This is a genomic window from Corynebacterium sp. HMSC063A05, assembly GCF_001809695.1.
In the GTDB taxonomy this organism is placed as follows: Bacteria; Actinomycetota; Actinomycetes; order Mycobacteriales; family Mycobacteriaceae; genus Corynebacterium; species Corynebacterium amycolatum.
In genome coordinates, this window is record NZ_KV798496.1 from 188,956 (window position 1) to 246,626 (window position 57,671).

Annotated in this window: 48 protein-coding genes and 1 tRNA gene (2 of these 49 only partly in view); 11 read left to right on the forward strand and 38 right to left on the reverse strand. The window is 58.1% G+C overall.

The window, feature by feature from the left end; all coding sequences use genetic code 11:
- From HMPREF2651_RS02575 to HMPREF2651_RS02590, 4 genes are all read right to left on the reverse strand, one after another.
- Positions 1–448 carry the 5' portion of an electron transfer flavoprotein subunit beta/FixA family protein gene (locus tag HMPREF2651_RS02575; protein WP_038628514.1) on the reverse strand. Its footprint begins 338 nt before the window's first position, so only the first 448 of its 786 coding nucleotides appear in the window; the start codon lies at positions 446–448; the stop codon falls past the left edge of the window.
- 337 nt (positions 449–785) lie between these two features.
- The gene (locus tag HMPREF2651_RS02580; protein WP_038628511.1) at positions 786–1,970 is read right to left on the reverse strand and encodes a THUMP-like domain-containing protein; all 1,185 of its coding nucleotides are present in this window, start codon (positions 1,968–1,970) and stop codon (positions 786–788) included.
- Positions 1,971–2,023: 53 nt separating this feature from the next.
- On the reverse strand, positions 2,024–2,863 hold the full coding sequence (locus HMPREF2651_RS02585; RefSeq protein ID WP_038628510.1) for an NUDIX hydrolase: 840 nt from the start codon (positions 2,861–2,863) through the stop codon (positions 2,024–2,026).
- A 6-nt stretch (positions 2,864–2,869) separates the two neighbouring features.
- On the reverse strand, positions 2,870–3,706 hold the full coding sequence (locus tag HMPREF2651_RS02590) for an ABC transporter ATP-binding protein (RefSeq protein WP_038628508.1): 837 nt from the start codon (positions 3,704–3,706) through the stop codon (positions 2,870–2,872).
- Between the two features lie 141 nt (positions 3,707–3,847).
- On the opposite strand from HMPREF2651_RS02590, the gene HMPREF2651_RS02595 reads away from it, so the two are divergent.
- Both HMPREF2651_RS02595 and glgB read left to right on the forward strand, forming a co-directional pair.
- Positions 3,848–5,878: an alpha-1,4-glucan--maltose-1-phosphate maltosyltransferase gene (locus tag HMPREF2651_RS02595; RefSeq protein ID WP_049181167.1), complete on the forward strand. Its 2,031-nt coding sequence runs from the start codon at positions 3,848–3,850 to the stop codon at positions 5,876–5,878.
- A gap of 180 nt (positions 5,879–6,058) precedes the next feature.
- Positions 6,059–8,254, forward strand: coding sequence for a 1,4-alpha-glucan branching protein GlgB (gene glgB / locus HMPREF2651_RS02600; RefSeq protein WP_049181166.1), 2,196 nt, complete (start codon positions 6,059–6,061; stop codon positions 8,252–8,254).
- 128 nt (positions 8,255–8,382) lie between these two features.
- On the opposite strand, the gene HMPREF2651_RS02605 is transcribed toward glgB, so the two are convergent.
- A complete protein-coding gene (locus HMPREF2651_RS02605) occupies positions 8,383–9,555 on the reverse strand; it encodes a serine hydrolase (protein ID WP_049181165.1) in 1,173 nt (390 codons plus the stop codon).
- A 334-nt stretch (positions 9,556–9,889) separates the two neighbouring features.
- On the opposite strand from HMPREF2651_RS02605, the gene HMPREF2651_RS02610 reads away from it, so the two are divergent.
- Positions 9,890–10,285: a TIGR02611 family protein gene (locus HMPREF2651_RS02610; protein ID WP_038628495.1), complete on the forward strand. Its 396-nt coding sequence runs from the start codon at positions 9,890–9,892 to the stop codon at positions 10,283–10,285.
- A 35-nt stretch (positions 10,286–10,320) separates the two neighbouring features.
- On the opposite strand, the gene HMPREF2651_RS02615 is transcribed toward HMPREF2651_RS02610, so the two are convergent.
- Together HMPREF2651_RS02615 and HMPREF2651_RS02620 are read right to left on the reverse strand one after the other, a co-directional pair.
- Positions 10,321–11,370 (reverse strand): co-chaperone YbbN, encoded by a 1,050-nt coding sequence (locus HMPREF2651_RS02615; protein WP_049181164.1) that lies wholly within the window; start codon positions 11,368–11,370, stop codon positions 10,321–10,323.
- Positions 11,371–11,453: 83 nt separating this feature from the next.
- Positions 11,454–11,759 carry a thiamine-binding protein gene (locus HMPREF2651_RS02620; protein WP_038628488.1) on the reverse strand — a complete coding sequence of 102 codons (306 nt, stop codon included), beginning with the start codon at positions 11,757–11,759 and terminating at the stop codon, positions 11,454–11,456.
- A gap of 31 nt (positions 11,760–11,790) precedes the next feature.
- Between HMPREF2651_RS02620 and mce the strand changes: the two genes are divergently transcribed.
- Positions 11,791–12,243, forward strand: a complete 453-nt coding sequence (mce, locus tag HMPREF2651_RS02625) for a methylmalonyl-CoA epimerase (RefSeq protein WP_005509354.1) — start codon at positions 11,791–11,793, stop codon at positions 12,241–12,243.
- Positions 12,244–12,607: 364 nt separating this feature from the next.
- Here mce and nucS read toward each other — a convergent pair whose 3' ends face one another.
- The 16 genes from nucS to rho form a co-directional block, all read right to left on the reverse strand.
- Entirely contained in the window at positions 12,608–13,300 is a 693-nt protein-coding gene (gene nucS / locus HMPREF2651_RS02635; protein WP_049181163.1) for an endonuclease NucS, read from the reverse strand.
- A gap of 77 nt (positions 13,301–13,377) precedes the next feature.
- On the reverse strand, positions 13,378–13,863 hold the full coding sequence (locus tag HMPREF2651_RS02640) for a DUF2550 domain-containing protein (protein ID WP_246817325.1): 486 nt from the start codon (positions 13,861–13,863) through the stop codon (positions 13,378–13,380).
- 235 nt (positions 13,864–14,098) lie between these two features.
- Positions 14,099–14,470: a F0F1 ATP synthase subunit epsilon gene (locus tag HMPREF2651_RS02645; protein WP_038628479.1), complete on the reverse strand. Its 372-nt coding sequence runs from the start codon at positions 14,468–14,470 to the stop codon at positions 14,099–14,101.
- 11 nt (positions 14,471–14,481) lie between these two features.
- On the reverse strand, positions 14,482–15,921 hold the full coding sequence (atpD, locus tag HMPREF2651_RS02650; RefSeq protein ID WP_038628477.1) for a F0F1 ATP synthase subunit beta: 1,440 nt from the start codon (positions 15,919–15,921) through the stop codon (positions 14,482–14,484).
- A gap of 2 nt (positions 15,922–15,923) precedes the next feature.
- Positions 15,924–16,904 carry a F0F1 ATP synthase subunit gamma gene (locus HMPREF2651_RS02655; RefSeq protein ID WP_038628474.1) on the reverse strand — a complete coding sequence of 327 codons (981 nt, stop codon included), beginning with the start codon at positions 16,902–16,904 and terminating at the stop codon, positions 15,924–15,926.
- 53 nt (positions 16,905–16,957) lie between these two features.
- Complete coding sequence (gene atpA, locus HMPREF2651_RS02660) at positions 16,958–18,601, reverse strand: F0F1 ATP synthase subunit alpha (RefSeq protein ID WP_038628471.1); 1,644 nt, start codon at positions 18,599–18,601, stop codon at positions 16,958–16,960.
- A 54-nt stretch (positions 18,602–18,655) separates the two neighbouring features.
- Complete coding sequence (locus tag HMPREF2651_RS02665) at positions 18,656–19,474, reverse strand: F0F1 ATP synthase subunit delta (RefSeq protein ID WP_049180803.1); 819 nt, start codon at positions 19,472–19,474, stop codon at positions 18,656–18,658.
- Between the two features lie 5 nt (positions 19,475–19,479).
- Positions 19,480–20,043 (reverse strand): F0F1 ATP synthase subunit B, encoded by a 564-nt coding sequence (locus HMPREF2651_RS02670; protein WP_038628467.1) that lies wholly within the window; start codon positions 20,041–20,043, stop codon positions 19,480–19,482.
- Between the two features lie 32 nt (positions 20,044–20,075).
- On the reverse strand, positions 20,076–20,327 hold the full coding sequence (locus HMPREF2651_RS02675; protein WP_016422456.1) for an ATP synthase F0 subunit C: 252 nt from the start codon (positions 20,325–20,327) through the stop codon (positions 20,076–20,078).
- Positions 20,328–20,467: 140 nt separating this feature from the next.
- The gene (atpB, locus tag HMPREF2651_RS02680) at positions 20,468–21,262 is read right to left on the reverse strand and encodes a F0F1 ATP synthase subunit A (protein ID WP_016422455.1); all 795 of its coding nucleotides are present in this window, start codon (positions 21,260–21,262) and stop codon (positions 20,468–20,470) included.
- Positions 21,263–21,652: 390 nt separating this feature from the next.
- The gene (locus HMPREF2651_RS02685) at positions 21,653–22,102 is read right to left on the reverse strand and encodes a Cg1360 family ATP-synthase-associated protein (protein WP_038628464.1); all 450 of its coding nucleotides are present in this window, start codon (positions 22,100–22,102) and stop codon (positions 21,653–21,655) included.
- Positions 22,099–23,340: an MraY family glycosyltransferase gene (locus HMPREF2651_RS02690; RefSeq protein WP_038629508.1), complete on the reverse strand. Its 1,242-nt coding sequence runs from the start codon at positions 23,338–23,340 to the stop codon at positions 22,099–22,101. The genes HMPREF2651_RS02685 and HMPREF2651_RS02690 overlap by 4 nt, the downstream gene beginning before the upstream one ends.
- A gap of 73 nt (positions 23,341–23,413) precedes the next feature.
- On the reverse strand, positions 23,414–24,070 hold the full coding sequence (locus HMPREF2651_RS02695; RefSeq protein WP_038628463.1) for an L-threonylcarbamoyladenylate synthase: 657 nt from the start codon (positions 24,068–24,070) through the stop codon (positions 23,414–23,416).
- A 37-nt stretch (positions 24,071–24,107) separates the two neighbouring features.
- A complete protein-coding gene (prmC, locus tag HMPREF2651_RS02700) occupies positions 24,108–25,052 on the reverse strand; it encodes a peptide chain release factor N(5)-glutamine methyltransferase (RefSeq protein ID WP_038628461.1) in 945 nt (314 codons plus the stop codon).
- Entirely contained in the window at positions 25,039–26,112 is a 1,074-nt protein-coding gene (gene prfA, locus HMPREF2651_RS02705; protein WP_049180804.1) for a peptide chain release factor 1, read from the reverse strand. Before prfA ends, prmC begins: the two co-directional genes overlap by 14 nt.
- A gap of 114 nt (positions 26,113–26,226) precedes the next feature.
- A complete protein-coding gene (gene rho, locus HMPREF2651_RS02710) occupies positions 26,227–28,209 on the reverse strand; it encodes a transcription termination factor Rho (protein ID WP_049180805.1) in 1,983 nt (660 codons plus the stop codon).
- 514 nt (positions 28,210–28,723) lie between these two features.
- Between rho and HMPREF2651_RS02715 the strand changes: the two genes are divergently transcribed.
- Positions 28,724–30,442, forward strand: coding sequence for a long-chain fatty-acid--CoA ligase (locus HMPREF2651_RS02715; protein ID WP_038628455.1), 1,719 nt, complete (start codon positions 28,724–28,726; stop codon positions 30,440–30,442).
- 45 nt (positions 30,443–30,487) lie between these two features.
- On the opposite strand, the gene thrB is transcribed toward HMPREF2651_RS02715, so the two are convergent.
- The 4 genes from thrB to argS form a co-directional block, all read right to left on the reverse strand.
- On the reverse strand, positions 30,488–31,414 hold the full coding sequence (gene thrB / locus HMPREF2651_RS02720; RefSeq protein ID WP_049180807.1) for a homoserine kinase: 927 nt from the start codon (positions 31,412–31,414) through the stop codon (positions 30,488–30,490).
- On the reverse strand, positions 31,415–32,749 hold the full coding sequence (locus tag HMPREF2651_RS02725) for a homoserine dehydrogenase (protein ID WP_038628451.1): 1,335 nt from the start codon (positions 32,747–32,749) through the stop codon (positions 31,415–31,417).
- Positions 32,746–34,164, reverse strand: coding sequence for a diaminopimelate decarboxylase (gene lysA, locus HMPREF2651_RS02730; RefSeq protein ID WP_049180808.1), 1,419 nt, complete (start codon positions 34,162–34,164; stop codon positions 32,746–32,748). The genes HMPREF2651_RS02725 and lysA overlap by 4 nt, the downstream gene beginning before the upstream one ends.
- Positions 34,165–34,229: 65 nt before the next feature.
- Positions 34,230–35,831, reverse strand: a complete 1,602-nt coding sequence (gene argS, locus HMPREF2651_RS02735; protein ID WP_222867213.1) for an arginine--tRNA ligase — start codon at positions 35,829–35,831, stop codon at positions 34,230–34,232.
- 263 nt (positions 35,832–36,094) lie between these two features.
- Here argS and HMPREF2651_RS02740 point away from each other — a divergent pair, with 263 nt between their 5' ends.
- Genes HMPREF2651_RS02740 through HMPREF2651_RS02750 form a run of 3 tightly spaced genes read left to right on the forward strand, consistent with a single transcriptional unit; the run spans position 36,095 to position 39,191 of the window.
- The gene (locus HMPREF2651_RS02740; protein WP_049180809.1) at positions 36,095–36,883 is read left to right on the forward strand and encodes a (Fe-S)-binding protein; all 789 of its coding nucleotides are present in this window, start codon (positions 36,095–36,097) and stop codon (positions 36,881–36,883) included.
- On the forward strand, positions 36,883–38,457 hold the full coding sequence (locus HMPREF2651_RS02745; RefSeq protein WP_070560037.1) for a LutB/LldF family L-lactate oxidation iron-sulfur protein: 1,575 nt from the start codon (positions 36,883–36,885) through the stop codon (positions 38,455–38,457). Before HMPREF2651_RS02740 ends, HMPREF2651_RS02745 begins: the two co-directional genes overlap by 1 nt.
- 2 nt (positions 38,458–38,459) lie before the next feature.
- Entirely contained in the window at positions 38,460–39,191 is a 732-nt protein-coding gene (locus HMPREF2651_RS02750) for a LutC/YkgG family protein (RefSeq protein ID WP_049180811.1), read from the forward strand.
- A gap of 149 nt (positions 39,192–39,340) precedes the next feature.
- On the opposite strand, the gene HMPREF2651_RS02755 is transcribed toward HMPREF2651_RS02750, so the two are convergent.
- The 10 genes from HMPREF2651_RS02755 to HMPREF2651_RS02800 all read right to left on the reverse strand — a co-directional run bounded on the left by HMPREF2651_RS02755 (position 39,341) and on the right by HMPREF2651_RS02800 (position 52,040).
- Positions 39,341–39,413 (reverse strand) — tRNA-Arg (locus tag HMPREF2651_RS02755).
- Between the two features lie 93 nt (positions 39,414–39,506).
- Positions 39,507–40,298: an ABC transporter ATP-binding protein gene (locus tag HMPREF2651_RS02760; protein ID WP_038628441.1), complete on the reverse strand. Its 792-nt coding sequence runs from the start codon at positions 40,296–40,298 to the stop codon at positions 39,507–39,509.
- On the reverse strand, positions 40,298–41,473 hold the full coding sequence (locus HMPREF2651_RS02765; protein WP_038628438.1) for a FecCD family ABC transporter permease: 1,176 nt from the start codon (positions 41,471–41,473) through the stop codon (positions 40,298–40,300). The genes HMPREF2651_RS02760 and HMPREF2651_RS02765 overlap by 1 nt, the downstream gene beginning before the upstream one ends.
- Before the next feature lie 30 nt (positions 41,474–41,503).
- Positions 41,504–42,706: an ABC transporter substrate-binding protein gene (locus HMPREF2651_RS02770; protein ID WP_038628435.1), complete on the reverse strand. Its 1,203-nt coding sequence runs from the start codon at positions 42,704–42,706 to the stop codon at positions 41,504–41,506.
- Between the two features lie 169 nt (positions 42,707–42,875).
- Entirely contained in the window at positions 42,876–43,328 is a 453-nt protein-coding gene (locus HMPREF2651_RS02775) for a MarR family winged helix-turn-helix transcriptional regulator (protein ID WP_038628433.1), read from the reverse strand.
- Between the two features lie 69 nt (positions 43,329–43,397).
- A complete protein-coding gene (locus tag HMPREF2651_RS02780) occupies positions 43,398–43,889 on the reverse strand; it encodes a MarR family winged helix-turn-helix transcriptional regulator (RefSeq protein ID WP_038628431.1) in 492 nt (163 codons plus the stop codon).
- A gap of 14 nt (positions 43,890–43,903) precedes the next feature.
- A complete protein-coding gene (locus HMPREF2651_RS02785; RefSeq protein WP_049180812.1) occupies positions 43,904–46,561 on the reverse strand; it encodes an ATP-binding protein in 2,658 nt (885 codons plus the stop codon).
- 3 nt (positions 46,562–46,564) lie between these two features.
- Positions 46,565–47,740 carry a metallophosphoesterase family protein gene (locus HMPREF2651_RS02790; protein ID WP_049180813.1) on the reverse strand — a complete coding sequence of 392 codons (1,176 nt, stop codon included), beginning with the start codon at positions 47,738–47,740 and terminating at the stop codon, positions 46,565–46,567.
- Positions 47,741–47,742: 2 nt separating this feature from the next.
- Positions 47,743–48,801 (reverse strand): hypothetical protein, encoded by a 1,059-nt coding sequence (locus HMPREF2651_RS02795; RefSeq protein WP_038628422.1) that lies wholly within the window; start codon positions 48,799–48,801, stop codon positions 47,743–47,745.
- Positions 48,801–52,040 carry a DEAD/DEAH box helicase gene (locus tag HMPREF2651_RS02800; RefSeq protein WP_038628419.1) on the reverse strand — a complete coding sequence of 1,080 codons (3,240 nt, stop codon included), beginning with the start codon at positions 52,038–52,040 and terminating at the stop codon, positions 48,801–48,803. The genes HMPREF2651_RS02795 and HMPREF2651_RS02800 overlap by 1 nt, the downstream gene beginning before the upstream one ends.
- A 593-nt stretch (positions 52,041–52,633) precedes the next feature.
- Here HMPREF2651_RS02800 and putP point away from each other — a divergent pair.
- From putP to HMPREF2651_RS02815, 3 genes are all read left to right on the forward strand, one after another.
- Positions 52,634–54,157 carry a sodium/proline symporter PutP gene (gene putP, locus HMPREF2651_RS02805; protein ID WP_083303366.1) on the forward strand — a complete coding sequence of 508 codons (1,524 nt, stop codon included), beginning with the start codon at positions 52,634–52,636 and terminating at the stop codon, positions 54,155–54,157.
- Positions 54,158–54,289: 132 nt separating this feature from the next.
- Positions 54,290–54,895 (forward strand): HNH endonuclease family protein, encoded by a 606-nt coding sequence (locus tag HMPREF2651_RS02810; RefSeq protein ID WP_246817326.1) that lies wholly within the window; start codon positions 54,290–54,292, stop codon positions 54,893–54,895.
- A 108-nt stretch (positions 54,896–55,003) separates the two neighbouring features.
- Complete coding sequence (locus HMPREF2651_RS02815) at positions 55,004–55,504, forward strand: hypothetical protein (RefSeq protein WP_049180815.1); 501 nt, start codon at positions 55,004–55,006, stop codon at positions 55,502–55,504.
- 194 nt (positions 55,505–55,698) lie between these two features.
- On the opposite strand, the gene HMPREF2651_RS02820 is transcribed toward HMPREF2651_RS02815, so the two are convergent.
- On the reverse strand, positions 55,699–57,671 hold the 3' portion of the coding sequence (locus tag HMPREF2651_RS02820) for a DEAD/DEAH box helicase (protein ID WP_080972812.1). The gene runs 175 nt beyond the window's last position; 1,973 of the gene's 2,148 nt are visible here — the last part of the coding sequence; the start codon falls outside the window, past its right edge — the gene reads right to left on this strand; it ends in the stop codon at positions 55,699–55,701.

Here is a 57,671-nt window from a genome sequence, read left to right on the forward strand (position 1 = left end):
CCACAGAGCGCAGGTGAGTCAGAACCGGGAGGTCGCGGTAGACACCGAGGACAGCCGGGACGGAACCGGTGCCGCCGTCAGTGGAGGCGTTACCGGTGATGATGAGGTCAACATCCTCGAGGGTGTCAATGATATTAGACAGAGCCCATGCAGTCTGGACTGCGTCAGAGCCCTCAAGTGCGTCGTCCGAAAGAATGACGGCGTCGTCAGCACCCATGGACAGAGCCTTGCGCAGTGCCTCGATGGCACGATCCGGGCCAACAGTTGCGACGGTAACGTTACCGCCGTGTTCTTCCTTCAGCTGCAGGGCAGCCTCAACAGCGTTCTCATTAATTTCGTCGAGAACTGCGTCTGCAGACTCACGATCGAGGACAAACTTGTCGTCGGTGAGCTTACGCTCGGACCAGGTGTCCGGAACCTGCTTGACCAGAACCACAATGTTCGGCATTTTTCTGTCGTCCTTACTGGTTGATTACTGGTGAACGTTTATCTGACCTTACTTCGCAAGCCACCTCACAATAAAGTGAACCAGGCCACGCTCTAGGTCGTCTGTGTTGAAGATAACAGAACCTGTCGGGAATGCGAAGGTGATCCAGATAACAATGTCGTTATTTTTTTAAATTTTTTCTCACGCCACGAGCCCACCCCACCCGCTAACATGTCATTTCCGCATGTCAGAGGTTAATAATACGCAACCGATCGCAGTTGTCTCCGTGGTATTCGCCAACAGCAAACACCGATCCCCAACAGGCTACCCCCACCAATTTTCCGTCGTAACGCGGTCCTTAACCGACCTCTCGAGGCTCACAGATAAACGCCGTCGCGCTCCGCCCAATACGCGTGATCACCACCGCCAATGCCCTGGCACCTTTCAGCTTCCACTGCTTGCGCAACACGTCAGGGTTCACATCCACACCGCGCACGAGAATCTCCGCCGTCCCGCAATCCAACGCCGCCAGCGCCTTGCGAACCTGCTTCAAGCTCACTTGCTCAATAACTTCAAACCCGGCAATGCCCTGTGGCAACGCATCACCGCTAAGATGCGCAATCCGTTCATCGAGCTGCCACAGCCCATGTGCCGCCGCAAAATGCCGCACCAGCCCGGCGCGCACGATTGCTCCGTCCGGGTCAATGATGTACCGACCGGCCGCCCGTACGTCGATGTCGTCAGGCATGGTGTCGTCGTATGTCTGCACGTTCACCGCCGACAACTCTAACGGCCTGTGCTTATCGACGGTCTGGACAACCATCGCCGACCGCGTTACGGATTGCCCCTCGGTAACTCTGACCAGCCCCGGCGTATATAGACACGCCTCCTTGACCGCACCGTCAACCGAAGTGACAGCTACTTCCCCGCTCCACTCGCTGAAGTCGAGCCCCGGCGCGCATTTGATAGCTAGTTCTCTATCTGGCCAGGCGGCTATGAGCGCCGGCAGCGACGGGAGCAAATCCTCCGGGTTGGTGATCCTACGCCCACCGGAACGGCGTGCAGGGTCAGCGACAATGACAGGTACGTCAAAGGCCGGTTGCAAAGCATCGGCCTGCGCGAAGATGTTCTTGCCGACGTTATGCCGCGCCATGTCCAGCCGTGCAAGGTCGAGATCAGACCCGACAACGGTCAGACCCTCGTGGTCAATCGCTGCCACTTCAGTACCAATGGAGCAGGTCACATCGGCCACTGCTTCGACACCGAGATGCGAAAGCCTACGAGCGCGAGCCAGCGCGACGACAAAGGGCGTGGCCTGTTGCGCTGCTTCGGAAGAGAAAATCCAGTCCCCTGGCAGTTTGCTGACCGCCGAACGCCGAGCTGTTGCGACTTCAATGACCGCGCGACCAAACTCGCCACAGTGCCCGCGTAGATGCGCGGAGTCTGCAATCAGAGACTTTTTAGTAAGCGCGAGTTGGTCGGCCTCATCTAGCCACTCCGGGTGAGCCGCAACAGCGGCCACCTCTGCAGCGGACAGGGACACTCGTTATCTCCTTCCAATTAGGGGTTAGCCGATTAGCGGGGTTGAGTAGTCGATTAACGGTTCATACCTTTTCGCAAATGCCCCATGTGGGTGGCAACGGCAAAGTACTCATCCATAAAAGGTTCCCCGAGGAAGTCACTACTGGTGCGTCGCACCGGAGTGTTTCTAGCTGCCTCGAGAGCCTCCGCCACAGTACTGACACCGTCCAAGCGAGTCAGTTGCGCCCAGGTCGGAGGCATGAGGCCAAGTAACCCACGGCGCCATCCATCCAAAATCGTAGTCGGGCGGAACCAACCCGAAGATGACGCCTCAGAGGTGTCACCGTCGGCCCTTTGACCGTCGGGAAGCGCGGCGAGGAAGAAATAGGTGTCGTAGCGAATGGGGTTGGACTCGGGTGTCACCCAGTTAGCCCAAGGACTGACGAGTTCGGCATCGAGCACCAGATTTTCATTGCTAAGGAAATCCGTCAATGACAACTCGTGGGCTTCCAACTGTCGTCGCTGACGGTGGAAGCAGTGGCCATCTGCGACAATCTCACCGCCAGCATCGCGAACCAACAGAGTGCCTGTTTCCTCAAAGGTCTCACGCACGGCCGCGCAGGTGAGCGCGTGCGCCCGCGCGCGGTCGACGTTAAAAGCCTGTGCAATCCGCGACTCGGGGGCGGCTTCCGACGGCTCAGTCACGGTCATGCCCTCATTCGCGACAGCGGGGAAATCACGTCGGTCTACTCCACCGCCGGGAAACACGGTCATATTGGCCGCAAAGCGCATTGAGGATACACGTTCTTGAACGTAGACCTCGAGCCCGCAGTGGGTGTCACGGAGCAGCAATACAGTCGCTGCCAGTTTCGGCGACGCGGGCGTATTCGGAGTTTCAGGTGTCGGAACCGCCATGAGCGTCTACTTCTTCCGGTGCTTTCCAGCAGGCCGTGCCCGGCGCGCAAAGTAGCGATCATCGATGCGATCGACGACGATTTCCTGGTGGAAAGCCTTGGTCAGGTTCTCACTGGTCAGGACGTCGTCAATAAGCCCCTGTGCAATGACATTGCCTTCGTCAAGGAGCATCGCATGGGTGAAGCCGTACGGAATCTCTTCCGGGTGGTGCGTAATCATCACCATCGCCGGCGCATCCGGGTCGAGCGCGAGTTCGCCTAAGTAACCGACCAGGTCTTCACGACCGCCCAGGTCGAGCCCAGCGCCCGGCTCGTCGAGAAGCAGCAATTCAGGGTTGACCATCATGGCTCGTGCGATGAGCACGCGCTTTCGCTCTCCCTCACTGAGAGTTCCCCAGGTGCGGTCGGCAAGATGCTCAGCTCCCATGCGCTCGAGAATCTCGGAGAGCTGTTCGAAATCCATCTCTTCATAGGTCTCACGCCAGCGGCCCAAGACGGAGTAACTGGCGGAAATAACAAGGTCCGCGACCTTTTCATCATTGGGTATGCGGTGAGCAATCGACGACGACGTCAAACCGATCATGGTGCGCAAATCACGCATGTCGGTGCGACCAATCTGCTCTCCCATCACATGGGCCACCCCTGAAGACGGGAACTCCTCCGCTGCGGCAATGCGCATTAAAGAAGTCTTGCCTGCACCGTTCGGCCCCATGATGACCCAGCGCTCGTCAAGTTCTACTTGCCAATCCACCGGCCCGACCAGCGTACGGCCACCACGGATGAGGTGTACGTCGCGAAAGTCGATTAACAGATCTTCGTTAAAGTCTTCTTCCAATTCAGCCACACATCCATGGTGCCCTAACTTTGCCCAAATGTGCGCTCGGACATTCTCAACTATCCTCGGTAGAGAGCAAATCGAGTTCACTCGAGATGGCTTTTGCTTCGATTTTCACCTAGCTCGCCGACAATTAGGAGAACGTCTTTTATGACTGGTCGAATCGGTATTGATGACATCCGTCCTCAAATCAACGGTGGTGCAACTCCATCGAAGGCCGTAGTGGGTGAAGTCGTCCCAACCTTCGCCGTCATTTGGCGAGAAGGCCACGACGCGATGAACGCTACGCTCAACGTTAAGGGGCCGAAGGAATCAGCTTTTGCTTCCCGCTCACAGCGCATTCCAATGCACTTTTCTGACCACGATCTAAATCAGGTCAATGCCACCTTCGTCCCAGACGTCCCCGGACTGTGGACCATTCGCATTGATGCCTGGTCAGACCCGATGGCAACATGGCGCAACGCTATCACCAAGAAGTTCGAGGCCGGTCAGAGCGAAGCTGAGCTTTCTAATGATCTAGAAATTGGTGCCGCTCTCTTCGACCGCGCCGCCGCTGGTGCCGCTGCTATCCACCGCAACCACCTACGTTCCATCGCCGCAGGTCTGCGCGGCGACGGCGATCTTCGCGCCCGCATCGCAGCCGCGCTTTCCGACGAGACCCGCGCCATTTTGCAGGCGCACCCGGTACGCGACCTATTGACCCGCGGAAAAACCCGCAAAATCAAGGTTGACCGCCGCGAAGCCCTGTACTCCTCTTGGTACGAGTTCTTCCCCCGTTCTAACGGTGGTTACGGCGAAAACGGCGAGCTGCTGCACGGCACGTTCAAGACCGCGGTTGCACAGCTTGATCGCGCACAGCGCATGGGCTTCGACACGGTCTATCTGCCACCGATTCATCCAATCGGTGAAATCAACCGCAAGGGTCGCAACAACACCCTGACCCCGGAACCGGGCGATGTCGGTTCTCCGTGGGCTATCGGCTCCGCAGAAGGTGGCCACGACGCCATCCACCCGAGCCTCGGTGACGAAAAGGACTTCAAGGAGTTCATCAAGGCTGCTAAGGAGCGCGATCTAGAGGTCGCTATCGACCTAGCGCTGCAGTGTGCACCGGACCACCCGTGGGCTAAGGCTCACCCGGAGTGGTTCACTGTGCTGCCGGACGGCACCATTGCCTACGCCGAGAATCCGCCGAAGAAGTACCAGGACATCTACCCGCTGAACTTCGACAACGATGCCAAGGGCCTGTACGCAGAGGTTCTGCGTGTAGTGAAGTTTTGGGTCAAGCGTGGAGTCAAGGTCTTCCGCGTGGACAACCCCCACACCAAGCCGGGCAACTTCTGGGAATGGCTGATTGAAACGGTTCACGAAACCAACCCGGAGGTCATCTTCCTCGCCGAGGCCTTCACTGCCCCGGCCCGTCTCTACGGCCTGGCCAAAGCTGGCTTCACTCAGTCCTACATCTACTTCCCGTGGAAGACTACGAAGGAAGAGCTGACCGAATTCGGCGAGGAGATTACCCGCCATGCGGACATCGCTCGCCCATCCCTATGGGTTAATACCCCAGATATTCTGCATGATTTCCTGGTCAAGGGCGGCCGTGGCGCCTTCGCTATCCGCGCCGCGCTGGCTTCAACCCTTTCTCCGCTGTGGGGCATGTACTCCGGCTTCGAGCTGTTTGAAAATGTCCCGGTCAAGGAGGGCTCCGAGGAGTACCTCGACAGCGAGAAGTACCAGCTCCGCAGCCGCGACTACGACCAGGCACTGGCGACCGGCAACTCGCTGGAACCGTTCATTGCCACGCTGAACAAGATTCGCCGGGAGCACCCGGCTCTGCAGCAGCTGCGCAACCTGCACTTCCACGACATCGACAATGACAACCTGCTGGCTTACTCGAAGCACGATCCGGTCACCGGCGATGCCATCCTCGTTGTTCTCAACCTCGATCCATGGAATGCCCAGGAAGCTACCGTGCACCTCGACATGGATTGCATTGGGCTCCGCAACCACGACCGCATGGATGTCACTGACCTGATTACCGGCAACCAGTTCAACTGGGGCAAGGACAACTACGTCCGCCTGGCACCGTGGGAAAACGTCGCGCACATCATCAAGCTGCCGGAAATCGATGTCAAGCTCCGCCACAAGTTGGCTTGGCGCAACGTCCCCGACTACGAGGGCTAAAACGCTTGCTGGGAACTTTCGGGGTTAGTGGGCCGCTGACCTGGCCACTGTCGCAACGATTCGTCGTTAGGCTGGCAGGTGAGTTAGCAGCCCACTGTCCCCTACCTCCCTCTATTTCTTTAGCACTGAACTCAACAACTTCACATTCACCTACCTAGAAACGCTTCGGAAGGACCTTCCATGGGAGCCCACACAGATCCCCGCCTCGCAATTGATTCCGGCGATATGGATCGCCTGCGCTACTGCACCCATCACGATCCGCACAGCATCTACGGCGCACACGTCGTGGACGGTGACACGGTAATTCGCACGAGGGTCTTCGGCGCTCAGACAGTTACTATCGTCAGCACTCGCGGCGAATTTGAGGCGGAAAACCTGGGCGACGGTTTCTTTACCGCCCTCGTCCCAGGCGGCGATGACTTCGACTACCGCCTGCGTATTACGTGGGACTCCGGCGAAACCGTAGAGCGTGCCGACGGCTACCGTTTCCTCCCCACTATTGGCGCTGGTGACCTGCACCTAATCGGCGAGGGACGTCATGAGGAACTGTGGAAGGTCCTCGGTGCTCACCTTCGCAGTTACGACACCGAGCTGGGTACGGTCGAAGGCACCTCGTTTACGGTCTGGGCTCCGAACGCACGCGGCGTCGCCGTGGTCGGTGACTTCTGTATGTGGAACGGTGCGCAGTACCCAATGCGCTCTATGGGTGGCGCAGGTATCTGGGAACTGTTCATCCCGGGTGTTGGTGAGGGCGATGTCTACAAGTTCGCCATCACAACACCGGAGGGACAGCGCCGCGATAAGGCCGACCCGATGGCGCGTGCTGCGGAACTGCCACCAGCTACCGGATCGATCGTTGCGACCTCCGACTACACCTGGGGCGACCAAGCGTGGATGGAAAAGCGCGCTAACACAGACTGGGCCGAAGAGCCCATCTCTATCTACGAGGTCCACTTGGGTTCCTGGAAACAGGGCCTGAGCTACGAAGTTATGGCGGAGAAGCTGGTGCGCTACGTGGTCGACATGGGCTACACCCATGTGGAGTTCATGCCAGTATGTGAGCACCCGTTCACCGGTTCCTGGGGTTATCAGGTTTCCGGCTACTACGCTCCGACCAGCCGCTTCGGCACCCCAGATCAGTTCCGCGGTCTGGTTGATGCCTTCCACGCCGCTGGCATCGGTGTCATCATGGACTGGGTTCCGGGGCACTTCCCGAAGGACGAGTTCGCACTTGCCCGTTTCGATGGCACGGCTTGCTACGAGCACCCGGACTGGCGCCGCGGCGAGCAGCGCGACTGGGGTACCTACGTTTTCGACTTCGGCCGCAACGAGGTGCGCAACTTCCTCTACGCCAACGCGCTGTACTGGGCGGAAGAATTCCACATCGATGGTCTGCGCGTCGACGCAGTGGCTTCCATGCTGTACCTGGACTACTCCCGCAATGAAGGCGAGTGGCTACCGAACCAGTATGGCGGCCGTGAAAACCTCGATGCTGTTCAGTTCCTGCAGGAATTCAACGCCACTGTGCACAAGCACAACCCGGGCTTCCTCACCGTGGCCGAAGAATCTACTTCCTGGCCGGGTGTGACCGCACCTACCGAACACGGTGGCTTGGGCTTCTCTATGAAGTGGAACATGGGCTGGATGAATGACACGCTGGAGTACTTCAGCAAGGAGCCGATTTACCGCTCCTACCACCACCATGAGCTCACCTTCGCTATGGTCTACGCTTACTCGGAAGAGTTCATTCTGCCGATTAGCCACGACGAGGTCGTGCACGGCAAGGGCTCGCTGTGGGAGCGCATGCCGGGCGGTGACTGGGATAAGGCCGCAGGCCTGCGTACTTTCCTGACCTTCATGTGGGCGCACCCGGGCAAGCAGCTTCTATTCCAGGGTCAGGATCTTGGCCAGAACCACGAGTGGAACCACGATGAGTCCGTGGCTTGGGACAACCTCGAAGGTTGGGGCGGCGAATTCCACCGCGGCATTCAGCTGCTGGTTAAGGACATCAACGCCATCTACAAGGAAAACCCGGCGTTCTACACCCAGGATGACCGCCCAGAGGGATTCCAGTGGATTAACGCGGATGATTCCACAAACAATGTTGTGTCCTTTGTCCGTTACGGCACCGATGGCTCGGTCGTCGCCTGCGTCTATAACCTGTCGGGAACCACGCAGGAAATCTACAAGATTGGCGTACCGCGCGGTGGTCAATGGACGGAGATTCTGAACACAAATGCATCACGTTACGAGGGCTCCGGCTACGGTGAAAACGGTACGGTAACCGCGGTCGAGCACGGTTGGAACGGCCAGGCTCACTCGATTGATTTGGTGCTGCCGGCCAACACCGCCGTTTGGCTGAAGTGGCAGGGCTAATCCCGAATCCACCCGAATAGAAGACAATCGCATAGGAATTGCCCGTGCTGCACGGTTTTCAGTGACCTGAGTTTCGGCCTGAAAACCTGACCCACGGGCAATTTTGTTTTGGGGAGCGTATCCAGGTCCTATCCTCGGAACGGATTGAACCAGTCAGGTTCCAAAGATTCGTTGTAATTCGCAGAATCTGAATCATCGGTGTACGCGGATCCATCCATGCTGTCGGTTCCGATGCGATCCGGAATGCCGTCGCCATCCTCATCCGCGCTCCACGTCGCAGCCTGCTTGGCAGTCAGTGGCTTTCCATCCTCACCAAGGCGATTGTAATCCGGCAGAAGCGGGCCGATTTGGGAACCCAGCTGGCCGAGCAGGCCGTCGGTAAGCTCATTGAGCGGCACCCCATCAAAGCGCGTCGTAATTGCGTAAGCGATGGGCCCGGCCGCGGTGTACAAAATACCGTGATCATTAACGCCCTCGGCAGTGTCACCGGTCTTCTGTACCGCGGATCCGACGTACATCACAAACTTCTGCGAACCACCGTAAGTGAGGTAGGTCAATGCAGTTTGTGCTGTGTCCTTGGTAATGAAGTTGTGCTTTGAGGTGCCATCGGCCACTTCCTGGAGACGTGCCATGAACAGCGCAGCCTGAGAGGGAGTAAACCAGGACCGATCACCGCTGGGATTGGGGATGTTGAACTTGTTGCCCAGGTGGTAGCGCTTGTCATCAACACCGGCTTCCTTGATGGTTTTATTGACCTCGTCGAAACCACCGACAGCGTCAATCAACCCATTCGCCGCGGTGTTGTCCGAATACCGCATCACGTATTGCAACAGCCCGTCGAGCGTGTATTGACCAGGACCAATCACGCTTCCGCCAACACCGTTGTCCCAATCGACCGTCACCGTCTTGTCTAGGTCATCGCCAAATTTCTTCAGCGCAGTAACCACCAACGGAGCCTTAATGGTCGATGCGGAGTACTCCTTCGTGTCCTCGCCTACCGACGCCGTGAGCCCCTTGTACGGACCGTCAATGACGCGCAAATAGGCGCCCAATTCAATGCCATAGTTGTCGGAGAAATCCTTAGCCGCGGTATCGAGGGCGTCCTGGGCATCAGGCCAGACGACTTCCTCGGAAGCATCCCAACCGTTATCTGGAGCTTTTGGCTTTGCGGCAGCAGAGGTGGCCTTGGCCCCGGTGGCGTTTGAGCCATCGATGGTGCACCCCACCAACAGAGTCGAGGCCGAAAGCGCAACAAGGACCGAGGCGGAAGTAGCGCGAAGGGCTTTGGGGCGAAGTCGCATGCAAAACTCCTGGCTGCAGAAAACTGAAGACCGAAGGCACCTAGCGCAGTATGAACTGCCTGAGGTGAACAGGCGGATGAAAGGCAGTGGTAACTGCTGTAAACCACTATGAACTGTTGGAAGATTACCACCTTCCGAAAAATCTCGTTGCACTGGGGCGCAACTTTTATGCAACAATGGATTAAATATAGACATGATTTATAAAGTCAAGGTCCAACGGTGCACCCAGGCAGTTGAGCTGCACATTTGATGTTTGTTGTGTCAACGATGCCTTGTTTTGAGACCGCTGCTAGGAGTACTACACGGCACCGAAAATCGGAGGAAGTGAATCGCAATGGAAGAAAAGGTACATCGCTTGATGGACCGCATGCAGATTCGCCATGCCCATATGCGTAACACCTGGTACGGACCGGTGCTCTCCCCAGTTCTTCTCGTCGCAGGCTTCGCACTGCTCATTGTTGGCATTATCATTTTGCCAACTCCTGCCCCCGGATGGCTCTGCATCTTTGTTGCACTGGGAATTCTCTCGTTGGTCCACCCACCGACACGTCGCCTGAACATCTGGTTGGCAGCAAAATTGGACGCCTTTTACGCCTGGTATGCGCAGCGCCATGTGGCAATGAAAGCAACGCTTTTCCTGTTGCTGATGGCGTTTATGGCCGCTGTAATGGGCAGCGTCTACTACTTCATGGCTCCGGATGCCTGGCCGTACACCGACGCTTCTAGCTAGGAGCCTGCGCTTTCAAGGCTCCTAGTACAGTGCTCCTAGTACAGTGCGCTAGCCATCCTCCGGCGCGCATCCAATGCCACTGGATCTGTGGTATCGAATAGCACAAGCAGCTCTAGTAGACGCGACTTGATGGTCTCACGGTCATCGCCAAACACCTGCGGGAGCAACTTCAACAAACGATCGAGCGCCTTCGCTGGGTCGTCGACAAGCATCGTGACATCCGCGGCATCGAGGGCGAGCGCGACGTCCTTCGGCGCTGCGTCGGCTTTTGCAATTGGATCTGCACTGCGATCAATTTTGGCAGCGCGGGCGAAGAAGGACACATTCGCGTGAGCGCGCTTCAGACCCTGATTTGCGGGCTCGGACTGCAGCATAGCGTCATACAACTCCAACGCCCCGTCGAAATTGCCCTCCTCGAGCAGCTCTTCGGCCTGCTCCAAACGCGGGTCATCGGTGGGTACGGGATTGCCGAAGAAGTCAGTCGGCTCGGGAGCCTCCGGCTCGCTGCCCTCCCCAGCCATACGAGTTCCCGCCGGCAACCCCTTGAGACGCCCCCGAGTGGCCTCCATAACCTGCGCCAGCCACTGCTCCAGCCAATCCCTGGTTTTCTCGCCTACAAACATGCCAATGGGACTGCCCATAGCCACGGCCGTGACTGTCGGCACTGCCTGCACACCGAATGCCTGGGCCAGCTGCGGATGCTCCTCAGCATCCGCCCACGCCAGAATCCAGTTCAAATTGGCCTCACGGGCCATGCCTTCTAGCTCAGCCCGAAGACGTAGCGAATCAGCTGCTCCCGCCATGCCGATTAAGACAATTACCGGTACCTGCTCCGAGCGCAGAACGACTTCTGCCTCAAGGGTCTGCGGGGCAATCTCCACCACAGGAGGAAGCCCGTCTCCCTGATCACTGGTTGCCCGCTCGATTTCCTCTCGGTGCTTACGTTCGGCTTCGGCGCGCTGGTGGAGCTGCTCCAAATCAACCGTACCGGGCGGTGGTGGCGGGGTCGAGCACTCGCGGTGACCGTGTGCTCCATGCGAGTGACCATGCGAATGGCCATGTGCGTGACCATGTCCAGCTGGCATCGTAAAAGGGTTCCTCTCCAGTGTCGTCGTAAAGCCTATGTAAAGACCTATGTAGAGCCTACGTGTCCAAGCCGAACAAGAGACTAGTCGGTAGCTTTTAGCGCATCCTCCACCGCATCGACTTTCGCACGCAGCTGCCCGGTGTACCCGTTGCGAATGTCCGCTTTGATGACGAGAGAAGTGCGCGGACTGACACGGCTGACTGCTTCCGTGGCTCGCTTAACCACGTCCATGACCTCATCCCACTCGCCTTCAACAAGGGTGAACATGGCATTAGTTTCGTTGGGCAGGCCAGATTCGCGCACAACACGTACGGCTTCAGCAACGGCCTCAGCCATTCCCTGCTCAGGATCGGAGAAAGTGGGGGCAACAGAAAATGCGACAATCATGGCGCCGATAATAGCGAGTACTCTGGAAACTATGAGTGAGACACAGATTCCCGTTCCCCATAAGTACGTAGTCGCTGTTGATCACGTCGGCGTCGCGGTCCCAGATTTTGATGCCGCTATTGAGTGGTACCGCGCAAACCTGGGGTTCATCAACTACCACGATGAGGTCAATGAAGAGCAGGGCGTCCACGAGGCCATGGTCGGCCCGGCCGACAAGGTTGAAGGTGGCACTCTGGTTCAGATTCTCGCGCCGCTGAATGACCAGTCCACCATTGCAAAGTACCTGGACAAGAAGGGGCCGGGAATCCAGCAGTACGCAGTTCGCGTCACTGATTTGGAGGCTCTGATGGCACATCTGAAGGAGCAGGGCACCCGCGTGCTCTACCCGGAGCCGAAGATTGGCACCGCAGGTTCGCGCATCAACTTCATCCACCCGAAGGATGCCGGTGGCGTCCTGCTGGAGCTCGTTGAGCCGGCAAAGTAAATCTATCCCCAGCGGCGCGTGATAGTGCGGTGAGCTCTGTTGCGCCAGCAGTTAGTGTGCCAATGGCGCCGGTCATCGGCGCCGGCACCATAATCCTGTGGCCATGCCACAATGTGAGAGGTCCCAGGCATGATTTCCTGGTCGCACCCCGGACAGCGATAAATCTTATTGGACTGGCCAGCGCTGATGTTACGCACCGCAAAGTCCACGTCCTGCCAACCGGCAGGCCCGGATTCAGTGCGAGTGTTTTGAAAAGAACTGCCAAATGCGGGCAGGCTGCCGCGATTCTGGCCTTGGTTATTACGCCTGCCGCGTTGATTACCCCGTTGATTGCCGCGCCGCTTGTGGTTTCGCCTAGGCATGACTAAAACAACCGCAATTCGTTGGACTCCAGGCCACGCAGCGCGTCGTAATCCACGGTCACACAGCGAATACCACGGTCCTCTGCCAGAGTCTTGGCCTGTGGCTTAATCTCCTGGGCAGCAAAAATCCCCTCCACCGGTGCCAGCAGCTCATCGCGGTTCAGCATCTCCAAGTAACGGGTTAGCTGCTCAACACCATCGATGCCGCCCCGACGCTTAACCTCTACTGCGACAGTGGCTCCGTTTTCATCGCGGCCAAGCAAATCCACTGGCCCGATCGGGGTTGGGTATTCGCGCCGAATCAGGGTGTAGCCCTCGCCGAACGTTGTGAATTGATCTGCAAGCAGCTCCTGTAGATGCGCTTCTACACCATCCTTCTCCAGGCCGGGATCCTCTCCCAGCTCGTAGATGCTATCGGCTAACACCTTGCCGATAGTGATACGAAGCTGCTCGCCCTTCTTGTTCTCAACGACCCAGAGCTTTTCACCAGTGTCCTCACCCGACTCGTCGAGAATATCCTTCTCCGTCAGCGTGCACGGCGGTGTCATCCAGTTCAGGGGCTTATATGCACGGTCGTCGGCATGCACAGAGACAGACCCATCAGCTTTCACCAACAGCAAGCGCGGGGCATGAGGCAGATGGGCATTCAAGCGACCGACATAGTCGACGGTGCATTCAGCTATCACAAGGCGCATTCCCCTACCCTAACGTGACTGCCGCGCGGGAGAAAACAATACCCACTAGAGGCTTCGCAATAACCTGCCGTCGCAGCCTAGTACTGGCTTCCCCGGCCGCGGTTATAAGCCGAACGGAAACGTCGCTCAATATCTGTGGGAAACTCACGAGTCTGGCGTGACGACGGCTTCGACTCCACCCACGCCACCAGCGCGGTGTCCGAGGACGAGTCCACGGCAAACTCCCATTCGGTATTTTTCCCCGATTTAATCCTGACTACCCGAAGCCCGGGCGCGAAAAAACCCGCCTCGATGTCAGTCGGATTTCGGCGATCCACAATAGTGACATCGTGACGGGCAAATTCGGCATCACAGCCAGGACGCAGCGAACGTAGCTTGTACATCTTCAACGTCGACTCTGAATAAACCATGACTCCATGGCGCCAGTGACTGCCATCACCGGCAGGAAGACGACGAGCGATAACAGGGGTACCTTTTGCATGCAGGCTAGCAAAACGCCACAGGGCAAGCGCCCCGCCGACGATCAACATCGTACCGATAATCATGAACATGATTGACATCATGGTTACGCTTGAAAACACTATCTGCCAGCCTCGCATCCGGGTGAATAGACGACGAACCTTGGTCCAAAAGCGCATTAGAGGCTTTTTACAAACCCTACCCGATTGTTGCACTGACATGAAAAATAACTAAGAAAAACGGGGCGGGGAGCTTGCAAGATTTCTCTTGCGAGCTCCCCGCCCCGTTTAAAGAAGCAGGAAGAATACGGTCGTGCGACCGGATGTTCAGGCGAACAGACTACTTGGTGGAAGCGCGACGAGCCGCGCGGACCTCCGACTCAGCCTGTGCCTTTACTGCAGGGTCATCCGAAGTCAGGTTGGACTCGGCCTCGGAGAGGTTAACCTCGTCAGCCCAGATTGCCTTATCCGCGAGGATCGAAACCTTCGAGGTAGACACGGAAATGAACCCACCCTGTACCGAAGCGACAAGAACCTTGCCGTCTGCGGTCTTGATGGTCACCGTACCGTTGTTGACCAGCTGGCCAAGCAACGGCTGGTGTCCGGGCAGCACGCCGATCTCACCCTCGGTGGTCTGAGCAGAGACCAAAGTGGCCTTGCCCTTCCAGAGCGGTCGCTCAACAGCAACCAGTTCAGCGGTGATTTCAGCCATGAGGATGCCCCTTACTTCTTCTGCATTTCAGCGTACTTCTTCTCGACATCGTCGAGGCCACCCAGGCCGTCGAAGGCCATCTCCGGGTAGTTGTCGAAGTCGCCCTTGCAGATGCGGTCGAAGGCAACAATGGTGTCCTTCAGCGGGACGTACGAACCAGGCAGACCCGTGAACTTCTCAGCAACGAAGAAGTTCTGACCCAAGAATCGCTGGATACGACGTGCACGCTGCACGGTCACCTTGTCCTCCTCAGACAGCTCGTCCATACCGAGGATGGCGATGATGTCCTGGAGTTCCTTGTTCTTCTGCAGGATGTTAATAACCTGCTGGGCAACGCGGTAGTGCTCCTCGCCGACGATCGACGGCTCGAGGATACGAGAAGTCGAAGTCAGCGGGTTCACTGCCGGGTAAATACCCTTCGATGCAATTGAGCGGTCGAGCTCGGTGGTTGCATCGAGGTGGGCGAAGGTCGTTGCCGGAGCCGGGTCGGTGTAGTCATCGGCAGGCACGTAGACGGCCTGCAGAGAGGTAATCGAACGGCCCTTGGTGGACGTAATGCGCTCCTGCAGAACACCCATCTCGTCAGCCAGGGTCGGCTGGTAGCCCACGGCGGAAGGCATACGACCCAGCAGGGTCGAAACCTCAGAACCGGCCTGGGTGAAACGGAAGATGTTGTCAATGAAGAGCAGCACGTCCTGGTGCTGAACATCGCGGAAGTACTCTGCCATGGTCAGACCCGACAGCGCGACGCGCATACGGACTCCCGGAGGCTCGTCCATCTGGCCGAAGACGAGGGCGGTGTCCTGGAGAACGCCCATCTCTTCCATTTCCAGGAAGAGGTCGGTGCCCTCACGGGTACGCTCACCAACACCGGCGAAGACCGAAGTACCGGAGAACTCGCGTGCAATACGCGTAATCATCTCCTGGATCAGAACGGTCTTACCGACACCGGCACCGCCGAACAGACCAATCTTGCCGCCCTTAACGTACGGGGTCAGCAGGTCGATGACCTTAATACCGGTTTCGAGAATCTCGGTCTTGCCCTCGAGCTGGTCGAAGGCCGGCGGCTCACGGTGGATGCCCCACTGCTCACCATCGCGACCCAGGCCCGGCTCGTCCAGGCAGTCGCCCATTGCGTTAAAGACGTGACCCTTGACGACGTCACCAACCGGAACCGAAATCGGCTTACCGGTGTCCTTGACCTCTGCACCGCGGACCAGGCCGTCGGTCGGAGCCATAGCAATGGTACGAACCATGTTGTCACCGAGGTGCTGTGCAGTCTCGAGGACAATGGTCTTGGCGACCGAAGGAAGGGAAACTTCCACGGTCAGCGCGTTGTAAAGTGCCGGCAGTTCGTTACGCGGGAACTCCACGTCGACGACGGCACCGATGACACGCACAACACGGCCCACAGCCGTGGTGGTGTTCTGCTCACTTAGAGCTGTGCTCATATCTAGTCACTTTCTCCGCTGTCGTCGAGCGCACCGGCGCCACCGACGATTTCTGTGATTTCCTGGGTAATCTGTGCCTGACGTGCCTGGTTAGCAACACGCGAGAGGTCCTTGACCAGCTCGGTAGCGTTGTCCGTCGCAGACTTCATAGCGTTACGACGGGCAGCGGACTCAGAGGCAGCGGCCTCGAGCATTACTGCGAACAGGGTGCGGGACACGTACTGCGGCAGAAGCTCTGCCAACAGGGTGTCTGCATCAGGCTCGAATTCATAGTCCGGCTTGAGGTCATCTGATCCATCGGACAGCATGTCCTCGCCCTGAGCAATCTCGACATCCTCGTACACAGGCTCAATCGGGAGCATCTGGTGTGCACGCGGAATCTGAGAAAGCATGGACACGAATTCCGTGTAGACAACGTGGACCTGGTCAAAGCCCTGAACGGCCTCGCCGTTGGTGCCACGCAGGCCTTCGCGGTACTTGGCAGTGCCCTCGGCCGTAGCGTTGAAACCATCAATGAGGTGACGACGCACGTCGTGGGTTGCGGCGTAGTCCGGATCCTGGGAGAAGCCCTCCCACGTACCGGCGAGCTCGACACCACGGAAGTCGTAGTAGTCGGTGCCCTTACGGCCAGTCACGTAGAGAACGACCTCATGCCCTTGCTCTTCCAGAGCGGTACGCAGCTCTGCAGCTTTCTTCAGGACGTTGTGGTTGTAGCCGCCACACATGCCGCGGTCACTGGTGACAACCAGGACTGCAACACGCTGGTTACCCTCACGCTCTACGAGCATCGGGTGATCCAACGACGAAGCCGATGCGAGACGTCCGATGACCTTCTCGATTTCGTCGGCGTACGGCTGGGAGTCTGCCACGCGACGCTGCGCCTTGGTGATGCGCGAGGTTGCGATAAGCTCCTGGGCCTTGGTGATCTTCTTGGTCGAGTTCACCGACTTGATTCGGGCTCGAAGTTCACGAAGATTCGCCATGTCCTATTCCCTCCCTTCAATTGCGAAAACGGTCATTGAATAGCTCAACCTGCCTAGTTCTGGGCAGTCTTGCGGGAGACCGTAATCTGCTGCTTCTTGAGCTCGTCCTCGTCGAGTGCCTCGACCGGGGCCTCGGAAGCCAGCGGTGCGCCCTCAGAAGTCTGGAAGGACTTCTTGAAGTTAGCGGTAGCGGACTTCAGAGCCGCCTTGGACTCGTCAGAGAAGGCAACGCCGCCGTCAATCTGCTCGAAGACTGCAGGCTGAGTGTCCTGCAGGTGCTCAAGCAGCTCGGCCTCGAAGCGACGGACATCCTCAACCGGGACATCGTCGAATTCGCCCTCACCAGCGAGGTAGATGGAGGTCATCTGGTACTCGACCGGCTGCGGGTGGTTTTCCTTCTGCTTCAGCAGCTCAACCAGACGCTGACCGCGCTCCAGCTGACGCTTGGAGGCATCGTCCAGGTCGGAAGCGAACATTGCGAATGCTTCCAGGTCGCGGTAGGACGCGAGGTCCAGACGCAGGTTACCGGAAACCTTCTTCATGCCCTTGGTCTGTGCGGCACCACCAACACGGGAAACCGACACACCGACGTTAATAGCCGGGCGGACACCCTGGTTGAACAGGTCGGACTCGAGGAAGACCTGGCCGTCGGTAATGGAAATGACGTTGGTCGGAATGAAGGCCGACACGTCGTTTGCCTTGGTCTCGATGATCGGCAGTGCGGTCAGCGAGCCTGCACCCATGTCGTCGGAGAGCTTCGCAGCACGCTCCAGCAGACGGGAGTGGAGGTAGAAGACGTCACCCGGGTAAGCTTCGCGTCCCGGCGGGCGACGCAGCAGCAGCGAGATGGCACGGTAGGCCTCTGCCTGCTTAGTCAAATCATCGTAGATGACCAGGACGTGCTTGCCCTGGTACATCCAGTGCTGACCCAGTGCGGCGCCTGCGAATGGTGCAAGCCACTTGAAGCCTGCGGCATCCGACGCCGGGGCAGCAACGATGGTGGTGTACTCGAGTGCGCCCTGCTCCTCGAGGGTCTGACGCACACCAGCAATAGTGGAGCCCTTCTGACCGATAGCAACGTAGATGCATCGCACCTGCTTGCTCGGGTCACCGGACTCCCAGTTAGCCTTCTGGTTCAAAATGGTGTCCAGGCAGACCGCGGTCTTACCGGTCTTACGGTCACCAATGATCAGCTGACGCTGACCACGACCAATTGGGGTCATTGCGTCGATGGCCTTAATACCAGTAGCCATCGGCTCTTCAACCGGCTGACGCTGCAGCACGGTCGGTGCCTGCAGCTCGAGGACGCGGTCCTCTTCAGCCTCAATGTCGCCCAGGCCGTCAATCGGCTGGCCCAGGGGGTTAATTACGCGACCGAGGAACTTGTCCCCGACCGGAATCGAAAGGACGTCACCCGTCCGCTTTACCTCGTCACCCTCTTTAAGCGACTCGAAGTTACCCAGCACCACAACGCCGACCTTGTCAGTGTCGAGGTTCTGAGCGACGCCAATAACGCCGCCCGGGAACTCCAGAAGCTCATTCGTCATGACCGACGGCATTCCCGAAACCTGGGCGATACCATCAGCTGCACTGATAACAACGCCAACCTCCTCGCGGGAGGCCTCCGGGGAGTAGCTCGAGGTGTAGTTCGCAATCGCGCTACGGATCTCGTCGGAGGAGATCGTCAGCTCCGCCATGTTCTTCCTGCTCTCGGTAATATTCTTCCAGTGATTAATCGTCTAAACCATCCGTCAGCCGAGGCCGACGCGCAGCTTCTCAAGCTTTGTTGAAAGGCTACCGTCGATGACCTCGTCGCCAACCCGGATGACCAGTCCACCGAGAATCGACTTATCGATCACGGTGTGGATGGACATCGCCTTGCCGTAGACTCGGCCGAGCTTGTCCGCCAGTGCTCGCTCTTGCTCGTCAGAGACGGCCGTGGCACTGGTCACGCGAGCGACGACGTGGTTCCGCAGGCCGGCGGCTAGCCGGGACAGGGAGTCAATGTCGTCCGCGGGGCGCTTGGATGGGCGACCAACAGCCTGCAGTGCCAGGGTCTCGGTCACGGAAGTGACCTTGCCGTACAGCACAGAGGCGAGGAGCCCACGCTTGGCTTCGGGGGTTGCGGCCTTGTCGGCCAGCAGCTGTTCAAGCTGCGACTGCTCAGCCAGGATGTGTCCCAGTTGGAACAGCTCAGACTCAACAGTCTCAAGCTGTCCCTGGCCTTCGGCAGAGCGAAGGAGGGCGCGACGGCCCAGCTCTACCAAACCCTCACGCATTTCACGCGGGGTGGACCATACCTGCGCGGCAGCATCCACGACGAGGTTAAGAGTCGTCTCAGATACCTTGCCCGCGAACAGGCTCCGGACAAGGCCGGAACGCTGTTCCGCAGTCGCCGAGGTGTCGGCGACAGCGACACGCAGGCCGCGGTCGGAGTCCAGGACCTCGACGATGTCGAAAAGCTCGGAACCAGTCTGAGCAGCCTGAGTAACAGCAACATTGTCGCCACCGATAGCGGCGTCCAGTCGCTGGCTAAGGGCTGCCAGGGATTCGCGGCTTGCTGCGTGCATGTCGCCTACTTTCCGGCCGGGGCCACGGTGTCAAGGTTGGACAAGAAGTTATCAATCGTCGACGAGTTACGAACGTCGTCGGAGAGCTGCTCGCCCAGAAGGCGCTCAGCCAGATTGATGGAGTTCTGGCCCATTTCCTTGCGCAGCTCTGCGACTACCTGCTCACGCTGGGCAGCGAGCTGCTTTTCACCGGACTCGATGATTCGTGCGCTCTCGTCATTGGCCTTGGTCGTAGCGTCTGCAATGATGCGCTGGCCCTGTGCACGGGCTTCGTCGCGAATCTTTGCTGCTTCAGTACGGGCCTCTGCGAGCTGACTGTTGTACTTTTCCAGAGCGGCCTTCGCCTCGGCCTGTGCAGCCTCAGCGCGCTCAATGCCGCCCTCAATCCGGTCCTCCCGCTCGGTCAGGACCTCCTGGAACTTCGGAAGAACGAGCTTCCAGAAGAGAACCAGGATAACTACCAGCGGGACAACGGACCAGACGATGTCATAGGTCTTTGGCAGCAACGGGTCAACGGACTCTCCCATCGGGAGGTCACCCGCCGCTAGCAAAAAGGTGAAATCTGTCATGGTTTACGTGTTCTCCGCTTGAAGGTCCGGACTTAGAAAACGAAGCCTGCGACCAGGCCGATCAGGGCGAGAGCCTCAGTGAAGGCGATACCCAGGAACATGGTGGTACGCAGCTGGCCGGCCATCTCAGGCTGGCGTGCCATACCCTCAACGGTCTTGCCGGCGACGATACCGATACCGAGGCCCGGGCCCAGGGTGGACAGACCGTAACCGATGGTCTTCAGGCCAGCGTTGGTGTCGACAGCCTGGACAGCGTCCTGGGCGGAGAGGATGACGTCGTTCATTATGAACCGTTCCCTTTCTTAAAGGATGGCCCCGGATTAAAGATTGTTCTAAGTAGGCCCGGGGCTTTGTGGGTCAAGTGGGTCTTGCTATTAAATTGGCGAGGCCTTGTTGCCGAATGTGCGGCCTCATTAGTTATGGGTTAGTGCTCGTCTGCGTGCAGCGACAGTTCGATGTAGACGGCGCTCAGCAGGGCAAAGATGTATGCCTGCAGGAAAATCACCAGCATCTCGAACAGCGTGAATGCTACCGCAGCGACAAGGGTCAACCCGGACAGGGCGGTCCAACCATTCAGCTGCCAGAAGAAGAAGTTCGTGGCACCGAAAAGCAGGACTAGAACCATGTGGCCCGCCAGCATGTTGGCCATCAGACGGATGGTCAGCGTAACTGGGCGGAGAACGAAGTTGGAGAAAATCTCGATCGGCACCACGATGAGGTGGAGTACCGGTGGCAAGTTCGGAATAACAACTGCCGACTTCACAAACTTGAAGAAGCCCATCTTCTTCGAGCCTGCGTAAATGAAGGCAACGTATGCGAACAGGGCCAGAACCAGTGGCATACCGATTCGGGCGTTCGGCGAAATATTGAGGCCAGGAATAATAGCCGCAATATTCATCGAGATAACAAGGAAGAAGATGGTGGCCAGAACCGGAAGGAAACGACGCCCCTCCTTCTTACCCAGAATCTCCTCCGCGATGTGGATGCGGACGAAGTCCAGCATCAACTCCGCAACGTTCTGCAGACCAGTCGGCACGAGCTTCGGACGACGCATTGCGACGACGAAGAACACGGCGACGATCACGGCCATCAAAAGACGAACAATCATCAGACGATCCATGGCGTACCAGTCGCCACTGCCACCTAAGATGAAGTCGCCAAATTGTTCACCCGGGAAATACTCCTCCTGCAAGTTGGGTGAGTGAAACTCACCCCGCATCTCGGCAAGTGTTGTAACGCTCAGCGTTCTCTCCCGTGATTGGGCCGCTAGAACTATTGTCAAGCGGTGCGAAGGACGTCATTTAACGTGTCGCGCCGCGGATTCCATTCGCTCATCAGCACGGCGCTCACGGGGACCGTACCTGTGGAAATGATAGTTATTTCGATACAGGCCGTCTTACCCGAAACTCAGGATAACAGTTCTGACTCATTTTCCCCACCCGGTACACCCCCGTGTTTCCGACCCCGAAACCAACAAAGAGGCCGACACCCTCTGTGGGTTTCGGCCTCTATTTGTGGCATCTTCTGCACAAACTCGGCAATCTGCTTATTACCTGCGGTTTTAGAAGCGCATTACAGCCTCTCAGCAGGTCAACAAGTTATTAACGAGCTATTCGTCCTTCATTGGTTGCACATAAGTGAGGTTAGATTGCGACATTCCCCACACTTCTGCGCCAAGCGTCACCATCAGCGTAAGTACAACAGTGACGAAGAAAGTCATGTTGTCATAAAACTCAAGATTTCTAATAACGACCAAGACGCCAATTAGCACCACAATCTTCAACAGCCAGCCCCCCAGCACAACAGCGAGCGTGACAGACGGGGAAGTTCGAGCAGTAAAGAGGATGCCTAGAACGGTAAGCAATACGAAGGTTCCGCTAATGCCCGCGCCAAGGAGTACGCCCCACACGCCGGGCATACCGTTTTTTCCACCCCAGACCAGCAGCGAAAGCACGGTAATCACAGCGAGCGCAATTGCGCCCGAGCGAGCAGCAGCCAGCAGCGGTCGCCGCGAATCGTCGTATTTAGACTCGGGCTCCGGAGTTGTTTTTTCAGTCACGGTCGAAGATTGTACCTTCTGCGTCCACGTCGACGTCCCATAACCTGCCGGCCCCCACTTCCCCGTCTTGGACGCGCTCCGCTTGAACGGTCGTCGGCAAGCGCATTGCGACGGCGGAGGGTGAAGATAACCGCAACAATGAGCAGGAACCCAAAGGTGAGAGCAACGAATTCGAAGGGGAAAACGGTGGTGGCAACGGCGGCGTACGCGACGACCGACACCCATAGGTAGAGCACCAATACCACGCGGCGGTGACTGTGTCCCATCGACAGTAGTCGGTGGTGAATATGCATTTTGTCCGGCGAGAAGGGTGACTTGCCCTGGCTAACGCGGCGAACAACAGCCAGCAGCAAGTCGAGCATTGGCACACTAATTGCGGCGATGACGACCACAATCGGTGAGATCAGGGCGATGACGTCGGCAGTGCCGTACATGGAGGGCGCGATGCGTCCCGACGCCGACACCGATGCCGCTGCGAGAAGCAGGCCAATCATCATGGCGCCGGAATCACCCATAAAAATGCGTGCCGGCTCGAAGTTGTGCGGCAAGAAGCCCAGGCAAGCGCCAAGGAGACACGCGGAAATCATCGCGGGTGGATAGGCAGAGACGGTGCCGCCTTGGTCGTGGAGCATGACCATCGAATAGACAAGGATTGCCGCCGCGGCAATCATACCGAGTCCCGCCGCGAGACCATCGATGCCGTCTACAAAGTTGAAGGCGTTAATCAGCGCCACAGTAAAGAGAACAGTCAAGACTGTGGACATGATTGGGTCGAGAATAAGCGTGGCACCACCACTAAATGGGATATAGAGCAAATACCAGTTGACACCCATAAATGACATCAAAAGTGCCGCCGCAACCTGCCCTATAAGTTTAGTGATGGCATCTAGGTCAAAGAGATCATCCCAAATACCGACAATCAGCAATAGCGACGCAGCCGCCACAACTGCCCTCATATCTGGAGTCATGGGCGGAAAACCACGGGTGAGAGCCGGCATCACCGAGGCAAGGGCGATAGCTGCGACCACCCCGGAGTACATCGCCACGCCTCCGAGCCTGGGCTTCGGAATATCGTGGACATCGCGCGTGCGGGGCGCATCCAACCAGCCCGAGCGAACCAGCACATAACGCACTACTCCAGTGAGCAAATAACTGACAGCAGCGGAAACTAAAACGAGCATGGCGAGCTCTCGGATGGGCACACCTGCCCCACCCGACTGGGCTGCCAATAAGCTCATGTCCGCCACTAGGTACTACTCACCCACACAATCGCTGCAGATACTAAACAGGAAAGACTTTAGGTAGCCAAGATTACTGCCCCAGCAGTCGCTCGGGTGTCGTACTCAAAACCTCGGCAACCGCCGCAGCCGACACAGCGCCTTCGCGCAGAATTCTCGGCACCGGAGTCGAGATATCGACAATCGTCGATGGGGTGCCAATCGTGGCTTCGCCGCCGTCGACGTAGACAGCCGCTTCCCCACCGAGCATCTGCTTGGCACGCACGGCATTGGTGGCCGGTGCCTGGCCGGAGATGTTCGCGCTGGATACCGCCATCGGACCGGTTCGGCGCAGAATCTCGATGGCGATTGGGTGCAGCGGCATGCGCAGCATGACCGTACCCGCGGTATCACCAAGGTTCCACGGCAAGCTCGGCGCCTGGTTCACAACCAGCGAAAGGCCACCCGGCCAGAAAGCCTCCACCAGCGTGCGAGCAGCTGGTGAGTATTCGCGGACGAGTCCCTCAATCGTGCTCCAGGAACCCACCAGCACCGGCACCGGCATATCTGGGCCGCGGTGTTTAGCACGCAGCAAGGAGGCAACGGCCTGGTTATCAAAGGCATCGCAGCCAAGGCCGTAGACGGTATCGGTAGGCATTACGACCAGCCGTCCTGCCTTCACAGCATCTACTGCTGCTGCAATTGCGCGTTCGCGGTTTTCATCTGTGCTGCAGTCCATAATCCTGCTCATCAGATTTTTGCTCCTGCTTCAAAGTTTGCTTTTAAGATCAATTCTTGCGTCCCACCGTAAAACGATCACGGCCTGCAAAGTCACGGCGGACCTCTACATCAGCGTAATCCCAGGTTTCCTTCAGCAGTGAACTGACGTCACTGCCCGAAGAGTCATCGTGCTCAATGCCGATGACTCCACCCGGCCGCACCAGCGCATCCACTAGGTTAATCATAGGTCGAATGACATCTAGCCCATCGTCGCCGCCAAAGACCGCAGAGTGCGGATCAGCTCTCACCTCGGGGTCAACCTCCGTGTCTTCGGGCACATATGGAGGGTTGGACACAACAATGTCGGTCTCGCCTACCCAATCTGCGAGCTCACCGCCATCATCAATCAGCTGAACATCCGTGACATCGCCAGAAACTAGGTGCACACGCCCATTGCCATACGTCTCGATGTTCTTCGCAGCCCACGCCCGTGCCCGCTCAGAGAGCTCTACAGCCACCACGTCCGCTTCGGGTACGGCGTCGGCAATCGCCAACGCCAGCGCCCCAGATCCGGTACACAGGTCAACGATTTTCGGCTTGACGACGCCACTTGCGACCAGTTCACGGGCTCGATCGATTGCCCACTGCGCAAGCAGTTCCGTCTCTGGCCGGGGCACAAAAACACCGGGCCCAACCTGTAGTTCCAGGCTCATCATCGGCGCTGTACCGATGATGTGCTGCAGTGGCTCACGAGCCACTCTGCGGGCCAGCATCTCTGCCAAATGCTTGCGACCGGCCTCATCGGTGTACGGTTCGTCTCCACGGAAGATAATGTCTGCCGGTCCCGCATTGACTGCGGCTGCAAATAGCGCCCGTGCGTCGGCATCCGGAGAAGCCAGCGCCGCGTCGTTAAGCGTGCGACGCGCATAGCGAAACAGCTCGCCGAGAGTACGGACGGAATCCGGTAACGTCGGCGAGCTATTTTCTGCGGGCGTGGGACTACTCGGCTTCAAGACGCTCAGCGCGCTCCGCGTCGTGGAGGGCCTTGAGCAGGTCATCCATGTCGCCGCCCAGCACCGAGTCCAGGTTATGAGCCTTGTAACCGATGCGATGATCGGACACGCGGTTCTCCGGGAAGTTATAAGTGCGGATGCGCTCGGAGCGATCCATGTTGCGCACCTGAGACTTACGCTGGTCAGAGGCGGCCTCGGCGATCTCCTCCTCCTTCATCTGCTGCAGTCGAGCAGCAAGGACCTGCATAGCGCGGGCCTTGTTCTGAATCTGAGAGCGTTCCTTCTGACAGGTAACAACCAAACCAGTCGGCAGGTGCGTCAGACGAACCGCGGAGTCCGTGGTGTTAACACCCTGACCGCCCTTACCGGAGGAGCGGTAGACGTCGACACGCAGATCCTTCTCATCAATCTGGATGTCTTCGACCTCGTCGGGCTCCGGGTAAACCAGAACACCAGCGGCGGACGTCTGAATACGGCCCTGCGATTCGGTGACCGGAACGCGCTGCACGCGGTGGACGCCACCTTCAAACTTGAACACGCTCCACGCACCGTCGCGGGACGGAGTCTTAGCTCGGATGGACATAGTCATGTCCTTCACACCGCCGAGATCAGACTCGGACAGGCCGAGGATCTCGGTGGTAAAGCCGTGCTTTTCGGCATAGCGCTGGTACATGCGAGCGAGCTCACCTGCGAAGAGCGCTGCCTCCTCACCGCCGGCACCGGACTTGAGCTCCATCACGATGTCATCGCTGTCGTGCGGATCGCGCGGAGCCAGCAGGTCAGCGAGCTTCTCCTCGAGCTCCTCTGCCTCGGCAGCGAGACGCTCAGCCTCAGCTGCAAACTCGGAGTCCTCGTAAGCCATCTCGCGCGCTGCCTCCAGGTCATCCTGGACTTCAGTCAACTTCTTGTGAGTCTGAATGACCGGCTGCAACTCATTGAAGCGCTTGCCGACCTTACGGGCAGCCTTCGGGTCGTTGTGCAGTTCGGGGTCAGCCAGCTGAGCCTCGAGCCCGTGATACTCGGAGAGGATGTCGTCAACTGCGGAAGCCTGATTAGCCATTGAATATTCCTTCAGATTGTGATGGGTGAAATGCTGGTTGGTGCTGTGGTTTCGGACGGGGTGGCGCTGTCGCACCGCTGGCACTGTGGCACCGCCCCTTGTGGCTAACCCCAGCTAAAGCATGTCGTCCACATCAACGTCGGCGGCCATTGGTGCAGAAGAAGCCACCTGCATCAGGAATTCCTTGTTATTTCGGGTCTTCTTCAGCTGCTTAATCAGCAGGTCGATAGCAGCCTGCGACTCCAGCGCGGAGAGGATGCGACGCAGCTTGTGCATAATGCGTGCCTCCTCGGTGCTGAGCAGCAGCTCATCCTTACGAGTACCCGACGGGTTGACATCCACTGCCGGGAACACGCGGCGCTCGGAGATTTTACGGTCGAGCTTCAGCTCAGCGTTACCGGTGCCCTTGAACTCCTCAAAGATAACGGTGTCACCTGCGGAACCGGTCTCTACCATCGCGGTGGCGATGATGGTGAGGCTGCCACCTTCTTCGATGTTTCGAGCAGCACCCAAGAAGCGCTTCGGTGGGTACAGAGCGTTGGAGTCCACACCACCGGAGAGGATTCGTCCCGATGCCGGCGAAGAGTTGTTGTACGCACGTCCAAGGCGGGTAATGGAGTCCAGCAGTACGACGACGTCCTGCCCCTGTTCCACCAGACGCTTTGCGCGCTCGATAGCCAACTCGGCCACTGCTGTGTGATCTGACGGCGGGCGATCGAAGGTGGAGGCAATGACCTCGCCACGGACACTACGCTGCATGTCGGTGACTTCCTCCGGGCGCTCGTCGACAAGCACGACCATCATGTAGCACTCGGGATTGTTAGTCGCGATAGCGTTCGCGATGTTCTGCAGGATCGTGGTCTTACCGGCCTTCGGCGGCGAAACGATGAGCGCACGCTGCCCCTTACCAATCGGCATAATCAGGTCGATGACGCGAGTGGTGAGAATCTTCTGCTCGGTCTCCAGACGCAGGCGACGGTTCGGGTACAGCGGGGTGAGCTTAGCGAAGTTCGGGCGCTGCTTTGCCTGCTCCAGATCGAGGCCGTTTATGGTTTCGACCTTGACCAGTGGGTTGTACTTGCGACGATTACGGCCGTTGCCATGAGTGACCTGGCCTGAGCCATTCTCGCGCGGCATGCGGACCTGCCCCGTGACGGCATCGCCCTTGCGCAGGCCGTACTTACGAACCATTTGCGCGGAGACCAGCACATCGTTAGAGCCCGGCAGGTAGCCGGACGTGCGCACGAATGCGGTCTTGTTATCTAGCACATCGACGATGCCAGCCACCGGCTGGAGAACGTCATCCTCACGGATCTCGTCCTGACCACCGTGTCCCCCACCGTTGTTATCGCGTCCGCGACGGTCGCGGCGATTGCGACGGTTGCGGCGGTTACGGTTGCCACGACCTTCATCGTCATGGTTGTTGCGATCGTTATTTCGATTGTTGTTGCGGCCACGACGGTTGTTGCGGTTGCCACGACCGTCATCGTCGTTGTCTCGATCGTGGTTGTTGCGATCGTTGCGGTCGTTGCGATCACCGCGTTCATTACGATCATTACGATCATTGCGGTTGTCCTTACGATCACCGCGATCACCGCGATCATTACGATTGTCGTTACGCTCACCGCGGTCGTTGCCGTTATCGGAATCGTCGCGGCTATCGTTACTGCGATCGTCCTGATTCTCCTGGTCGCGCTGACGAGCACGGTTACGACGATTTCGACGCTGCTGAGAGCGGGACATCTCCTCGCGACCATCCGCGTTGGCGTCGTCACGCTTGTCGTTGCCCTTGTCGCTCTTGTCGGCGCTCTTGCTGGAATCCCTGTCCGCGCTTTCCGACGGCGATTCCTTGGCATCCTTCACCTTGGAACCGGTATCCGCAGCCCCAGCCGCAGCCTTCTTCGCGCGGGATTTCCGAGCAGGCGCGGAACCAGCAGCCGGGGCACCATTCTTGATGGCCTCAATCAGCTCATGCTTGCGCATGGCGGAGATGCCGCGAATGCCCTTGCTGGAAGCGATTTCACGCAGTTCTGCCATTCGGAGGGCCGCAAGATTCTCTGGGCCGCCTGCCGTGGCAGTGGTGTCCGTATCGGTCACGGATGTCCTTTCATCGACCTTCCCTGCAGTCACTCTCTACAGGGGCTATGTCATTGACACTTTTTCGTTCTTACTGCCCGCCACCGCGTGTGCTCCGTCGTCGAACCTTTACCACGGGCGGAAAAATATCCGCAGCTGGCGGGAAATTATCGAAAAAGCCAGGCAAAAGGCCTCGACGTTGAAACTAAACCGAGGCATCTTGCCTACATTATTTCCGCATCTCAAACCCGAGCGTCCAGGTCGAAGATAGTTAGGAAATTTTAGGTCCACAGCACCGCAAGACTATGTAGTCGCACTACTGATTTATGTGTTTTCAATGTCACGTTGCGCCATCGCGTTGTGTGAGCAACAGCGAAGGTCAACGGCATGCGGAGTACATGAAGAAGTACGTATCTAACCGCGTATTGAAAACGACCTATTGCCCAAGGATAGTCACCAAATAGTCAGGTAGCAACACTAGTTCTCACCTGCGTTTCGCTAGGTCGCGCGGCTGCGAGTCGGTACTGTAGAGCTTATGCGCAGTACGATGCCTCATATTCCTCTCAATATCGCTCAGATTGTGGAATACGGTCGCACCATTCACGGTCGGACTCCGGTGACCTCCTGGAACAGTGACGGACCCGAGACCACCACTTTTGCCGCCATCGCCGCGCGCGCAAGTGCGCTGGCACATGCACTTCGAGATGAGCTCGGTATCGACGGCGACCAACGCATCGCTACCCTGATGTACAACTGCGCAGAACACTTCGAGGTCTTCCTCGGCGTTGCCTCTATGGGCGCAGTATTCCAGCCGCTGAACAAGCAGCTCATGCCGGATCAGATTGTGCACATTATCAATCACGCCGATGACCAGGTCATTATCGCGGACCAGACCGAGATTGAACTGCTCGCCGAAGTTCTTCCGCACTGCCCGTGCGTCCGCGCTGTCATCATTATCGGTATCGGAGATCTGTCCGACGTGGCCGAGCACCTGCCAGATGGCATCCCGTGGTACTCCTACGAATCACTCATCGACGGACGCCCTAGCCGCTTCGACTGGCCTGAGCTCGACGAAAACTCCGGCGCAGCCATGTGCTACTCGACGGGTACCGAGGGCGCACCTAAAGGTGTCGTCTACAGCCACCGCTCGCTGTACTTGCACAGCCTGAATATGCGCACCACTGACTCCTTTTCAATTTCGCACGGAAACCCGTGGCTGTGCTGTGTGCCCATTTATCACGTCCTGTCCTGGGGCGTGCCGCTGGCCTCCTTCATGTGCGGGGCATCGCTGATTTTCCCCGGCGCGGACCTCTCCGCGCCACGTCTGGCAGAAATCATCGAATCCTCAATGCCACGCGTAGCTCAGGGTGTGCCGACGCTGTGGATTAACCTCATGGCGCACTACCTCAGCAATCCTCCGAAGCGCATGAGTCTGCAGGAGATTTTCTCGGGCGGGTCCCCTGTTCCACCTGCGCTGATTCGACTATGGGAAGAGCGTTACGGTGTCGACGTCATCCACTTCTGGGGCATGACCGAGACTTCGCCTATCGGTACCGTGGCACGCCCTCCGTACGGAGCCTCCGGTGAGGCCCGCGAACGCTACCGTGTCAGCCAAGGGCGTTTCCCGGACATCATGCAGTTCCGCATTGTTGATGACAACGACCGCGTGCTCGACCTGCATGACCGCAACCAGGGGGAGCTGCAGGTGCGCGGCAACACGGTCACCGGAGGCTACTACAGCTCTCCGGAGGCTCAAGCTGGAGGCACCGCTCACTTCTTCCGCGGTGCGGAGGTCGACGAGGCTAGCGAACAGTTCACCGAGGACGGCTGGCTACGCACTGGCGATGTCGGCTCGATTACTCACGACGGCTACCTGACTATTCATGACCGTGCTCGCGATGTCATTCGCTCTGGTGGCGAGTGGATCTACTCTGCCCAGCTGGAGAACTTCGTAATGGAAAGCCCACAGGTACTCGAGTGCGCGATTATCGGCATGCCAGATAAAAAGTGGGGTGAGCGCCCGCTGGCAATTACGGTGCTGATGCCGGAAGTTGAACCGAGCAAAGAGACCGCGGAAATGCTCCGCGATGAGCTGCGGCCAAAGCTGCCGAAGTGGATGCTGCCGGAATACTGGGCCTTCGTGGACTCAATCGATAAGACCTCAGTGGGCAAGTTCGACAAGAAAGACCTGCGCTCGCACTTGAGCGCAGGCCAGTACAGCATCGTGAAACTGAAAGGGCCGGGCGAAAAGTAGGTGGCAGGCTAAGCCACCGGCTCGGCAGCTGTCCGCAGTAACGGCTTAGCCGTCGACCACGACCTTAACCGGCTCGCCGATTCCCAGCTCCATGACCTTGATGCCAGCCTCGCGGGCATCGTCCAAGATCTTCTCATCCACTGCAGTAGTTCCCAGAACCATACAGGTCGGGCCAGCGCCCGAGAGGAATGCCGCGTAGCCACGGTTGCGCAGGCGGTTGACCCACTCTGCGGTCACCGGCAGCACGTCGGAGCGGTACGGCTGGTGCAGGCGATCTCGCGTTCCCTCCCACAGCAGTTCCGGGTGGGACTGCAGCGCTGCGGTCATAACCGCAGTACGGGAGACATTGAAACGAGCGTCGACATGCGAAACATCGCTCGGCAGCACCTGACGGACCGCATTCGTGGAGGCGTGAAATGCCGGTACGAGTGCAGTCGCCTGAATGGATTTATGCACCGGAATGCTCACTGCTCGGTACTGAGGTGCAGTGCGACCATCGACAGGCTTGTCAGTCCAGCTGACCACTGCTCCGCCGCGGACGGATGCGCCAGCGTTATCCGGGTGGCCCTCGAAGACCGAGGATTCCTGGATTACCTGGTCGTCGGTAAGCGGGAAGCCGGCCAGACCGTTAGCTGCAGCGACACCAGCGACGGCGGCTGCTGCGGAAGAGCCCAGGCCGCGCGACTGCGGAATGGTGTTATGGCAAATAACCTTCAGCCCCGGTGCCTCGACACCTGCGGCGCGAAGGCCCGCGCGAATCGCGCGCACTACCAGATTAGACTCGTTGCGCGGCAGGTCGACTTCGCCCTCACCGTGAATCTCAACGACGACACCCGATTCGATGACCTCGACCTCGACAATGTCGTAGAGCGCGACGGCCAACCCCAGGGTGTCGAAGCCCGGGCCCAAGTTCGCTGACGAACCTGCAACCGTGACAGTGACCTTCTGCCCCGGGAAAAGCTCCTGTGCCATTTAGATATCCATTCCTTCGATACGAATGACGTTGTTGACGGCCAGAACCGCGTCGTTGGCGCGCAATTCGTCGACCGTTGCTTCCAAATCCTTCTCCAGCGCCTTGTGAGTCACGATGACCAGGCGAGCACCGTTGGCGCCCTCTTCCTGGCGGACGGTGCGCAGGGAGATGTTGTGATCAGAGAAGGTGCGAGCGACATCGGCAAGTACTCCGACTCGATCGTCGACGTGCAGGTCGATGTGGTAGCGGGTGCGAACGTCACCGAAGTCGAGAATCGGCAGGTTAGCGTAGGTGGAATCCCCCGGTGCGCGACCACCGTGGACAATGTTGCGAGCGGCGGCAACAAGGTCACCGAGCACTGCGGAGGCTGTCGGGTTACCACCGGCGCCGTTGCCGTAGAACATCAGGCGACCAGCGGCCTCGGCCTCAATGAATACAGCGTTGAAAGACTCACGCACAGTTGCCAGCGGGTGACGACGTGGAATCAGCGCTGGGTACACGCGGGCGGAAATGGACTCCTTGCCATTCTCGTCCGTGACCCGCTCACAGGTAGCCAGCAGCTTAATGGTGCAGTCTGCGCTCTTGGCGGCTGCGATGTCATCAGCGGTGATCTCGGTAATGCCCTCGCAGTGAACGTCATCAGCAGTCACGCGGGTGTGGAATGCCAGGCTGGCCAGAATAGCTGCCTTGGAAGCGGCATCGTGGCCCTCGACGTCTGCAGTCGGGTCGGCCTCGGCATAACCCAGGCGGGTGGCCTCTGCCAGCATCTCGTCGTAGTCCGCACCGGTGGAGTCCATCGCATCAAGGATGAAGTTAGTGGTGCCGTTGACAATGCCCATGACCGTATTGACAGTGTCACCGGCCAGCGAACGGCGCAGCGGCCCGACGACCGGAATAGCTGCAGCCACAGCAGCCTCAAAGAAAAGGTCGACGCCTGAGGAATCGGCAGCCTCAGAGAGCTCCTCGCCGTGAGCTGCGACAAGTGCCTTATTGGCCGTCACGACCGACTTGCCCGCACGCAGTGCCTCCAGCACAACGCGACGTGGGTAATCAATGCCACCGATGACCTCGACTACCAGGTCAACGCCATCGCGCTGGACCAGCGAAAAAGCATCGTCGGTAAGAAGATCCTGATCCACATTCGGACGCGGCTTGGTCTTGTCGCTCACAGCAATACCAACGACCTCGACCGGGCCGCCGATGCGGCGCTCGAAGTCCTCAGCCTTCTCGTTGAGCAGGCGGTAAACCTCAGTACCGACTGTGCCAAGACCTAAAATAGCGACACCAACTTTGTGGCCCTCGCCCTTTCCAGGATTATTCGTTGCGGCAGTCATCGTGGCGTTTCACACTCCAGGCTTAGTAAGTCTTGTACGGTTTCTCGTCTTAATATTTGGGTCACTTGACCATCGCATACCGACACTACTGGTGGTCGCGTCAGCATGTTGTAGCGGCTGGCCATTGCGTAACAGTATGCCCCAGTAGCAGCCAGCGCGAACAGATCACCCTCAACAATGTCGTCCGGGTAGTTCGCGTCATTAATCAGAATGTCTCCCGATTCACAGTGCTTTCCGACGACACGGGTGGGAATCCTGGAACCTGATACTTCGCGATTAACGACGCGACCATCATAGTTCGAGCCGTAAAGCGCCGGACGAATATTGTCGCTCATTCCACCATCGACCGATACATAACGACGGGTCATGCCTTCATCGATGGTCACATCCTTCAAAGTGCCCACTTCGTACACCGTGACCATGGACGGGCCAACGATGGCACGACCCGGTTCAACAGCCACTGTCGGAGTTTCAATGCCGATACGCTGCGCAAGCTTGTCCACAGCAGTGAGGATCTCGTCGGCAAGCGGAGCAACGTCAAGGGGCTGCTCGCCTGCGGTGTATGCAATACCGAAACCGCCACCGAGGTCAAGGGTGTTGAAGTGTTTCGAGATTTCAGTGCCGTGGCGTTCGACGAGCTTTTCCACCAGCGAGAACACGCGCTCGGCCGCGAGAATGAAACCGTCGGAATCGACAATCTGGGAGCCGATGTGACAGTGCAGACCAATCAGGCGCAGATTGTCGTCCTCTTCTACGAGGTTGGCAGCTTCCAGCGCTGAACCGGACGCGAGGGAAAAGCCGAACTTCTGATCCTCGTGCGCGGTAGCGATGAACTCATGGGTGTGTGCTTCCACACCGGGCTTCACGCGGACGAGCACGTCCTGCACCACGCCTGCTTCAGCCGCCACCTGGGACAGGCGACGCAGCTCCGAACGGGAGTCAAGCACAATTTTGCCGACGCCAGCTGAGATAGCATCGCGCAGCTCTGCGGTGGACTTGTTATTGCCGTGGAAGGTCATGTCCTTGGCTGGGAAGCCCGCAGCAAGAGCGATAGCCATCTCGTTGCCCGAGGCGACATCGAGATGCAGCCCCTCCTCCATTACCCAGCGGGCAATGGTCTTCGACAGAAAAGCCTTGGACGCGTAGTGGACATTCTCCGCGCCGCGGAAGGCCTTGGCCATCGAGCGGCAGCGGGAGCGGAAGTCCTGCTCATCGACGACAAAAACCGGAGTGCCAAATTCTTTGGCAATGTCGATCAGGCTCACTCCGCCAATTTCCACTGAGCCGGGATTCTCTTCGTCATTACCCCGACGACGGGCGGTAGTTGGCCAGACATGCGCTGGTAGTTCATTAAATTGAGTGGAATCGGGCCGGGTGTAGCCACCCAGCTCGAAACCATTGCCGTCGATAGGCACGAAACAGCTCTCTTTCTCCGTTACCCGGGCGGAGCAACGGGGTGTAGTTTTACGGGCGCGTTCGACTACATGCGCTCAGGTGCGGTAACACCGAGCAGCTGCAGAGCATTGGCCAGCGTCTGGCGGGTAGCCTCAGCCAGGCCGAGACGAGCACGGTGCAGCTCGGATACCTCTTCGTCGGCCTTAGGCAGAATCTGGCAGGTGTCGTAGAAGCGGTGGAAGACACCGGCGAGCTGCTCAGCGTAACGGGCAATGCGGTGTGGTTCCCGCAGGTCAGCAGCGGACTTGATGATCGCCGGAAACTCACCGATAGTGCGGATGAGCTCACCTTCACGGTCCTCTACCAGCAGGGAGAAGTCGGCATCTTCGCTGGTCACACCAGCCTCTTCGGCACGGCGGCCGATTGAGCACAGACGAGCGTGGCCGTACTGGACGTAGTAGACCGGGTTGTCGCTGGACTGCGAAGCCCACAGCCCCAGGTCAATATCCAGGCTGGAGTCCACGGAGGAACGGATTAGCGAGTAGCGAGCAGCATCGACACCGATTGCCTCAACCAGGTCGTCCAAGGTCACTACTGTGCCCGCGCGCTTGGACATCCGGACAGCCTTGCCGTCGCGAAGCAAGTTGACCATCTGACCGATGAGCACCTCGACACCGTCTGCGTTGTAGCCGAGCGCGGCAGCGGCGGCACGCAGACGTGCGATGTAGCCGTGGTGATCGGCACCCAGCATGTAAATGCACAGGTTGTGGCCGCGGTCGAACTTGTTCTTAACGTATGCGATGTCACCCGCAATGTAGGCTGCATCGCCGTCGGACTTGATGACCACGCGGTCCTTATCGTCACCGTAATCGGTGGACTTCAACCACCACGCGCCGTCAGCTTCGTAGAGTTTGCCGTTTTCCTTCAGGGAGTTGACAGCTGCTTCCACCTGACCGGACTCGAACAGCGAGTTTTCGTGGAAGTAAACATCGAAATCGGTGCCGAACTCGTGCAGAGACTCCTTGATGTGCTCGAACATCATGTCCACACCGATGACGCGGAAGTGCTCCTGGACCTCCTCCTCAGAGCCCTCGAGTGCCTGCGGATTCTTCTCCAGCACAGCAGCAGCAATGTCCTGGATGTACTCTCCGCCGTAGCCATCCTCCGGGGTCGGCTGGTTCCGAGCGGCGGCAACCAGGGAGTCGGAGAAGCGGTCAATCTGGCGACCGTGGTCATTGAAGTAGTACTCGCGGGTGACCTTGGCGCCCGTGGCGGACAGGACACGACCAAGAGCGTCACCGACTGCTGCCCAGCGGGTACCACCCAGGTGAATCGGCCCGGTCGGATTTGCGGAGACAAACTCCAGGTTCACGTCGAGGTTGGAGTTGAAATCGGCATGACCCCACTTCTCCCCCGCTGCCAAGACGTCCTCGACGATCTTGCCCTGGGCATCGGAGGCCAGGCGGATGTTAATAAAGCCCGGGCCTGCGATGGTTGCTTCATCGATACCCTCAGAGGCGCCGAGCGCTGTGGCAATTTCAGTTGCCAAGTCACGCGGCACCATACCGACACGCTTGCCCAGCTGCATAGCGATATTGGTTGCATAGTCGCCGTGCTCAGGGTTACGCGGACGCTCGACAGTCGGGTTTTCCGGCACGATAGAGACATCGGCATCGTGGGAAGTCAAAACCTCGACGGTGACTTTTCGGACTAGTACAGCAAGATCAGCAGGATTCACGATTGCCTATCCTATTAGGTCAATCGCAGTCGTGGAAACATCAGCCACCAAAAGATTCATTTGAGGGGCATCTGCAGGTCGTGGAGTCCGACTGCAACTAGCCATTTTCACGATCCAGGCGAATTTGCGTTGAGAACAGATTTAATCCGGGCCTAGGCGTAGCATTCAGGTAGGAAATTATTGCCTTATCCTCAACCCATTTTGGAGCGACCGTGAAAGTAGCACTTTTCGCGACCTGCATCGGGGACATGATGTTTCCGGATGCAGTGAGTGCGACAGCCAGAGTTCTCACGCGGCTCGGATGTGATGTGGTCTTTCCGCCACAGCAAACCTGCTGCGGACAAATGCACGTCAACACCGGATACCAGAAGGAAATCCTTCCTCAGCTAGACACCTACGCTGATGCTTTTGCGGATTCCTCGATTGACTACGTTGTCGCCCCGTCCGGTTCCTGCGCCGGCGCCGTTCGCCACCAGCATCCGATGATCGCGGGCCGCTACGGTACCCGTGCCCAAACCCATGCGGCACAGGCCTGCGCGAACAAGACGCTGGATCTCTCCGAGTTCATCACCGATGTCGCTGGTGTGACTGACGTCGGTGCTTACTTCCCCCACTCAGTGACCTACCACTCCACCTGCCACAGCTTGCGGGTGCTCAAAGTGGGTGACCGTCCGTGGCGGCTACTCAGTGCAGTCGATGGAATCGATTTGCGCGAGCTGCCCGGCGCGGCGGAGTGCTGCGGTTTCGGCGGCACCTTCTCGGTGAAGAATGCGGAGACTTCCGCTGCAATGGTTGCCGACAAGACAGCCAATATCCGCGCTACGGAAGCGGAGTTCGTGACCGCTGGCGATGCCTCCTGCTTGCTCAATATCGGTGGTGCGCTGCGTCGCCAGGACTCTGGCGTGCATGCCATCCATATGGCCGAGATTCTGGCCTCCACCAAGGAGACCCCGTTTGAAGTGGACAACCGTCAAGAAGCTTCCCTGCGAGGTGAGCAGTAATGGTCGCAATTAACGTCGGCATACCAGCCCTTCCTCCACGCGCGCCGCACAACGTCGGGCATCTGCGCGGTACGCGCGGGTTCACGGCCGCGGCGCACGAGGAACTCAAGAACACTCGCATGCGTGAAAATGTCGGTCATGCCACGCGTTCGATTCGTAAGAAGCGCGCGCATGTCGTAGCGGAGAAGAATGACTGGGAGCAGCTGCGGCTCGCGGGCAGCCACATCAAGCGCGATGTGATGGCGCGTCTGCCAGAACTGTTGGAGCAGTTCGAAGAGTCAGTGACGAGTGCCGGCGGTCACGTCCACTGGGCGCGGGATGCCGCTGAAGCAAACCGCATCATTACGGATTTGGTGAAAGAGACCGGCGAAGAAAAGGTCGTCAAGATTAAGTCGATGGCCACGCAGGAAATCGGCTTGAACGAAGCGCTTGCCGACGCCGGCATCACCGCCCGCGAAACCGACCTGGCGGAACTCATCGTTCAGCTTGCCGACGACATGCCGAGCCACATCCTGGTTCCTGCTATCCATCGCAATCGCGAGGATATCCGCGAGATCTTCCTCAATGGAATCCCCGGAGTCGACCCGGATTTGAAAGCCAATCCGGCCGATCTGGCCGAGGCATCCCGTAAGTTCCTGCGCGAGCAGTTTATGGAGGCCAAGGTCGCGATTTCCGGTGCCAACTTCGGTGTGGCCGAAACCGGTACGGTGGCCGTCGTCGAGTCAGAGGGCAATGGCCGCATGTGTCTCACGCTGCCGGAAACACTGATTTCGGTGATGGGTATTGAGAAGCTGCTTCCCACTTTCCAGGACTTGGAAGTATTCTTGCAGCTGCTGCCACGGTCGTCGACAGGCGAGCGTATGAATCCCTACACCTCCCTGTGGACGGGAACCACGGACGGCGACGGCCCGAAGAATTTCCACATTGTGTTGCTGGACAATGGGCGCTCGGCCACCCTTGCCGATCCGATTGGGCGTGAAGCGCTGAAGTGCATTCGCTGCTCGGCATGCCTGAATATCTGCCCGGTGTACGAGCACGTGGGCGGGCACGCTTACGGTTCGGTCTACCCGGGTCCGATTGGTGCAATTTTGTCCCCGCAGCTCACCGGCATGGACTCCTACGATGATCCGAATGCCTCCCTGCCCTATGCATCCTCGCTGTGTGGAGCTTGCTTTGAGGTCTGCCCGGTGCGAATTGATATCCCCGCGGCGCTGCTGGAGCTGCGACACCGTAAGGTCACGGAGCACCGCCCGCCGGTGGAGGGCAAGCTCTTTGCCACGCTCGGGTTCATCATGGGCAATCAGAAGCTGTGGGACATGAGCGCTAAGATGACCTCCCTCGCCCGCGTACTCGGGTTGAAGAACGGCGAGATTCACACCCTGCCACTTTTCCTCAGCGGGTGGTCGGATGTGCGTGATACTCCGATTCCGCCGAAGAAGCCGTTCCGCTCACTGTGGGGTTCGGAGGATTTCTCGGCGCAGCTGTCCCGTGAATCGGCAAATCAGGTTCCGACGAAGATTAATGGACTGTCGGATGACAACAAGCAGCCCGACACGTCCGGCAAGGAGGCCTAGCGATGTCCCATTCCTCAGCATCCGCGAACATTGCCAAAAGCGAAATCCTCGAGCGTATCCGCAATGCTCAGAAGATCGCCTTCGAAGGCCGTGACTTGGCCTCTGACGCAGGCATCGTCACCGGCGAGCCCGGTACACATTTCAACATCCCCCGCGATTACGAACGCTCCTCCGACCTGACGGCCAAGGAGATCATTTCGCTTGCCGACGAACGCATCGCCGATTACAAAGCCGATGTACGCCGCTGTGGGAGCTCGGCAACTGAAATCAATGAAGCTGTGAAGAAGGCAATTGCTGATGTCGGGGCTTCATTGATTGGTATTCCCGAAGGCCTAGACCGCGAGTGGGTTGCGGGGTTGGAGTCTGGTGGGGGTAAGGCCACCACCGAGATTCGCGTCGATACAGGTTTCACCGCCGAAGAGCTGGACGAGCTCGACGCGATTGTCACCAGCTCTGCTGTTACCTGCGCCGAGACCGGCACCATTTTTCTGGACGGTTCGGCCACTTCTGGCCGCCGCGCGCTGACCTTGGTGCCGGATATTCACATCTGCGTTGTGCCGGCTTCCACGGTTGTCTACGGCATCCCGGAGGCAATTTCCCGTCTACGCGAGAGTAATCCCACCGCTCCCATCACCATGATTTCGGGGCCTTCTGCAACCTCGGACATCGAGCTTGCCCGAGTCGAAGGTGTCCATGGGCCACGCACGCTGATTGTGATTATTGCTGGCCAGTAGCACCAAGGTGAATTGTCATGGGCGACTCGAATTCCTCCGCCAGGCTGTTCCGCTGGAAGAACGGTAACTAAACGTTTCCGCTAGGTGGCCGCTAAAACAAAAATCCCTCAAGCAACCAGGAAAAACCTAATCACTTGAGGGATAGAACGTGCCCCCGAGAGGAGTCGAACCTCCGACCTTCGGTACCGGAAACCGGCGCTCTATCCACTGAGCTACGGGGGCGTGTGGCACAAGTACAACAAGTGCAACGAGAAAAGATGTTACCACTTGGCTGGGGCGATTAGCGAAATGCCCCGCGCCCCAGCCAAATCTCCACTACGCGGCTTCAGAAACCTGGTCTTCCTCAATAGGACACACCACGGGCACGCCCTCGTCATCGAGTACGCGGGCTCGAATTCCATAGACGCGGGCCAAAAGGTCCGGAGTGAGAACGTCAACAGGACTCCCCTGGGCAACCACGTGGCCGTCGTGAAGCATGACAAGCTCATCGCAGTAGCGGGCGGCGAGATTCAGATCGTGGATTGCGACGAGTGCCAAGGAGCTCCGTGAGGCGACCTCCGCACGGACGAGTTTTAGGAGTTCCACCTGGTGACGCAGGTCGAGGGCGGAGGTGGGTTCGTCGAGAAGCATGATCTCGGGATCGCGGACAAACATCTGCGCGACGGCGACGAGCTGCCGCTGACCGCCGGAGAGCTCGCCGACGAATCTGTCGGCAAGGTGTTCAATGCCAACCTTTCGGAGAGCTACCGCCGTGTGCTCAATCTCTGAGCCACGTACCCGCAGACGCCCGGCGCGCCGCCCGGAGACCAGTACCGATTCGAATGCGGTCAGCGAGGCGCTGGCCGGTAGATCCTGCGGTACGTAGCCGACGACTTCGCGCAGTTCGGAACCGATAACCCGTTCATTGTCACGGGTCAGAACAATCTCCCCGGACATGGGCTTTCGAATCCCCGCCAGCGTGGTCATCAGTGTGGACTTGCCCGCAGCGTTTGGCCCGAGCAAACCCGTCACCGTACCTGGCTTCAGCGTGCGTATTGACGCCCCGCGCAGCACCTTTCGCTTGCCATAGCCTGCAGCTACGTCATTGACATCGAGAAATACGCCCATTAGTTCCACACCGTCCTCTTACGCAGAAAAACCAAGCCGACAAAGAATGGGACACCGACGATTGCGGTAATGATGCCAATCGGCACTGCCACACCCGGCACCACCGTGATGGATACCGCATGAGCTGCCGCAAGCAGCGCCGCGCCCGCCGCCATCGATGCCGGGGCAAAGAAGCGCTGTTCTTCACCGACCAGCATGCGTGCAATGTGTGGGCCGACCAGTCCGATGAAGCCGATGATGCCGGCGAAGGCCACTGCGGTTGCTGCCAGCAGCGAGGCTACAATCAGCGTCGCAATGCGCAGCCTATCCACATTGATGCCCACGGCTTTTGCTCGGGCATCGCCAAGCCGCAACACCGTCAGCGCCCACGCATAGCGGATAGTGAACGGAATAGCGATTAGCAGCGCCGCCGCAATGATACCGTTGGCCACCCAGTTCGCGCGCTGTAGCGAGCCCATCGTCCAGAACACAATCTGCTGGAGCGCCTCGGTAGTCGCGCGGTATTGCAACAGCGCCAACAGCGCTTGGAATAGAAACACCAGACCAATGCCGAGCAGAATCATCGATTCCTTACCCGAGCCGCGCCATACCGACGCCGCCGCCACAATCGCCACAGCGACGACGGATGATACCCAGGCCACGGCCGCCAGGTTGAACTGCGCATGCGGAATAATCACCCAGCCCAGCACAATCGATGCCGCCCCACCGAACGCCGCTGCAGCCGAGATACCGAGCGTAAACGGCTCCGCCAGAGGGTTATCGAGGATTGTCTGCATCTGTGCACCGGCAAGCGACAGCGCTGCACCAATCAGCACTGCCATCACCGATGCAGGCAGACGCAGCTTCCACAGCACCGTACGAGTGGTTTCGTCCACATCATTCGGGCTCACGATGCCACGGACGACGTCCCCCACGCTCAGTGCCATCGGCCCCACAATCGTCGCCACCACAAACGCGCACACGGCCAGCCCCACCAGCACCGCAATGATGGCGATTTTCCGTGCCGAGCGTCGTCGGTACTGTCGCGCAGAGTCGTAGGTCGTGCTTGACGACGGACACTCGTGCTGTTCGGTGGCGGGCTGCGACTCTTGACCTCCACTGCCGTTGGTGGAGGTGGACTCGCGGGGTTCGTCGTCAAGCCCTGACGCGGGAGCGTGCAGATTGGTGTAAGTCATCGGATTCCTTCTTCGATGGTGGAAGATGGGTTACTTGGTCGGCTCCAGCGCGGTGAAGAAGGTGCCGCTGAGTTCGAAGGGCAGGTAGTCCTTGTGGAACTTGGCGAAGTCAGCGACCGGGTCGAGGTCAGCGAACTCCTCTGGGTGAATCCACTTGGCGAATTGCTCGAGCGCGAAGACGTTGTACGGCGAGTCGTAGAACTGGTGGAAGGCGGCGTACAGATCACCCTTCTTCGGCGCGGTCAGGGTGTCAAAACCCGGAGTCTTCAGCAGGCCTTCCAGAGTGCGCTGTGCGGTCTCTGGGGTGGCGGTGTAGCCGAGTTCGACGTGTGGCAGCACTTCCGGCTTCTTCGGATCGAGCGCCCAAGAACCACCGGTGGCGATGATCTTCTCCGGCTGGACGGACAGGACCTTCTCTGCGGTCACGTCGCCCGATTCGGTGTCGAGGAGGCTGTCTCCGAGGTTCTCACCGCCGGCTGCTGTGACAAGGTCACCGAGGTTGGACTTGTTGACGGTCGAGCAGCAATCCTTGAGGCCGGCTGCTCGCCAGACGAAGGTCTTTGGCTTGTCTTCGAGCTTGGCGGCACGTTCGGTGATCTCGTTGACGCGCTTTGTGTAGAAGTCGGTGAACTTCTTGGCATTGTCCTGCTCATCGACGATCTGGCCGAGGAGCTCGACGGACTTGGCGGTATTCTCCAGGGGCTTTTGCCGGAAGTCGGTGAATACGTACTTCAGACCTGCCTGATCGAGCTTGGTGAGGAAACCGGACTGCTCCGCGGCCTTCTTGTGGTCAAGGGTCATGACGACCACGTCTGGGTCGTGGGAGATGAGGTTTTCAACTGTGACATCGCCCTTGGCGATATTGCCGATGGTCGGCATGTCTTTCAGCTCGGGGTTCGTCTCGAAAAGCTTGGTTTCAAACGACGGCGCGCCCGAATGCAAATCGCTGCCCATGGCGACAACGTGGTCACCCGGGTTTTCGTGGTCAAGCATCGCGGTGACAAACATGGCGCGGCCTTCACCGAGCACGACTCGTTCTGGCTGCTTGTCGAAGGTCACAGTGCGACCTGCGACATCAGTGACAGTGAGTTCTCCTTTGTTGTCGGCAGCCTCGTTCGACTCTGCGTCCGCACCGCATGCTGTAGCGACGAAGCTCAGCGCTGCACACCCGATTGCGGCCAGAGTTTTGGTCTTTGGCGCGGTTTTAGCCTTGGCGAAAATATTGACTCTCATGCGTTTCAGTTTCTGCCTTGTTTATTTCTGCGTAGTTTTTGGTACTTAGGGTGCACAAAGAGAAGTGAGCACTCACCCCTTTGCTTTAGGCACGCCTTACTTTACAACTTGAAACGTAGAGAAAAAAGCGCCCTGCTAGTGATTGTTTTACTAGCAGGACTTGGAAGTCTTATTTCCTTTCGAGAACCGACTGGAAGCACCTCAGCATCACTTCGCGGTCTTCATCAGCAAGTGGTGAAATAACTTCCTGGCGAACAGTGTCTACATAATCCGGCGCCGCCTCGGCAAACACGTGCCGACCAACGCCTGTTAAGACGACGACATAATCCGAATCCGGGTCTTCGCCGTGGTCTTCGGTGTGAATAAATCCGCGCTTTTCCAACCTGTTGGTATGTAGCAGCGCGCGGGGATGGTTCCACTTCAGTCGATCACAAATCTTGTCAACATGCAGAATCCCCTCCTCTACCTCATGCAGAGCGATGAGCAGGGTAAAGTCCGCGAACGTCAGCCCGGTTCGAGTGCGTAGGCTCCGCTCGATATTGCGCTCTACCTCGCGAAAAGCAGCTACCATCGACTGCCAAAAGAGCTGTTCATCATCACTCAGCCATTCAAATGAGTTCATACTGCTCTAGGCTAATGGTGAGAGCCTCGTAGCGGAGACAAATGAGAAAACACTCACAAAAACTTTTGGCTACTCTGCTTGTCCGTCGACTGAATCGGTGACCGTCGCATTGGCGGTCTCTGCAATCTTATCGAGCACAGCGGAAATCCCCTGATAGTCGATATTTTCACCGAGCACATCAAACAAAACATGGCGCACAAGCTTCACATGGTTCGGCGCCGCTTTCTCAATCACAGTTCGACCGTGTTCAGTAAGCGTGACATCGATACCACGGTTATCGCAGGCGCAGCGTTCCTTAGTTACTAGCCCGCGTCGCTCCATACGAGTAATTTGGTGTGACATTCGGCTGCGGTCCCACTCCAGGGATTCACACAGGGTGCGCATGCGCACTACATTGTCTTCAGCCTCGGAGAGAACAACCAGAACCGAAAAATCTGCAGTGGAAATATCGAGAGAATCTTGCAGCTGAAGGTCGATTGACCTGTCAACGGCCCGTTTAGCGTTCAGAATTGAGCGCCATAACCGCTGCTCTTCATCACTTAACCACGGAACATCTTGCATATGTACAGAGCCTACTATCTTGAAACCAAATCCTGAATTTTCATAAACTCCGCTCCTGTCACACGATCAAAGCGGGCTTCATCGCACGTCAGGACTAATACCTGCATATCGCGCCCCGCTTTGGCAAGAGCATTATTCATCCGCCGCAAACGGTGTTCGTCTGAATAACCTAATGCATCATCAATAATCACCGGAGCGCCTTGCCCGCCCTCCATGACACCGGCAACGGCCAAGCGCAGCAGAATGTCCAGCTGCTCCTGCGCTCCACCAGATAGCTCATCGACATCGAACTTGCCATCGGCATTGGACCGTGACTCAATCTGCAAGTCCTCATTCATCGTGAACTGAGTTCCCGCACCGAACACACCGCCACCGTACTCTTCGAGCTTGCGCAGCAAGGGGTCAGCCAGCGCATTCCGCGATGCCACGCGTGCCTGTGTCATTACCTCCATGAGAGTCTTGGCGGCAGCTGCACGTCGACGCATTGAATTCCGATCTCGCTGTGTTCGCTCCACTACTCCCTCAGCTGCTGCCAGTTTCTCATTCGCGCTGTCGAAATAGTCCAAGTGCACCCGAATCTCTTGCCGACGCTTTTCCAGCTCAGCCAGGCGATTCTCAACTGCATCCCGTCGCTGCTTAGCGCCCGCGAGCGATGCTTCCACGTCGTCGGCATCCCGCTGCGCCAGCTTCTTCTGAGCCGCAGCCAGTTGCTCTTCTGCCGCCTCATAGTCCTTGCCTCGGTTTTCCACCGCAGCAAAGATCTCGGCGTCCGAGGCTTTTTCTCGCGTCGCCGTGAGCGAATCTTCGCGGACCTTCAGAACGGACCGAGCCCCTTCAAGCTCGCTGCTGGCCTTCGTATAGTTGGCGTGTGCAGGACGCTTCTCCAGCTTCGATAAGCGCATATCAGCACTGTCGCGCTCCGACTCGGCATCCCTACGCCCCACTGCAGCTTCTTCCAGCCGGGACTTTGCCGATACCAAGTCAATCTCCGTCGGCGCATCCTCGCCCGCAAGTTCCTGATACCGCTCGCCGTGTACTCGTGCTTCTTCCTTCGCATCATCCAACTCTGCTGTGAGCTGGTGATACTCCACACCGTCGGACACCGCAGTTATGGATGTCTCCACCTGGAATTTTGCTTTTTCCGCTTCCCGACGTCGTGTGTATGCCTTTTGTGCTTCCGCGACGGAATCAGCGCCTGCAACCTCAAGCTGTTCTTTGAGCGATGTCTCTGCTTTTTCTAGCTTGCGCTGCTGCGAATCTGAGCCGTCTCCGGGCTGTATAGCAACCGTGACGTCGCCGACTTCGATGGCCAATGGCTTAGTAACCGCGCGTTGAACTGTCTCAGCCTCCGGAGCTAGCCCCACTTTCTCGCCGTCGACCGTGACCTCCTGCGCACTACTAGCCGAGAGCTGCACACTCGGGCTCGATGCCTCCAGCACAGCGGCGGCTGTTGCAACTTCGCGTTCGCAGGTCAACAGTTTTTCCATTACCTCTTCGGTAACGGAATTCCGAGTAATTATCTCCTTGTGCTCTGCCAATTGCGCGCGGAGCGCATCGAGTTTCTTCACTCGCTTCGACAGAGCTTCAACCAAACCGCGCTTCTCTCCCAATGCAACTTCAGCTGCGGCCAGTTCTTCTGCCTTTCGAGCTTCGCGGTACGTGTTTACAACCGCATCGCGATCTTCCTGCGCCTTCTTTAAAGCTGCGACCTCCTTATCGAACGCTTCCTTAAATTCAGCAACTTTCTTCTCTGCGGCAGAATGCTGATCCTTGGCTTCTTGTGCCTGCTGAATGAAAGCTTCGCGCTCTTGCTGAGCCTGTTTAGCTAAGTCCAGCTGCTGCTTCGCCGCTGCAGAGACCTCCTGTGCCTGGGAGACGGCAACCCTGAACTTTTCGAGTTCTTCTAGTGCCTGGCCCCAGTGCTCGACTTCGTTTTGGGCTTCTGGCAACGATGCCCGCTGCGTTTGCTGGCTTTCTTCATTACGAGCAGCTTCCTCATTGAGCGCTTCGAATTCCCGGACCTTTTTCGCCGCTTCGTCGCGCACCTGCTGGGCTTCCGCCAGCTCCTTGTCTACGTCGGTAAGCTGCTTGCGCTCTTTGCCATTTTTTTGGAAATAGTTGCCGTATTCGGCTTCAACGGCTTCAAAAAGGCCTACCTCTTCTGCGGTTTCCGCGCGCTGCCCCGATGCCGACTGCAATGCGCTAGTGACTTGTACATAACCGCCCAAGGAGAGGGTCTTTTGTGCTTGCCCCTGTTCAGCAACGAAAACCTGCCACAGGTTCTTGGTATCTGCATTGTGCATTCGGGCGGCCAGCCACTCCTCCGCCTGGTCATCTTTGAGAACCTCGGCTGTCGGAGAGTGGACGGTGACGATTGTGCCGGTGTCCTTGGTGCCACCAAAGATCTTGTCCAGCGTAAATTCGTAGCCGTCAAGCTCCAGCCGGAGCTTAACCTGCGGCTTTTCCTGGCTGGAGTGACTGTTCAGACTAAGCGCTTCGCTTGACCTGGACTTCCATTTTGTCGTCAGTGCAACGTGAATAGCTTTGGCGATTGTCGTCTTACCCGACTCATTTTCACCGGAAATCACTACCACGCCGCGCTCGGCGAGCCCTGTGATTGAGAGTGAATCAATCGCACGTACATTGTGTAATTCGATGTCGTGAAAACGCATGATTTATTCCTTCTCTCCGGCTAGGCGGGCCAGCAAGCGAAGCGCATCAGCTGCTGCGGTGGTTTCAGATTCTGATAGGGGGCTACCGCTCTCGGTTCGCCCTTTACTCAAGACCGTTAGTTTTTCTGCAGCTATGAGCGGATAACCGGTGAGATTGAGATTAGAGATATCTCCTTCGGACGGAACCACCGTTAAATCGGAGCCACTTTCCCGGCGATAAAGTGCAGCGAAAAGCTGTTGGTACTGCTCAAGTCGGTTTTCAAAGGTAGTCGACTCTGACAGTGTCACGGTTCCTCGCAATGAATACTTCACCGCTGTGTCTGTCTTCGCCTCGATACCGTCCAGTTCAGCAAAGAACTCATCGAGGTCTTCCGCGCCAGTGATATCCATGTCGATGGCATGAAAAGCCCACTGCCCCACTCGGTGGGAGGCCACGGTAACTGAGCCCTTTTCGGGGTCGTCCTCTGCGATGTCGACGACTAGCGCATTGCCGGAATCCCGTTCTTTGTCGTCATACGCTGTGGTTTCGTGCGCGCCGGAGAAATAAACTCTGCCAGCATGGTCAAGTTGGCTCGTGGAGTGGGAATCCCCCAGCGCCACATAGTGCAACGCCCCACGGTCAATAGCCTGTTCCAAGCTGGTCAAATCAATGGTGGCTCCCGCATCAGCACCAAAGCCTTCTACTTGGCCGTGTGCGACCATCACTCGGATTCCATCGGCCGGCTCAAGCTCCGTGGCTATTTCCGCCACGATGTCGTCTGCCGAATACTTGCCGTGTACTGGCACACCGATGAGTTCCGCCCCGTCACGGATGGAAATGGGCTCGCTGTCGCGAATTACGTAAACTCCTCGGTCTTCCAAAGATTCGAAAGCGCTACGTCGATAAATGGAAGAAGCATCAAGCGCATCATGGTTGCCGGGCAGGAGATACACCGGCACGGGTAGCTTGGCGATTCGCTCAAGAGCCCGCAAGAACACCTTGTCCGGCAACGTATTGGAATCGAACACGTCTCCAGCGACGACGATGAACTCAGCGCCTTCGCTAGTCGCCAACTCACCGATGCGGTCGATGGCGTTGAGGCGACTCTCGTGGAACCTAGCTTGGGCTTCACCGCCATCGAGCTCTAGGAACCACCGAGTCATTCCCAGTTGCCAATCTGAGGTGTGAATGAATTTCATGACTAGCGCTCCTTTTGTTCCAGGCTCAGCGATTCCTGCAGATGTTGCCAACAATCTTCCAAATCGGCGACTGCACGAATGGTCTCTCTCGAAACTACGCAGGTTGGCTGCAATGCTTCATGCAGCAAACTACGGTCGGTAACTGTTAGCGGGTCAATAACCTCGAGCGAAGGAACACTGACTCGTTCCAAATCATTGCCCCAGTAGTCGGCTTCGACCGCGAAAAGCTCGGCAACCTTTTTCTGCTCGTTGTCACCGCCATCATTTCCACCAGCGTCACCCGACTTCTGGGTGGTTTTATTGGGATCTTCCCGAACCTCGCCGCCAAGCCCGAGGCGCTTTGGCGCAGTCCGGTTTCGCAGCTGTGTTAGTTCCTGAAGCCGGCGTTGCAATTCGCGCTGCGGATAATCGCGCAGCTGCATTAGCGACAGCGGATCACGGTCGATATCAGCGACAAGTTGAGCGGCGACTGCAACGGTGTGCTTACACACAGGTGCTGGGTCCGGGCAGGTGCATTCGCTATAAATGTGCTCTTCACCATCGCACAACAGCATTTCCATCTGCTCATACGGCAACTCGCCGTGCTCAAACTCCGTAAAAGCCGACGGATTGTTCACCAACCACCGCAGTACGTCGTCAGTTTGTTTCTGCTCCCGCCGTGGGAACCGAATAAAGACTGAGAATGGTTCCGGCTGGCTGCCCTGCACTTCCCCGATGATGTAACCATCCGCGATTCGAAGCCCGAGCACATTGCCGTCGAACCTGTACTTCTCGCCTCTGTGAATACGACCCGAATCGGCACCACGGATGATGAACTCCCACACCCACCGGGCAAAAGTAGTACGTGGCTCGACCGCCACACGCGCTGAGGTTCCACGTCGCTGCTGCCCGGTAAATGCACCAGCCCAGTCCTGGGTGGCCAGGAGCTTTTCAATCGTCGAGCTGGTTGCTGGTGCGCTTCGCGCCGTAGTCCTTTTACGACCGCGCTTTCCAGAGGGGCCCTTGCCAAACTCGGCAAAGATGACATTGTCGCCCCATGTCACGTCTCCGTCACCGGCCATTAGTACCACCTCTTCTGGACTCTAAACGGTGTCACATTGTTGGGAATCGAATCGTCATCCGAGGTTGCGGAATCCAATGCCGTGGCCTCCGGGTTCACCCCATCGGTCACCGTCCCACCGGACTTTGACTCCGCTGCGTCCATCGATTCACGCAGTGACTGAATCTTGTCCTTGTCCAATTGCCACAGTGACCGCAAACGGTGAAAGTCCATCTCCGTCAGCTTGGTTTCACCAGCGCGCACAACTGCATCCGCCAATTCTGCTTTTTCAAAAATCAGCTCGTCGATGCGTTCTTCAAGCGTTCCAACACTGACCAGCTTGTGCACATGGACGTCTTTACGCTGACCGATGCGGTAGGAACGGTCCGTGGCCTGGTTTTCAACCGCTGGATTCCACCACCTGTCAATGTGAATGACGTGGTTGGCGGCAACCAGGTTGATGCCGACACCTGCCGCGAGAGTCGACAGCAAAATGATTGGCGGACCGTCCGGGGCATTAAACTCTGCCACTACTTTCTCGCGCTGTGCCGGAGTCATTGCCCCTTGAATAAACGGAATGTCCACGCCCAAGCGCTTGCTGAAATGAGGGGCAAGCATCTTGCCAAACTCCACGAACTGCGTGAACACAAGCGCGCGTTCACCGTTTTGCACAATCTCATCGACGAGCTCTTCCAACCGTGCGACCTTGCCCGAGCGATGCTGCCCATGATTAAGCAGCCCCGAGCCGTCGTGCTGGTAGTGCGCTGGGTGGTTGCAAATCTGCTTCAACTTCATGATGCCGCCGAGAATGATGCTCTTTCGCCCGAAGCTGCCAGAACGATTCCGCTTCGAGCGCTTAAGTTTGTCCTCGATATCCTTCACGGCCTCCTGATACAAGAAAGCCTGCTCCGTCGTGAGAGGCACCATCTCCACCTGCTCATTCTTCTTGGGCAGGTCCGGCGCGATAGCTGGATCCGACTTGAGTCGGCGCAGGATAAAAGGTGCTGTAATCGACTGCAATTGCAGTAGCATTTCCGCATTCCCATCACGCTCGATGGGAATCGCAAACTTGTTGCGAAATGCATTCGCCGAGCCCAGCATGCCTGGATTACAGAAATCCATGATGGTGCGCAGTTCGCCCAAGTCATTTTCCACCGGAGTACCAGTCATGGCGATGTTGTGTCGCGAGCCCAGGCTCCGCAGCGCTCTGGATACCTGTGCGTTGGGGTTCTTAATTGCCTGTGCTTCGTCAGCAATCACATGATCCCACTGCACTTGGGCGAGTTCGTTCACATCGCGGGTAGCAACACCATAGGTCGTCACAACAACATCGTGTTTTCCGATAAATTCTTGTAGTTCTCCACCATGAGGGCGGTTTGAACCATGCAGCAGCCCAACCTTAAGCTCTGGAGTGAACTTAGCCGCTTCTGCTGCCCAATTGCGCAACACACCTGTCGGAACCACCAGAAGCGAAGTCCTGTGCTCTTGAGCCGTAGCATCTGCTTTCCGACGGCAGCGCTCATACTCCAACAGCGCCAGAATTTGCACAGTCTTACCGAGCCCCATGTCATCAGCGAGAATGACACCAAAGCCGCGGTTGGACATATCCGTCAGCCACTCCACACCGCGCTGTTGATACTCCCGCAGCTCACCGACAAAACTCGGTGGCACCTCGACGGACTCTGCGAGGACCGTGGAACCGTCTGAGTACTTCGACACCAACGCCTTGAGCCAAGAGGGATCCCTGGGGGCGACTGGCACTGCTGCTGGAGCTTGCGACTCTAAGCCACCGTCGAAGACCAGCTCTTTCAGGGTGGCTTGCCCCTTACCGGTTTCCTCCCCGGCCTTGGTCTGCTCCACCAAAAACTTCAGGGCTTCCCTAGCTACCTCTGGGTTCGCGTGCACCCAATGGTCTCGCAGATGCACTAGCCCCGTACTCGATGCAGCGAGCTCACGCATTTCCGCTTCCGTCAGTACGGCATCCCCCACGGCCAGCTTCCACTCGTAATCAACCAGTTGGTCAAATCCGAGTTTCGGTTCCGAACGGCGCCCAGCAGGCCCCGTCGGATCTAACTGGATGACTTCAGTGTGCAACTGCAGGGTGGTCTCCACTGACTTCCAGTTCGGCGGCAGCATCACATCGATATCAACCTTTGCCAGCTGCGAGATGCCATCAGTCATAAGCTCTATCAGCTGCTCTGAGGTCAGCAGCAGATCCAAGCCCGGGTGGCCCGCTGCCTTCGCATATTTGAGCGTTGGGAATGCCTCCTGTGCAGCCAATAGCTGCGGGCGAAGCAGCGACAGCACGGACCGGCGACACATTTCTGGATTCAGGTGCTCCGGAGCTGCGACGCCGATGCGGTAGTACATCCGCAATGGCCATAGAGTCTCATGTTCCACCGCAGCTGAACGAGGATTGAAGCGAGTTACTGAGCCCCCTTCTTCATCCGCTCGATCCTGCAACTCCAACAGCTGCGGAAGATCCACATCCGGCAAGTCTTCCAGCTGGCCTTCAAAACCAACAGGTTCCTGCACCATTAGCTGCAGACGAACATCCTCACCATCGGCCGACAGTCTCCACTTTGCCAGTGACTGCGCCACCCCCGGCGTCGCACGCCCCAGGGACTGAGACTGCAACAACGACCGCACGAAACTCTGACGCTGTTCTGCCGGTTCATCCAAATCGGCCAGGAGCGCGTTGGTGACCCAATGAAACATCCGATTGATGAAGTCCTCAGCCACCGTGGCACCTCCGTTATCAATCAACACCGGTGGTGTACGGGAAATGACCTGACTCTGCCAAGCAATCTCACTCAGCCCCTCCGACATCCGCCACGTCGGCCACCACTCATTGTCTTCCCATGTCAGCGCCACCAATGCCCGCCCAGAGCGTGCGAAAGCATCCAATCCCTGTACAACATCCACAAAGAACCGAAGATCCGGTGCCATCGCCGCCGAGGCAACTTCCTCCTGCAATTGCACCAGTGCTGTCACCGCAGCCCATGGCGGGAACACCCATGTGGGTACCGCTTTCTCTACTGCCCGCCCCTTCGGTGTGCGCAGCTTTAGCGTCAGTTGCGCTCGACTCCCCTGGTCCAGCACTGCAAAAAGCCGACGCTGATGCGCCGGGACTTCCAGCAAATCCACGTCCGCAATAATCCGGTGCCCCTCTGGCCGCTCCACCCATAGGTGAAGACCCGAATCATCTTTCCAGACCGCGTGCAGCAGCAACGGCACCGCTGACTTAGCAACTTGATCCATTACTTCCTCCCCACTGCTTGCTCAGTCATCGCCTGCTCAGTCATCACCGTCTAATCACCCGGCGACTTCGCCACCAGATATTTGTTCAATGAAGATTCTGCCACGCACCCCGGATCAGCTTTTCCACCACACCACAACATTAGCACGCTTGTTCGAATTATGTATCTTGCAAAAACTACTCCCCTTCTGCCCAAATACCCCTTTTCCCAGGTAATTTGTCGCACTTAACCGATTTTTAAAAGCTTTTTCAACGCTTCTTATCTTGCAATGCAGCGCATCACATGAAAACGTCGTATAGGCCACAAGAATTAAAAATGTGTGACTCGTGCAATAGTTCTGCCATGGTTCGCATGTGCCAGTAGGCTCCGATGACTGTCGAAGATAGTCCGGAAGCTGAAGCTGTGTTGAATCGCGAACCGCAGGTTCCACCGTGGACGTCGGCCACTTTTTGGCTCGATGCTGCCGCGTCGCTGTGAACGTCGTCAAGCAGACTTGATTAAGCGAAATTGAGTTGTGCGCCGAAAATGCTTTTTGGTGCGCTAGGTAGTGCGCGAGTCCGACTGTACGACTAATAAATAATGAGGAGTTGCCCTGTGGACCAACACACATGGTTCATCATCGCACTAGTCATTTATCTGCTGTTGATGGTCTACATCGGTTGGACCGGATGGAAAAAGACTGCAGAGTATGACGAATACATGATTGGCGGCCGCGGCCTACATCCGTTCGTCGCGGCACTGTCAGCGGGTGCATCGGACATGTCCGGCTGGCTGCTGATGGGTCTGCCCGGCGCGATTTACCTTTCGGGTCTGAACCAGACCTGGATTGCAATCGGCCTGGTCGCAGGCGCATGGCTGAACTGGAAGTTCACCGCACCACGCCTGCGTAGTTACACCAAGATTGCTCGTAACTCGATTACCGTGCCGTCGTTCCTGGAGAATCGTCTGCACGATACATCGAAGGTGCTGCGCGTTGCCGCAGGCCTGATTATTTTGCTGTTCTTCACCTTCTACGTGTCCTCGGGCATGGTGGCAGGTGGCCGTTACTGGGAGTCGACGTTCGGTGGCAACTACCTCGTCGGCATGCTGTTGGTAGCGGCTATCACTGTCGCGTACACCCTGTTCGGTGGCTTCCTGGCTGTGTCTTACACAGACACGGTGCAGGGCATCATTATGTTCATCGCGCTGCTGACGGTTCCGACTGTCGGCATCATCTACCTAATCAGCAATGGCAACTCCGCCTCGGACATCTTCAGCTTTGCTGCTAACAACCCCTACCCGGGCAGCGAGGGACAGCCGGTCGAGACCTTCTTCGATCCGTTCGCTGGCATTCCGCTAATCACGATTATCGGTCTGCTCGGTTGGGGTCTGGGCTACTTCGGCCAGCCGCACATTATCGTTCGCTTTATGGCTCTGCGTAGCGCGAAGGACGCAACCGAGGGCCGCCGCTGGGGCGTTGGCTGGCAGGCACTGTGCATGCTCGGCTCCGTCCTCGTGGCGCTGACTGCAACTGTTTTCTTCACTACGAACCCAGATGCTTCGGTCACTGATGCGTCTTCCTACGAGACCATCTTCCTGGACATGACCCGCATCCTGTTCCACCCGCTGATTGCAGGCCTGATTCTGACTGCAGTACTGGCAGCAATCATGTCCACCATTTCCTCGCAGCTGCTGGTGTCTTCCTCCGCGCTAATCGAGGACTTGTTCAAGGCAATGGTCAACAAGTCCCTGCGTCCGAAGACCTACATGGCTCTCTCCCGCGTCGCGGTTGCGCTGATTGCCATTATCGCCGCAATCATCGCTGCGAACCCCAACAGCTCCATTCTGGATCTGGTTGGCTTCGCGTGGGCTGGCTTCGGCTCGGCATTCGGCCCGGTGCTGCTGGCCGCCCTCTACTGGTCGCGCCTGAACACGCCAGGTGCTGCTGCCGGCATGATCACTGGTGCGGTTGTCTCCTTCGCATGGGGCATGAGCTCGCTCAGCGACACTCTCTACGAGATCGTCCCGGGCTTCGCCGCTGCAACTGTCGTGATGATCATCGTCACGCTGGCTACGAAGGAACCGAATGAGAAGATCAAGGAAGAGTTCGACCACGCAGCAAAGCAGGCTCTGGTCTAACACTTCGATTTAGGCTTGGCCTCCGCTAGCCCCACAGGCTAGCCCCGGCGCATACCTACAAGGAACCGAAAAAGTATTTTTCGCGCCCAACTAGGTATGCGCCCTTTTTTATTTGCCATCCTAGCCGCCGTCTTGACCGCCGCCTTTGTCTCATCCTTTGCACTTACGCGAGTTCTCGTCACCTCCTCCCCCGCTGGGCCGGACGCCGAAGCCGTCGTCAAGCAACTGCGCACTGTGCGCGTCGTCGCAGGCCGCCCCACCGTCACCGGGTACAAGCGCGAGCGCTTCGACGTCTGGGCAGGTTCTGCCGATTGCAATACACGCCATAAAGTGTTGGCGGCGTGGTTCGGGGGCTCTGTATGTTCGCTTGACGACGGCGCCCTGCGCGAAATCCCCGACCCTTACACGGGTGACCCGATGGGTGCGCATGAGGTCGATATCGACCACATTTATCCGTTGGCAGCGGCGTGGGATTTCGGAGCCTACGCCTGGGATGCCGAGCGGCGTCGGCGATTTGGCAACGATATCGAGGCCAACCTCGCGCCCACCCGAAGTGCGGTCAACAGGGATAAAGGAGATGCCAGCCCGGCGGAATGGCTTCCCGAAGATGCGAAGGCGTGTGACTATTCGCAGCGTTACTTAGCGGTGGCCATTAAATGGGACCTGCCCGTATCTTCGGCAGACTGGACGGCGCTGGCAGCTGCGTGTGGGATCCGCGCTGGGAAAGGCACGAAATAGAGAAAATAGTGCGAGCACGTTAAGTTAAGGACTGGTCTTAATAAGGAAATATCCAGGCCACTCCTCGCTTGAACGCGAGGCCTACATTCAGTCGTGGAAAGGTAATACGTGCAAAACGTAGTTCTTATGGTTCACGTCCTAGCGGCAATTCTGCTGCTTGGACCGGTGACTGTCGCAATTTCGATGTTCCCGAAGCTCGCGCTTGCAGCCCGCGGCGGAGAGGCTGGAACGGTCGGCTCCGCGCGCACCATGCACGCCATTTCGCGCACCTACGGCATGTGGTCGCTGCTCGTGCCGCTGCTCGGCTTCGGTGTCATGTTCACCGATGTGTCGACCTACATGAAGTCCGGGGCAATGCACGCCGCAATCCTGCTGGCAATCATCGCCTGGGCACTGCTGTTCTTCCTGATCATTCCGCGTCAGCGTCTGATGATGGCCGGCCTCGGCATCGCTGATGAAGACGAGGATGTTGACGATCCGGAGTTCATCGAGCGTCGCAAGAAGGCTGACGAGCTCGACTGGGACAAGCAGAAGGGCCAGCTGGCCATGTTCTCCGGCATCTTCTCCCTGCTGTGGGTTGTCGCCGGCATCCTGATGTTCTTCATCTAAGGATTGAGCTCTAGCGCTTAGGCCCCGCGCCTACGCACACGCTCAGACACAATAAACTGCCGGTGCGCCTGTACGTTTCGGCCCGACTTTTAGGGCTGGGAAGTACATGCGCACCGGCAGTTTTTTATTTTCTAGGTCAGCGCCACGGACAGTGGTCGCGTAACGACGACCCCCTGATCGCCTGCCTAACAGGTCTAGCGGCGTCCGCCTCGGTAACCACCGCGGCGGTCATCCCGGTCACCACGGTAGCCACCGCGACCGCGGCCGCGACCACGACCGCCGAAACCGTCACCGTCATCGAAGTTTCCACGGTAGCTACCCCGGCCACGTCCGCCACCACGGCGGTCATCGCGGCCACGACCACCACGGTATCCTCCGCGACCGCGACCGCCATCACGACGATCGCCACGGTAGCCACCACGGCCACCGCGGTAGTCATCGCTGTCGTCGACCGAGGTGCCGTCGTCAAGCTTCAGCCCAATGAGCTGGCCGGAAATGCGGGTATCGGAGAGGTTGTTGATGACTTCTTGCGGCAGGTTGGCCGGCAGTTCGACCAGGGTGTGGTCGCCACGGATGTCGATGTGTCCGAAGTCCTTTGATGACAGGCCGCCCTCGTTGGCGATGGCGCCCACAATGGCACCCGGGCGGACGTGCTGGCGACGACCGACGCTGATGCGGTAGGTTGCGGTGCCCTCGCGTTCGAATTCGACCAGGTCGGCGCGCTTGCCCTGACCGCGCTCACCACGGGAGCGACCATCGCGGCCACGGTTGCGGTCGCGGTCGAAACGATCACGGTCACGATCATGACGACGGCCACGCGGTGGCTCCTTCATCAGGAAGTCGCCCGACTGTGCCTGCGCAGCGATAGCAGCGGCGATATCGACCAGCGGAGTGTCGTGCTCTTCAGCGTACTCCTCGATGAGCTCGCGGAAGACCGGAACCTGCGAATCGGCAAGAGCCTCAGTCAAATCATCAGCGAACTTCTGCTTACGGGAGTCGTTGACCTCATCGACGGTCGGCAGCTTCATCTCGTGCAGCTGGGACTTGGTCGCACGCTCAATCGAGCGCAGCAGGCGCCCCTCACGCGGAGTGACAAACAGCAGCGCCTCACCGGAGCGGCCAGCGCGACCGGTACGACCAATGCGGTGGACGTAGGACTCGGTGTCGTGCGGAATGTCGTAGTTGACCACGTGGGAAATGCGGTCAACGTCCAGGCCACGAGCAGCCACATCGGTTGCCACCAGGATGTCCAGGCGGCCGTCCTTGAGCTGATCAATCGTGCGCTCACGCAGGGTCTGCGGGATATCGCCGTTGATGGCGGCAGCGGAGAATCCGCGGGCACGCAGCTTCTCAGCGAGCTCCTCGGTCTCGTGCTTGGTACGCACGAACATGATCATCGCTTCAAATTCCTCGACCTCGAGGATGCGGGTCAGCGCGTCCAGCTTGTTGCGGTGGCTGACCATCAGGAAGCGCTGGCGAATATTGTCCGCAGTGCGAGTCTGGGACTTGACGGTGATCTCTTCCGGCTCCCTCAGGTACTGCTTGGACAGGCGACGAATCGAAGCCGGCATGGTAGCCGAGAACAGTGCGACCTGCTTGTCATCCGGAGTGTCGGCAAGAATGCGCTCGACATCCTCCTGGAAACCCATCTGCAGCATCTCATCGGCCTCGTCCAGTACCAGGAAGCGCAGGTCGGAGATGTCCAACGAGCCCTTTTCCAGGTGGTCAATGACACGACCCGGCGTGCCGACGATGATCTGTGCACCTCGACGCAGACCCGACAGCTGCACTCCGTAGGACTGACCACCGTAGATTGGCAGGACCTGAATCTTGCCCAGGTGATCAGCAAACGACTGGAAGGAATCTGCAACCTGCAGTGCCAGCTCACGGGTCGGAGCGAGCACCAGCGCCTGCGGTGCGCGGACGGAGCGATCAATGCGAGCCAGAATCGGCAGCGCGAACGCCGCGGTCTTACCAGTACCAGTCTGAGCCAGGCCGACGACGTCGCGGCCGCTCATCAGAGTCGGGATAGTTGCAGCCTGAATTGGGGAAGGAGTCTCAAACCCAACCTTGCGAACTGCATTGACAATGTCATCCGGCAGCTCGAGCTCATCGAAGCCGACGGTGTCGTCATCGTTGTCGTGTTTGTTCTTTTCGGCCTTCTTTT

What these genes read in the sequence shown, in the direction of transcription:
- HMPREF2651_RS02690 (WP_038629508.1), bottom strand. Translation starts at nt 23,340, where the DNA reads ATGAGCTTATTGGCAGCCCAGTCGGGTGGGGCAGGTGTGCCCATCCGA.
- HMPREF2651_RS02640 (WP_246817325.1), bottom strand. Translation starts at nt 13,863, where the DNA reads ATGATGTCAATCATGTTCATGATTATCGGTACGATGTTGATCGTCGGC.
- HMPREF2651_RS02645 (WP_038628479.1), bottom strand. Translation starts at nt 14,470, where the DNA reads ATGGCTGAAATCACCGCTGAACTGGTTGCTGTTGAGCGACCGCTCTGG.
- HMPREF2651_RS02775 (WP_038628433.1), bottom strand. Translation starts at nt 43,328, where the DNA reads ATGAACTCATTTGAATGGCTGAGTGATGATGAACAGCTCTTTTGGCAG.
- HMPREF2651_RS02715 (WP_038628455.1), top strand. Translation starts at nt 28,724, where the DNA reads ATGCGCAGTACGATGCCTCATATTCCTCTCAATATCGCTCAGATTGTG.
- HMPREF2651_RS02620 (WP_038628488.1), bottom strand. Translation starts at nt 11,759, where the DNA reads ATGATTGTCGCATTTTCTGTTGCCCCCACTTTCTCCGATCCTGAGCAG.
- thrB (WP_049180807.1), bottom strand. Translation starts at nt 31,414, where the DNA reads ATGGCACAGGAGCTTTTCCCGGGGCAGAAGGTCACTGTCACGGTTGCA.
- HMPREF2651_RS02785 (WP_049180812.1), bottom strand. Translation starts at nt 46,561, where the DNA reads ATGCGTTTTCACGACATCGAATTACACAATGTACGTGCGATTGATTCA.
- HMPREF2651_RS02725 (WP_038628451.1), bottom strand. Translation starts at nt 32,749, where the DNA reads ATGACTGCCGCAACGAATAATCCTGGAAAGGGCGAGGGCCACAAAGTT.
- HMPREF2651_RS02745 (WP_070560037.1), top strand. Translation starts at nt 36,883, where the DNA reads ATGGTCGCAATTAACGTCGGCATACCAGCCCTTCCTCCACGCGCGCCG.
- mce (WP_005509354.1), top strand. Translation starts at nt 11,791, where the DNA reads ATGAGTGAGACACAGATTCCCGTTCCCCATAAGTACGTAGTCGCTGTT.
- HMPREF2651_RS02800 (WP_038628419.1), bottom strand. Translation starts at nt 52,040, where the DNA reads ATGGATCAAGTTGCTAAGTCAGCGGTGCCGTTGCTGCTGCACGCGGTC.
- atpA (WP_038628471.1), bottom strand. Translation starts at nt 18,601, where the DNA reads ATGGCGGAGCTGACGATCTCCTCCGACGAGATCCGTAGCGCGATTGCG.
- HMPREF2651_RS02795 (WP_038628422.1), bottom strand. Translation starts at nt 48,801, where the DNA reads ATGGCCGGTGACGGAGACGTGACATGGGGCGACAATGTCATCTTTGCC.
- HMPREF2651_RS02760 (WP_038628441.1), bottom strand. Translation starts at nt 40,298, where the DNA reads ATGGGCGTATTTCTCGATGTCAATGACGTAGCTGCAGGCTATGGCAAG.
- HMPREF2651_RS02780 (WP_038628431.1), bottom strand. Translation starts at nt 43,889, where the DNA reads ATGCAAGATGTTCCGTGGTTAAGTGATGAAGAGCAGCGGTTATGGCGC.
- atpD (WP_038628477.1), bottom strand. Translation starts at nt 15,921, where the DNA reads ATGAGCACAGCTCTAAGTGAGCAGAACACCACCACGGCTGTGGGCCGT.
- HMPREF2651_RS02790 (WP_049180813.1), bottom strand. Translation starts at nt 47,740, where the DNA reads ATGAAATTCATTCACACCTCAGATTGGCAACTGGGAATGACTCGGTGG.
- HMPREF2651_RS02665 (WP_049180803.1), bottom strand. Translation starts at nt 19,474, where the DNA reads ATGCACGCAGCAAGCCGCGAATCCCTGGCAGCCCTTAGCCAGCGACTG.
- glgB (WP_049181166.1), top strand. Translation starts at nt 6,059, where the DNA reads ATGGGAGCCCACACAGATCCCCGCCTCGCAATTGATTCCGGCGATATG.
- HMPREF2651_RS02585 (WP_038628510.1), bottom strand. Translation starts at nt 2,863, where the DNA reads ATGGCGGTTCCGACACCTGAAACTCCGAATACGCCCGCGTCGCCGAAA.
- HMPREF2651_RS02655 (WP_038628474.1), bottom strand. Translation starts at nt 16,904, where the DNA reads ATGGCGAATCTTCGTGAACTTCGAGCCCGAATCAAGTCGGTGAACTCG.
- HMPREF2651_RS02670 (WP_038628467.1), bottom strand. Translation starts at nt 20,043, where the DNA reads ATGACAGATTTCACCTTTTTGCTAGCGGCGGGTGACCTCCCGATGGGA.
- HMPREF2651_RS02750 (WP_049180811.1), top strand. Translation starts at nt 38,460, where the DNA reads ATGTCCCATTCCTCAGCATCCGCGAACATTGCCAAAAGCGAAATCCTC.
- HMPREF2651_RS02615 (WP_049181164.1), bottom strand. Translation starts at nt 11,370, where the DNA reads ATGCCAGCTGGACATGGTCACGCACATGGCCATTCGCATGGTCACTCG.
- HMPREF2651_RS02595 (WP_049181167.1), top strand. Translation starts at nt 3,848, where the DNA reads ATGACTGGTCGAATCGGTATTGATGACATCCGTCCTCAAATCAACGGT.
- HMPREF2651_RS02770 (WP_038628435.1), bottom strand. Translation starts at nt 42,706, where the DNA reads ATGAGAGTCAATATTTTCGCCAAGGCTAAAACCGCGCCAAAGACCAAA.
- prfA (WP_049180804.1), bottom strand. Translation starts at nt 26,112, where the DNA reads ATGGCTAATCAGGCTTCCGCAGTTGACGACATCCTCTCCGAGTATCAC.
- HMPREF2651_RS02765 (WP_038628438.1), bottom strand. Translation starts at nt 41,473, where the DNA reads ATGACTTACACCAATCTGCACGCTCCCGCGTCAGGGCTTGACGACGAA.
- HMPREF2651_RS02675 (WP_016422456.1), bottom strand. Translation starts at nt 20,327, where the DNA reads ATGAACGACGTCATCCTCTCCGCCCAGGACGCTGTCCAGGCTGTCGAC.
- atpB (WP_016422455.1), bottom strand. Translation starts at nt 21,262, where the DNA reads ATGCGGGGTGAGTTTCACTCACCCAACTTGCAGGAGGAGTATTTCCCG.
- HMPREF2651_RS02605 (WP_049181165.1), bottom strand. Translation starts at nt 9,555, where the DNA reads ATGCGACTTCGCCCCAAAGCCCTTCGCGCTACTTCCGCCTCGGTCCTT.
- HMPREF2651_RS02610 (WP_038628495.1), top strand. Translation starts at nt 9,890, where the DNA reads ATGGAAGAAAAGGTACATCGCTTGATGGACCGCATGCAGATTCGCCAT.
- nucS (WP_049181163.1), bottom strand. Translation starts at nt 13,300, where the DNA reads ATGCGCCTTGTGATAGCTGAATGCACCGTCGACTATGTCGGTCGCTTG.
- HMPREF2651_RS02695 (WP_038628463.1), bottom strand. Translation starts at nt 24,070, where the DNA reads ATGAGCAGGATTATGGACTGCAGCACAGATGAAAACCGCGAACGCGCA.